The 48,988-nt window shown below is 43.4% G+C and carries 39 protein-coding genes; 15 read left to right on the forward strand and 24 right to left on the reverse strand.

The genetic code is table 11. From position 1 onward, the window contains the following. Positions 1-84: 84 nt before the first annotated feature. Positions 85-1,080, reverse strand: a complete 996-nt coding sequence (locus tag AB4371_RS19260) for a D-alanine--D-alanine ligase (protein ID WP_372150511.1) — start codon at positions 1,078-1,080, stop codon at positions 85-87. A 179-nt stretch (positions 1,081-1,259) separates the two neighbouring features. Further along, positions 1,260-1,823: an SPOR domain-containing protein gene (locus tag AB4371_RS19265; protein ID WP_060981319.1), complete on the reverse strand. Its 564-nt coding sequence runs from the start codon at positions 1,821-1,823 to the stop codon at positions 1,260-1,262. 216 nt (positions 1,824-2,039) lie between these two features. Here AB4371_RS19265 and AB4371_RS19270 point away from each other — a divergent pair, with 216 nt between their 5' ends. Next, complete coding sequence (locus AB4371_RS19270; RefSeq protein WP_372150512.1) at positions 2,040-4,721, forward strand: GNAT family N-acetyltransferase; 2,682 nt, start codon at positions 2,040-2,042, stop codon at positions 4,719-4,721. Here the strand turns inward: AB4371_RS19270 and AB4371_RS19275 are convergent. Continuing rightward, entirely contained in the window at positions 4,713-5,600 is an 888-nt protein-coding gene (locus AB4371_RS19275) for a LysR family transcriptional regulator (protein ID WP_065584957.1), read from the reverse strand. The two genes, AB4371_RS19270 and AB4371_RS19275, sit on opposite strands and share 9 nt — an antisense overlap. Before the next feature lie 224 nt (positions 5,601-5,824). Between AB4371_RS19275 and AB4371_RS19280 the strand changes: the two genes are divergently transcribed. Further along, positions 5,825-7,957, forward strand: a complete 2,133-nt coding sequence (locus AB4371_RS19280; protein ID WP_372150513.1) for a TonB-dependent hemoglobin/transferrin/lactoferrin family receptor — start codon at positions 5,825-5,827, stop codon at positions 7,955-7,957. A 358-nt stretch (positions 7,958-8,315) separates the two neighbouring features. Here the strand turns inward: AB4371_RS19280 and galE are convergent, their stop codons facing one another. The 4 genes from galE to AB4371_RS19300 all read right to left on the reverse strand — a co-directional run bounded on the left by galE (position 8,316) and on the right by AB4371_RS19300 (position 12,129). Continuing rightward, positions 8,316-9,329 carry a UDP-glucose 4-epimerase GalE gene (galE, locus tag AB4371_RS19285; RefSeq protein ID WP_372150514.1) on the reverse strand — a complete coding sequence of 338 codons (1,014 nt, stop codon included), beginning with the start codon at positions 9,327-9,329 and terminating at the stop codon, positions 8,316-8,318. A gap of 82 nt (positions 9,330-9,411) precedes the next feature. Next, a complete protein-coding gene (locus AB4371_RS19290; RefSeq protein ID WP_065584959.1) occupies positions 9,412-11,388 on the reverse strand; it encodes a diguanylate cyclase domain-containing protein in 1,977 nt (658 codons plus the stop codon). Beyond that, positions 11,388-11,924 (reverse strand): YfiR family protein, encoded by a 537-nt coding sequence (locus AB4371_RS19295; protein ID WP_017060086.1) that lies wholly within the window; start codon positions 11,922-11,924, stop codon positions 11,388-11,390. The genes AB4371_RS19290 and AB4371_RS19295 overlap by 1 nt, the downstream gene beginning before the upstream one ends. Then, positions 11,914-12,129: a hypothetical protein gene (locus AB4371_RS19300; RefSeq protein ID WP_136981847.1), complete on the reverse strand. Its 216-nt coding sequence runs from the start codon at positions 12,127-12,129 to the stop codon at positions 11,914-11,916. Before AB4371_RS19300 ends, AB4371_RS19295 begins: the two co-directional genes overlap by 11 nt. A gap of 170 nt (positions 12,130-12,299) precedes the next feature. On the opposite strand from AB4371_RS19300, the gene AB4371_RS19305 reads away from it, so the two are divergent. From AB4371_RS19305 to AB4371_RS19315, 3 genes are all read left to right on the forward strand, one after another. After that, positions 12,300-13,043 (forward strand): 5-oxoprolinase subunit PxpA, encoded by a 744-nt coding sequence (locus AB4371_RS19305; RefSeq protein ID WP_017071504.1) that lies wholly within the window; start codon positions 12,300-12,302, stop codon positions 13,041-13,043. 120 nt (positions 13,044-13,163) lie between these two features. After that, positions 13,164-13,916: an allophanate hydrolase subunit 1 gene (locus tag AB4371_RS19310; RefSeq protein WP_017071505.1), complete on the forward strand. Its 753-nt coding sequence runs from the start codon at positions 13,164-13,166 to the stop codon at positions 13,914-13,916. Further along, on the forward strand, positions 13,909-14,859 hold the full coding sequence (locus AB4371_RS19315) for a biotin-dependent carboxyltransferase family protein (RefSeq protein WP_017071506.1): 951 nt from the start codon (positions 13,909-13,911) through the stop codon (positions 14,857-14,859). Before AB4371_RS19310 ends, AB4371_RS19315 begins: the two co-directional genes overlap by 8 nt. A gap of 180 nt (positions 14,860-15,039) precedes the next feature. Here the strand turns inward: AB4371_RS19315 and AB4371_RS19320 are convergent, their stop codons facing one another. From AB4371_RS19320 to AB4371_RS19330, 3 genes are all read right to left on the reverse strand, one after another. Then, entirely contained in the window at positions 15,040-16,494 is a 1,455-nt protein-coding gene (locus AB4371_RS19320; RefSeq protein ID WP_017060081.1) for an FAD-dependent oxidoreductase, read from the reverse strand. Positions 16,495-17,026: 532 nt separating this feature from the next. Continuing rightward, a complete protein-coding gene (locus AB4371_RS19325; protein WP_372135570.1) occupies positions 17,027-19,465 on the reverse strand; it encodes an ABC transporter permease in 2,439 nt (812 codons plus the stop codon). 1 nt (position 19,466) lies between these two features. Beyond that, positions 19,467-20,141, reverse strand: coding sequence for an ABC transporter ATP-binding protein (locus AB4371_RS19330; RefSeq protein WP_017067780.1), 675 nt, complete (start codon positions 20,139-20,141; stop codon positions 19,467-19,469). Between AB4371_RS19330 and AB4371_RS19335 the strand changes: the two genes are divergently transcribed. The 5 genes from AB4371_RS19335 (at position 20,140) to mrdA (ending at position 28,182) form a co-directional block, all read left to right on the forward strand. Next, on the forward strand, positions 20,140-20,763 hold the full coding sequence (locus AB4371_RS19335; protein WP_017069908.1) for an arylesterase: 624 nt from the start codon (positions 20,140-20,142) through the stop codon (positions 20,761-20,763). The two genes, AB4371_RS19330 and AB4371_RS19335, sit on opposite strands and share 2 nt — an antisense overlap. A gap of 81 nt (positions 20,764-20,844) precedes the next feature. Beyond that, positions 20,845-22,044 carry an enoyl-ACP reductase FabV gene (gene fabV / locus AB4371_RS19340; RefSeq protein WP_017067782.1) on the forward strand — a complete coding sequence of 400 codons (1,200 nt, stop codon included), beginning with the start codon at positions 20,845-20,847 and terminating at the stop codon, positions 22,042-22,044. 179 nt (positions 22,045-22,223) lie between these two features. Further along, positions 22,224-24,131, forward strand: coding sequence for an EAL domain-containing protein (locus AB4371_RS19345; protein ID WP_372150515.1), 1,908 nt, complete (start codon positions 22,224-22,226; stop codon positions 24,129-24,131). A gap of 120 nt (positions 24,132-24,251) precedes the next feature. Next, entirely contained in the window at positions 24,252-25,907 is a 1,656-nt protein-coding gene (locus AB4371_RS19350) for an ABC-ATPase domain-containing protein (RefSeq protein ID WP_017060076.1), read from the forward strand. Positions 25,908-26,283: 376 nt separating this feature from the next. Then, positions 26,284-28,182 carry a penicillin-binding protein 2 gene (gene mrdA / locus AB4371_RS19355; protein ID WP_017060075.1) on the forward strand — a complete coding sequence of 633 codons (1,899 nt, stop codon included), beginning with the start codon at positions 26,284-26,286 and terminating at the stop codon, positions 28,180-28,182. A 145-nt stretch (positions 28,183-28,327) separates the two neighbouring features. Here the strand turns inward: mrdA and AB4371_RS19360 are convergent, their stop codons facing one another. Together AB4371_RS19360 and AB4371_RS19365 are read right to left on the reverse strand one after the other, a co-directional pair. Further along, entirely contained in the window at positions 28,328-28,948 is a 621-nt protein-coding gene (locus AB4371_RS19360) for a DNA-J related domain-containing protein (RefSeq protein ID WP_372150516.1), read from the reverse strand. Positions 28,949-29,523: 575 nt separating this feature from the next. After that, the gene (locus tag AB4371_RS19365; protein ID WP_372150517.1) at positions 29,524-30,363 is read right to left on the reverse strand and encodes an isopenicillin N synthase family dioxygenase; all 840 of its coding nucleotides are present in this window, start codon (positions 30,361-30,363) and stop codon (positions 29,524-29,526) included. A 201-nt stretch (positions 30,364-30,564) separates the two neighbouring features. On the opposite strand from AB4371_RS19365, the gene AB4371_RS19370 reads away from it, so the two are divergent. Continuing rightward, the gene (locus tag AB4371_RS19370; RefSeq protein ID WP_017067299.1) at positions 30,565-31,173 is read left to right on the forward strand and encodes a DUF2238 domain-containing protein; all 609 of its coding nucleotides are present in this window, start codon (positions 30,565-30,567) and stop codon (positions 31,171-31,173) included. Between the two features lie 124 nt (positions 31,174-31,297). Here the strand turns inward: AB4371_RS19370 and AB4371_RS19375 are convergent, their stop codons facing one another. From AB4371_RS19375 to AB4371_RS19395, 5 genes are all read right to left on the reverse strand, one after another. Further along, entirely contained in the window at positions 31,298-31,549 is a 252-nt protein-coding gene (locus AB4371_RS19375; protein ID WP_017060071.1) for a hypothetical protein, read from the reverse strand. Between the two features lie 21 nt (positions 31,550-31,570). Further along, positions 31,571-32,476: a DMT family transporter gene (locus tag AB4371_RS19380; protein ID WP_372150518.1), complete on the reverse strand. Its 906-nt coding sequence runs from the start codon at positions 32,474-32,476 to the stop codon at positions 31,571-31,573. Positions 32,477-32,525: 49 nt separating this feature from the next. After that, entirely contained in the window at positions 32,526-34,217 is a 1,692-nt protein-coding gene (locus tag AB4371_RS19385) for an SgrR family transcriptional regulator (RefSeq protein WP_102394480.1), read from the reverse strand. A 153-nt stretch (positions 34,218-34,370) separates the two neighbouring features. After that, a complete protein-coding gene (locus AB4371_RS19390) occupies positions 34,371-34,604 on the reverse strand; it encodes a DUF3389 domain-containing protein (protein ID WP_372150519.1) in 234 nt (77 codons plus the stop codon). Between the two features lie 75 nt (positions 34,605-34,679). Further along, positions 34,680-35,105 carry a hotdog fold thioesterase gene (locus AB4371_RS19395; RefSeq protein WP_017060067.1) on the reverse strand — a complete coding sequence of 142 codons (426 nt, stop codon included), beginning with the start codon at positions 35,103-35,105 and terminating at the stop codon, positions 34,680-34,682. A 139-nt stretch (positions 35,106-35,244) separates the two neighbouring features. On the opposite strand from AB4371_RS19395, the gene AB4371_RS19400 reads away from it, so the two are divergent. Further along, entirely contained in the window at positions 35,245-36,033 is a 789-nt protein-coding gene (locus AB4371_RS19400; protein WP_136978581.1) for a M48 family metallopeptidase, read from the forward strand. Between the two features lie 137 nt (positions 36,034-36,170). Here the strand turns inward: AB4371_RS19400 and AB4371_RS19405 are convergent, their stop codons facing one another. Then, positions 36,171-37,253: a site-2 protease family protein gene (locus tag AB4371_RS19405; protein ID WP_017060065.1), complete on the reverse strand. Its 1,083-nt coding sequence runs from the start codon at positions 37,251-37,253 to the stop codon at positions 36,171-36,173. 358 nt (positions 37,254-37,611) lie between these two features. Here AB4371_RS19405 and AB4371_RS19410 point away from each other — a divergent pair, with 358 nt between their 5' ends. The 3 genes from AB4371_RS19410 (at position 37,612) to AB4371_RS19420 (ending at position 42,080) form a co-directional block, all read left to right on the forward strand. After that, positions 37,612-38,859 carry a porin gene (locus AB4371_RS19410; RefSeq protein WP_136974605.1) on the forward strand — a complete coding sequence of 416 codons (1,248 nt, stop codon included), beginning with the start codon at positions 37,612-37,614 and terminating at the stop codon, positions 38,857-38,859. A 14-nt stretch (positions 38,860-38,873) separates the two neighbouring features. Further along, positions 38,874-41,294, forward strand: coding sequence for a VolA/Pla-1 family phospholipase (locus tag AB4371_RS19415; protein WP_372150520.1), 2,421 nt, complete (start codon positions 38,874-38,876; stop codon positions 41,292-41,294). Positions 41,295-41,522: 228 nt separating this feature from the next. Beyond that, positions 41,523-42,080, forward strand: coding sequence for a PhnA domain-containing protein (locus AB4371_RS19420; protein WP_372150521.1), 558 nt, complete (start codon positions 41,523-41,525; stop codon positions 42,078-42,080). An 83-nt stretch (positions 42,081-42,163) separates the two neighbouring features. Here the strand turns inward: AB4371_RS19420 and AB4371_RS19425 are convergent, their stop codons facing one another. The 6 genes from AB4371_RS19425 to AB4371_RS19450 all read right to left on the reverse strand — a co-directional run. Further along, positions 42,164-43,315 (reverse strand): BamA/TamA family outer membrane protein, encoded by a 1,152-nt coding sequence (locus AB4371_RS19425; protein WP_372150522.1) that lies wholly within the window; start codon positions 43,313-43,315, stop codon positions 42,164-42,166. 261 nt (positions 43,316-43,576) lie between these two features. Next, positions 43,577-44,482 carry a LysR family transcriptional regulator gene (locus AB4371_RS19430; protein ID WP_102394484.1) on the reverse strand — a complete coding sequence of 302 codons (906 nt, stop codon included), beginning with the start codon at positions 44,480-44,482 and terminating at the stop codon, positions 43,577-43,579. 158 nt (positions 44,483-44,640) lie between these two features. Further along, complete coding sequence (locus tag AB4371_RS19435) at positions 44,641-45,066, reverse strand: hypothetical protein (protein WP_102394485.1); 426 nt, start codon at positions 45,064-45,066, stop codon at positions 44,641-44,643. Positions 45,067-45,083: 17 nt separating this feature from the next. Next, positions 45,084-46,256 carry a patatin-like phospholipase family protein gene (locus AB4371_RS19440; RefSeq protein WP_017060058.1) on the reverse strand — a complete coding sequence of 391 codons (1,173 nt, stop codon included), beginning with the start codon at positions 46,254-46,256 and terminating at the stop codon, positions 45,084-45,086. A gap of 213 nt (positions 46,257-46,469) precedes the next feature. After that, positions 46,470-47,327 carry a pyridoxal kinase PdxY gene (gene pdxY / locus AB4371_RS19445; protein ID WP_017060057.1) on the reverse strand — a complete coding sequence of 286 codons (858 nt, stop codon included), beginning with the start codon at positions 47,325-47,327 and terminating at the stop codon, positions 46,470-46,472. Positions 47,328-47,533: 206 nt separating this feature from the next. Continuing rightward, a partial coding sequence (locus AB4371_RS19450) for a bifunctional aspartate transaminase/aspartate 4-decarboxylase (protein WP_372150523.1) occupies positions 47,534-48,988 on the reverse strand: 1,455 nt, incomplete at its 5' end.

Consider the following 48,988-nt stretch of genomic DNA (forward strand, 5'->3'; position numbering starts at 1 on the left):
CTCGGCGCACAACAAAAAGCGCCTTGGCGAAAGCTCAAGGCACTTGTTGGTTCAGCTCTAAGTGAACGAAAACGAGTTAGAAACCTAAGAAAGGCTTGTTCTCACGCAGTTTTCTAAGAACTGGCTGAATTTGTGGCCGTCATGCTCAACCATTTTAGGGAACATGGAGATTGGCGTCATACCTGGGAAGGTGTTGACTTCGTTCAGGTAGATTTCGTTGTCTTGCGTTAAAAAGAAGTCGATACGAGACAAGTGACGAAGCTTCATCTGGGTGAAGACTTTTCGTGCGCTGTCTGCAATCAATTCACGCTGTTCGTCAGTTAAATTATTTGCTTCAACTTCAGTGATCGAGTGGCTGTCTGCACTGTACTTCTCTTCGTAAGAGTAAAATGCGCCATTCGGTGCAATCACCTCACCCGGCTTGCTGATGTGTAGCTCGCCATCGATTTCATAAGCAGCAATTTCTAGCTCTCTAGGCACCACTGATTTCTCAACCAATACTTGGTCCGAGAAAGTGAACGCCTTGTTGATAGCCTCGCTTAAATCTTCTACTTGGTTAACTTGGTAACAACCTACAGAAGAACCTTGACGAGCCGCTTTCACAAACACTTTACCCCACTTTTCAAATGCTTGAGTTGCTTGTGAGTGAGCTTGATCATTGTTGTCTGATAAGAACAGGTACGGCGTGTTTGGAATACCAAGTGCGTCGTACCAAAGCTTTGACGTGATTTTGTTAAAGCTGTTGTTGCTTGCTTCTGGACCACAACCTAGGTATGGAATTTTAGCCATTTCAAACAGTGATTGAATGTCACCTGTTTCACCTGGGAAACCGTGTATGCAAGGCACAATGAAATCGACTTTAGATGCTAAATTGTCACCGCGTAAGGTTTGGTCGTTAATATCAAGATAAACCAATTCACCTGAATCAAGACACCAGCCTTCGTTCTTAATTTCAACTCTTACAACGTTAAAATCTGCAACGCTATTAAGTTGTTCAAAAAGGTAATTGGCTGAAACTAAAGATACTTCATGCTCTGAAGATCCACCGCCGCAAAGTAGAAGGATGTTTGTGGTGTTCATGGGTAAATTCGGTCCTTGAAACTAGGAGTACTGACTTCAATGATAAACAAAAGTCGAGATAGGTACAGTGTTTTGATTGTTAAAATTGCGTTCGAAAGAGCGAGCGATTAACTATTAAACAAAACAGCGAGTCTTAAAACAAAAGAAGGAGCATTTGCCCCTTCTTTATGAATTAAAACTTAGTTCAACTTGTTAAGCGTTGGGTATTCAGAGTTCTTGATGTCATCAATGCTCTTAACAAACGGCTTCAAGTTTTGGAAAGTGCTCGGCAGCGTTGAGATTGCCTTTTTAGCTTCTAAGCGCGTTGCATAGTCACCATAAAGTACGGTGAACCACTTAGTGCCGTTAACCATTTTGTAGTTTTCCCAAACTGGCTGAGAAGTCGTAGGTAGCATTTTCACGAAAGAATCGACTTTACTTTGGCTGCCAACAGCAACAACTTGAACTGTGTAACCAAAACGCTGGTTCATGTCTTGTTGTTTCTTCGTTGGTCCTGTCACTACTGCAACTGGCTTAGCTTTAGTCGTTTGAGTGACTTTCTGTTCAACAGGTTCAGTTCTGATCACGTTGACAACGTTTTCTTCAACAACGCCTGTTTGCTCAGATTGAGATACAACTGGAGCTTCAACTTTGGCCGTCTTGTACTCTTCTTGATAACTATCTGAAGTGACATTGGTAACGTAGTCGTCAGATACACATGCAGCCAAGAGCAGTGGCAAAGTCACAATTGCAAATTTTTTCATGGAAAGCTCTATATCCTTAATAATAATTACTATAAATCATGCCGATACGTCGGTTTAGAATCAAGTTAACTTTGAGATTATACACCATTAGTGGGTGACCTATTTCACAAACTTTATGCAGTGTCTGCTTATTCATCTTAATTCGGTGAATTTGCCATCAACCCGTTAGTGAAAAGTAAGTTACGATGAACTTACGTGCATTGCTAGGATATGTCTATGAATCATCTTGATCCCCTACTTAAACCCCGCTCAATCGCTGTTGTTGGTGCTTCTCAACGAGAAATGCGTGCAGGATATATCGTCATGAACAATTTGTTGCACGGGGATTTCAAAGGTGCGGTGATGCCGGTTACGCCAAAATATGACTCGGTGGCAGGTGTACTCTCTTACAAAAACATTTTGTCGCTGCCGATCGTTCCTGACCTTGCGATATTGTGTACCAATGCGACTCGTAATGTCGCCATTTTTGAAGAGCTGGCTGAGAAAGGCATCGCTTCTGTCATTGTGCTTTCATCCGACATGCAACAACAAAGTGATAATGGCGAGACGTATGACGCAAGATGCCTGGCGATAGCCAAAAAGAACAACATCCGAGTGCTTGGCTCCAATAGTTTGGGGGTGATTGTCCCTTGGTTAAATTTGAACGCATCATTCTCTCCAGTAACAGCATTACCTGGTAAAATCGCCTTTGTTTCTCAATCTGCTGCTGTGTGTACCACGATTTTAGATTGGGCTAATGACAAAGAGATCGGCTTTTCAGCGTTTATCTCGATAGGCAATGGCAGTGATATCGAATTCTCGGAATTATTGGATTACCTGAGTACCGATTCTCATACTGAAGCGATACTACTTTACGTTGATAGCATTACTGATGCTCGGCGCTTTATCTCTGCGGCGCGTGCGGCATCGCGAAACCGACGCATTCTGGTGTTAAAAGGCGGTCGCACGGCGAAAGGCAGAGCGGCGGCCATGGCCCATACTGGCGGTGCTGACACTTTAGACATTATCTATGACTCTGCGATCCGACGTAGTGGCATGCTACGAGTTAAGAACTTACATGAACTGTTTGCTGCGGTAGAAACACTGACTCATTCAGTACCATTGCGAGGCGAGCGCTTGGCTATTGTTACTAATGGTGGCGGCCCTGCGATTATGGCTGTGGACACCCTATTTGACCGCGGTGGTAAGCTCGCAGAGTTTTCAGAAGAGACACTTGATAAGTTGAACAAGGTTTTGCCATCGAGTTGGTCTCATAGCAATCCTATCGATATTGTCGGCGACGCTGGTGATCAACGTTATATCGACACTATAAACATCTTACTCGATGGCGATGAAGCAGACGCGATTCTTATCATGCACAGCCCTTCAGCGGTCGCACATTCCGCTAAAACGGCAGAACGAATTATTGAAGCGATTAAGAAGCACCCTCGCCACAAGCGCTTTAACATCCTGACGAATTGGTCTGGTGAGCTAACAGCAAGGCCCGCACGAAAGCTGTTTACCGAAGCGGGTTTCCCAACTTATCGGACCCCTGAAAGCTCTGTGGTCGCATTCATGCACTTAGTCGAGTACAGACGTAACCAACGTCAGTTAATGGAAACGCCGACCACTGCAGAAAAAGTACACATTGAAGATCTAGCAGATGCGAAAGGTTGGATAGAAAGAAAACTACTGGATAAAGATACAGTTACCCTTGATACTCACCAAAACAGTCAGTTTTTCAAGAGCTTCAACCTCGATGTGTTACCAACTTGGATCGCTTCTGACCCAAGTGAAGCGGTACACATCGCTGAAACGATCGGTTATCCCGTCGCAGTAAAATTACGTTCGCCGGATATTGCACATAAGTCAGACGTACAAGGCGTGATGCTCAATTTGCGAAACAGCAGTGAAGTTGCCAATGCGGCTCAGGCAATTCTCGATCGTTCTCAATTATCCTTCCCTACAGCAAACATCCACGGCTTGTTAATTCAAGGTATGGCTAAGCTCGCGGGCGGCCAAGAGTTGCGTATTAAGGTTACAACAGACGAAACCTTCGGCCCAATCATATTACTTGGACAAGGTGGTTCGGAGTGGGATGAGTCGATTGATGCCGCAGCTGCTTTTCCACCGCTCAACATGACACTGGCGCGTTACTTGATTATACGGGCGATAAAAAGTGGCAAGATTCGTCTACAAAAGCTTCCTAACCCCATTGATATAGATGGCCTTTCTGAATTATTGGTTCGCATATCGCAGATGGTGGTTGATTGCCCTGAAATACATGATTTGGATATTCATCCAGTACTCGCCAACGGAGACAAATTCACGATATTAGACGCTGATATCATATTGAAAGCCTACGAAGGGGATCCGCAAGAAAGGTTGGCCATTCGCCCTTACCCAGTCGAGCTTGAAGAACGTATCCAGCTAAAAGATGGAACCGAAGTGTTGTTACGCCCTATTCTTCCCGAAGATGAACCGCTTCATGCTGACTTCATTAACCGTGTGTCTAAGGAAGATCTCTATAAGCGTTTCTTTAGTGATGTCGGTGAATTCAATCATGAGGCGTTGGCGAATTTCACTCAGATTGATTTCGATAGAGAAATCGCCTTTGTGGTCGTTCGCGAGGAACAAGGCGTTCCAGCGATCATCGGCGTGTCCCGTGCGCTGATTAACCCTGAGAACACAGACGCCGAATTCGCAATATTGATTCGTTCTGACCTTAAAGGTGTTGGTCTAGGTCGCATTCTTATGACCAAGGTTATCGATTACTGCCGTGCGAAGCAGACCAAGCAGATGTCGGGTATGACGATGCCAACCAATAGAGGGATGCTGACACTAGCTCAAAAGCTCGGTTTTAAGCTAGATATCAGCTTTGAAGATGGTACTGCAGATATGGTGTTACCGTTACTTTAACGCCCATGTCTTTTTAAGATGTTGGATACACCAAGACTTGGCGTCGCCCATTTTGTTGCGTCGCCAAGCCATAACAATATCGATCGGTTGTGGTTCTGTACCGGAGATCTGCTGTAGTACGCCAGATTCAATCAAAGGTTTAGCGACACTATTCGGTAAGGTGCCAATCCCTAGTCCTGATGTCAAAGCCTCTACTTTCGCAGGAAAGCTTGTCACGGTTAAACGTGGCTGTTTCTCTAGAATATTGATGCTTAGTGCTGGCTGATCGCGTGCGGTGTCTGCAATGGCAATAACCCTGTAACTTTCTCTCGCCTTCTGATCGAATTCACCAGAACGATTGTGAACATAGTGGCTTGATGCCGCGACCCACACCATCTCCATTTTACCAATTACGTCACTTTTCATATCGTTTGGAATTGTATCGAGCTTAGGGCATATCAATAAGTCAGCACGACCATCTGTGAGAGATTCCCAACAACCCGCTAAGATTTCCTCTTGCAAACGAACGCGTGTTTTACTGATTTTTCCTAGTTCATCTACCAGTGGGAAAAAGTTAGCAATCGGGATAATGCCATCAAAGGCGATGGTCAAATCGAGCTCCCAACCATTGGCTAGAATGCTTGCCTCGTTAACAAGACGTTCTGTAGCTCCAAGAATGATTCTACCTTGCTCAAGTATCAACTGACCCGCTTCCGTGAAATTTGCACGGTGGCCTGAGCGGTCAAAAATCATGATGTCTAGATCTTGTTCAAGCTTCTGTATTTGATAGCTGAGTGATGAAGGCGCTCTGTCCATTTCATTGGCCGCGGCGGCGAAACTTCCACGTCGGTCGATGGCGTCTAGGATGTGTAACGCTTCAAGTGTTATTGGACTATGCATAGCTTTCCTACTTTATAAATGAGACTTGAATCACAAAAACAGAAGCATTCAGGCTGTGAATGGAACTGTAAAAGTCTTTTTAATACAGATATTTAAGAGTATTAATTATGAGTTAGTTGATAAAATTGAAAATTATTTAAATGCAAATAATAGTAATTATCATTTAGATCCAATATTATATTTCGCAAATCAAGATAATACTATGGAACTAAGGTAACTATCAGATGTATAAGCAATCCCTGATCTCTGCTTCAATCGTTTTAGCGCTTTCATCAACATCAGCCTTTGCTGAAGATTATGCCCTATTTGACGAGGTTGTTGTATCTTCGACTCGTACTAATCAACAACTTGAAGATGTTGCTGCGTCGGTAACTGTGATTAACGATAAAGATATCGAAAAAAACATGGTTACGGATGTAGAAGACTTATTTAAGTACACACCAGGTGTCACGGTGACTACGAATTCTCGCCAAGGGATTCAAGGTATTAACATTCGTGGTATGGAAGGTAACCGAGTAAAGGTTATCGTTGATGGAGTATCACAAACTAGCCAATTTACTCCAAGTGGTACTCAGTCATATAACTTCATTAACTCTTCACGCATTGATGTCGATACGGATATGTTGAAGTCTGTCGAGATTGTTAAAGGTGCGGCTTCTTCTCTGTATGGTTCTGACGCGATTGGTGGTATTGCTGCGTTCGAAACAAAAGACCCGAGTGACTTTTTAAAAGACAAAGACTTCGGTGGCCACGCGAAGTTCAACTACTCTTCATCTGATAATACCTTTAGCGAATCGGTTGCTTTAGCAAATCGTATTGGCGACCTAGAAACGTTAGTTGCTTATACTCGCAGAGACGGTGAGCAAACTGATAACTTTGGTACACCTGATGAGCAAGATACTCAGAACAACAACTTGTTGGTTAAGCTTCAGTACCAATTAAACGAACAACACCGTTTAGAGTTTTCTGGTAACTTCATTGAGAATTCTGGTGATACCGATTTAAATAGTGCAAGTTACACCGACTACACTGGCGAAGACACAACTAGCCAACAGCAAATCGGTATCAAACATATTTGGGATGCTGACCTAGCGTTTGCAGATACTATTACTTGGCAAGCTGACTGGCTGAGCAAAGAAGAGAATGGCGTAACTAATCGTACTTCTAATGGCGGTATGTTCCTACCTCCGGCAGGTAATGTTCAGAAAAAGGACTATATCTACGAGGATGAAGGTTATCAATTTGATGTGCAATTCGATAAGTTCTTCATGACGGGTAATGTAGAAAACTACTTTATCTATGGCGCTTCATATTCGGACAAAGACATTAAAAACGTTAATAACGAATATAACTCCATCAGCGCAGACCAAGTTATTTTCTACATCCCTGCCGCATCTGAAAGAAAATATGGATTCTTTGCTCAAAATGAAATGACGATCGGAAATTGGATGATTACTCCGGGTGTTCGTTTTGATGGTTTTGAAACTGATCCAGGTGATACAAGTCAAAACCCAAGTGGTAACCCAGAAGAGTCTTATGCAAAATATTCAGACTCAGCTGTTACCGGACGTTTGGGTACAACTTACACGCTTAATGATGAAAATAAGATCTTCGGTCAAATCAGCCAAGGCTTTAGAGCTCCTGATTTCCAAGAGCTTTACTACTCATTTGGTAATCCTGCTCACGGTTATTTGAATGCCCCTAACCCTGACTTAGAAGCTGAAGAAAGTATTTCATACGAGTTAGGTTGGCGTCATAACACAAATTATTCATCAAGCGAAATCGCTATCTTCTACAGCGATTATGATAACTTTATTGATAACGTAGCAGTTAGTGGCTCAGCCACTCCGGCCGATCCAACAATATATCAGAATGTAAACATTGATGAAGCCGTAATTAAAGGTATCGAAGCGTCAAATACACAGTCTTGGAATAGCTTCATGCCAGTGAAAGGTGTTAGTACTCGTGTTTCTGCAACGTATACTGAAGGTGAAGATGGCGAAGGTAATCCTCTTAACAGTGTAAACCCTTGGAACGCTGTCGTTGGTTTTAACTATGATGCTCCTTCAGCACTATGGGGTACATCACTTAACATAAGCTACACAGCAGGTAAGAAGTCTAGTGATATCAACAGCGATGGTTTGAATGATGAAATTCTACCAATTGATTCAGCAACTGTAGTTGACCTAACAGCATACTACTTGCCGATGAAAGATCTTACGCTTAGAGCAGGTCTCTTCAACGTTACGGATGAAGAGTACTACTCGTGGAATGACGTTCGTGGATTCTCACAAGAAGATAAAGATTACACGCAAGCAGGTCGTAACTGGTCAATTACAGCTAAATACGAATTCTAACTCGTTAGAAAACTTAACGACAGAATCTGATACAGCAGAAACTAAAAAGCCAGCTTAATTGCTGGCTTTTAATTTATTTCACTAAAAAATTGTATAAAAAAGGTAATAAGTGAAATTACTTCTCTGCCATCTCTTTTTTAACCATTACTGCAGCAGCAACGATGAAAGTGATGATTAGGCCTAGTTCCATGATTAACTCCAAAGAAAATTAACATTAAACATATAATTCGCGAGCATAATAACACAGCGGATACAGAATGATACTTTTTAACCACTAATTTACTTTTTATTCGATTAAGATCAAAAAAGATGCCCGAAAGCATCTTTTAATTTTTGAATCATTCACGAAACCACTAGGTTAACTAGGGAATCCATTCGGGTTTGTTGACTGCCAGCGCCATGTATCTTCGGTCATTTCAGCCAATGTGCGGCTTGCATTCCAGCCCAGTTCTTTCTGAGCTTTAGCTGGATCTGCCCAACACTCTGCGATGTCACCAGGACGGCGTTCAACTAGCTTGTAAGGGATCTCTTTACCGCTTGCTTGTTCGAATGCTTTAACCATGTCTAACACACTTGAACCGTTACCCGTACCAAGGTTGTAGATATGAAGACCGTCTTTGCACCCTACTTTCTCAAGCGCTGCGATGTGGCCATCAGACAGATCCATTACGTGGATGTAATCGCGAACGCCAGTCCCGTCTTTTGTTGGATAATCGCTACCAAATACAGATAGGAATTCACGGCGGCCCACTGCTACTTGAGAGACAAATGGCATTAGGTTATTTGGGATACCTTGCGGGTCTTCACCTAGCTCACCACTTGGATGTGAACCTACAGGGTTAAAGTAACGCAGCAGTGTAATGCTCCAATCAGGATTGGCTTTTTGGAAATCGGTTAAACACTCTTCAACCATTAGTTTACTACGACCATATGGGTTGGTAGCGCTTGTTGGGAAGTCTTCAGTAATTGGCACACTTGCAGGATCACCGTATACCGTTGCTGAAGAGCTAAATACCAAGGTTTTTACACCCGCATCACGCATTGCATCAACAAGAACTAAAGTGCCGTTTACGTTGTTGTCGTAGTATTCAAGAGGCTTTTCCACAGACTCTCCGACGGCTTTCAGACCAGCAAAATGGATAACCGCTTCGATGTTGTGTTGCTTCATAGTTTCAGTCAAAAGCGCTTTATCACGAACGTCACCTTCAATGAAGTTGGGACGAACGCCCGAGACTTTTTCGATGCGCTCTAGAACGCTTGGTTTGCTGTTGTACAAGCTATCAAAAAGTACAGGTGTCATACCTGCGTTGATCATCTGGATACTTGTATGGCTACCAATGTAACCCATGCCACCTGTAACTAAAACATTCATGCTTAGCAGACCTTTTAATTAAAAATATTCAACCTATCACTTATGATACAACAACTTAGGGTGAGCTCACAAACACCGGTGCCTATTTACCCTCACGAGCGAACACAAACTGACCTTTTCCTTTGCGTTTCGCTTGGTACATAGCCTCATCAGCAACCTTTAGAATCACGTCAATATCACGCTCTGAGCCATCAACTAAATTGATACCTAAGCTCGCCCCAACATGAAGTGAACGCTGTTTATAATTCACTTCTTGCCCGATCAGATCCAACAATCGCTCGGCTAACTTCGCTAATAAGACTTTGTTTGTCTGTTTAATAATAAGAACAAATTCATCACCCGACAAACGTGCAACCAAATCCCCCGCTCTTACCTGAGATAATAACCGGTTTGACACTTCTTTAAGGATTTCGTCACCCGCATCGTGACCATAGTTGTCATTCACTTCTTTGAAGCCATCCAAATCCAAGTAAATAACCGCAAAATGCTGATTTGAATAGTGGCTCGACGTGACAACATCATCCATAACCTTATACAGCTGCGCTCTATTCGCTAACCCGGTTAATGCATCGTGATGAGCCAAGTGTTCGAGTCTTTCCATCTCTTTAACGTTGGATAAATCAGACAGCGTTAATACCATATCAAACTCGTCTTTCTCGTTGTCTGAGGCAATTCGATTCACTTTGACAAACATTGGAACTAACGTGCCGGACGCGCTTTTCTCCCACACTTCGCCTTGCCATTGACCATAGTTGTCTAACGAACTGCGAATTGTCGGCATCAATGATGAAAATTGCTGCCACGAAAATACTTCAAATGGTGTTTTGCCCACCAGCAGATCAGAGTGATAACCGAGAAGTTGTGTGATCGCCGGGTTAACCATGGTTATCACATTGGATGAGTTGAGCACGATCAAGCCGTCTTTACTGTTTTCGAAAACACCCGCAGCAATACGTTGGCGACTCATGGCCGTTTCTATGTCGGTGACATCTTGGATTGCATAAAGAATACGACCATGTTTTGTCAAAGAACGACTGCTCACACGAAGCCAGCGTTTTGATTGAAAGAGATCGGTGGTTTCCAGCAATTCGTCATTAAGTTCAATATTGGCATCAATAACATCTTGTAAGTAACCCGTTTGCTTGGTCGCGATCAACTCTTGGATCAACAAATTCTCAAGAAAGGCTTCCGAGCATTTAAAAATATCCCGAGTAGCTGCGTTCGCATGAAGAATGAGCCCTTTTTCATCCACCACCAACAAAGAGTGCTGAACGGTTTCAATGACCTCATTTGCGAATGATTTTTCTTCTTGTAACTTGTCTAACGTAAAATTGATTTGGTTATCGCGATGTTGAAGCCTTTCTAACATGGTATTGAAAGCTCGAACCAGATCGCCGATTTCATCGCGGTTCGTTACGACTAATTTAGGCTGCTTCGAACGACGCTCAACAAAGGCTTGCATCGCCTCATTGAGGTCAAACATCGGTTCGATAATCAAGCGTTGCACCAATTTGACCACTACTCCGCCTAACATCACCAGAAACAACAGGTAGACGACCGCAACCTTGAAAATATTCGTTAAGATTGAATTAAACGTCTCTTTCGATATTGTTACTCTCAAGTTCGCGATCACTGCGCCATCCAGTGTCACTGGAACGAGCAAGAAGATGAAATGCTCAGAGATGGCAAATTGATGATCGGCGATATCGTCTAATTCTTCTGCGTTTGGCCTTGGAACCAGAGTGTTGCTCACCTGATAGCTGGCAAAAAGCTGTTCGTTGATGTCATAGAGCTTCACTCTAACAATATCTTTATCTGCGACGAAAGCTGACAATATTTCCTGAGCCGATGACTTGTCTTCAAATAAAATCGCGGCTTGCAAGTTATAAGCAACACCTTGTGCTAGCACTTTAACACGCTGAATAAGACTCTCTTTCTCTCTCTCAAACGTGACAGTGTAATTTACCGATTGGATCGTTACAAAAGTGACTGCGATGAAGATGATAATGGGTAATATCAGCTTGTTTTTAATCGATATGTTATTAATGAAAGACAACATTATTGGCCCTCCACTATAGCGATTCGTAACAGGTTCGAGCCAATGACGTAGTCACCGCGCCTTGCGTTCTCTAGATTGATCTTAGGTTTGAGCTTATTATCGATGTGCGTGAGTTCAATGATTCCACCTAAGTCCGTAAAGTTAGGGATATCACTGATTGTCACAGTATGTGGCGAGTGCTCTTGACTAAGAAATTGGTCATTTTTACGGTCAGACAAATACGTAATATCACACTTAGAAGTAATCGACTGTTGAACTCGGATAGCGAGCGAACGAATAGATTTCCCCTCGGTAATTGACGTTAGCACTTGGCTTACCTTTTCATCGCCAATCACACAAAAGTTCACAGCGTTCATTGAGCTTTCATCATTCCAACGTATAAAATTCGCAATTCTAAAAAGGTACACCGCTTTCACTTCATAAGGTTTGAAGCTAGCAGCTGAGGTGTTCAACGGCACAATAAGCATCGTTAAAGCCGCTAAGCCTAGTTTAGATAAGCCGAGCTTAATGCGGTGCTTAAGCCATTTAGAATTCATGAGAGATCCTCACATATACGGACTCTTGGTTGACACAAATCTCGGTAAGTTTTTGTGTCACTTTCGAAGCCGTTTCCATTTCGACATCTAACATAGACAACTCTTCAAGGCTCATCGACATGAGTTGGTCTAGAGAGTTTTCTTGAGCAGAGACAAAAACAGGTGTCGTTAATGCTAGTCCTAAGCAAACCTGGCGGGATATCATGTGCTCACCTAATATACAGATAGATATTAATCCTTTAATCAATAGTTCAACTATATACAAAATACCATACTGGTAAATCTACGGTGTCGAAAGTTTGAGTTAGGTCACTGTTTATTTATGGTATTTATAAGACCGTCATTACTTACCTAAACGTAAAGGATTAGCACCACGTGACAACGAAGATTTTGCTTAATTGCGACATGGGAGAAAGTTTCGGCAATTGGAAGATGGGCGATGACGAGTCGGTCATGGAATGGGTCGATATGGCAAACATCGCTTGTGGCTTCCACGCGTCTGATCCGCACGTTATGTCCAAGACGATAAAACTGGCACAGCACTATCACACCCAAATTGGTGCTCATCCCGGTTATCAAGATCTCGTTGGATTTGGTCGCCGTTCTATTCCACATACCATGGACGAGATCAGTGAATTGGTGTGCTATCAAGTCGGTGCATTAAAAGCCCTTTGCCGCTATCACCACACCTCTGTTGGCTATGTGAAACCTCATGGCGCCCTTTACAACGATATGATGGCAAACATCGATGTATTTAATGCGGTAGCCCAAGCCGTCGCTGAATTTAACATCCCGTTGATGATTCTCTCTTCATCAGACAATCAACAGTATTTGGATATTGCTGACGATCATGACTTGCCTCTCTTGTTTGAAGCGTTTGCCGACCGTGCTTATTTAAATAACGGACAATTAGCGCCACGTACTCAAAAAGGCTCGGTTTACGTCAATCAAGACGATATCTATAACCAAGTTATGCAAATCATTAACTATGGCTCGGTTACGACTTTAGAGGGCGAAAGGCTGCCTATTGAAGCCGATACTATCTGTGTTCATGGTGATAACCCTCAATCCATCGCATTAATTAGAAAAATCAGACAAGACCTCAACGCTTTTAATTAGTATGAAGCGTGTGATTGGTATGACGCATGGTCTAATCGCTCGTGAGATCTAATTGACTTGTATTGGCTTGGACACGGAAGTGAGACACGCCAAGTAAGCAAACAAACGTATGGAAACGAAATGACGACGAATCAGATTGAATTCAATATAGCGCCAGTCGCGGAATGCAGCGTTTTGGTGACCTTGACGCTATCGCCTTCAAATAATCAATCTAGCGCCGAATATGCGCATTACATGGCTCACTTTTCCGATGCCATTCGCCAAAATTTAGCATCTGTGTTGATGAATGTGACACCGGCTTACCACACAATATTGGTCGATTACCTACCTTACCGCATATCAGAACAGCAGCTCATTGAACAGCTCAATAATTTGTTGAGTCATGCTCTATCGTCCTTTTCTAGTGTTAATAAAACTCGTAATACGATTGAGCTTCCTGCCTATTACTCACCAGAAACGGCGCTCGATTTAGACCGATATCAAGACAGAGGCCTATCTCTGGAGGATATTATTCAATATCACACCTCACAGACATACAGCGTTAGTGCGATTGGGTTTACGCCTGGCTTTGCGTTTATGTCTGATGTGGTTAATGAGCTTGCTTTGCCCCGCCACTCGACACCACGCTTAAATGTGCCCAAAGGCAGCATCGCCATCGCGGATACTAAAACAGCTGTGTACCCTTCGGATTCACCGGGCGGTTGGAATATTATTGGCAATTGCCCACTTCCGTTGTTCGATCATAGCCAGTTGAAGAATGCCGATATCACGCAAAGACCACTGTCTCTGCTTAATGTTGGTGATACCGTCCGTTTCATAGCGATTTCAAAAAAAGAATTTGTAGAGTTAGGTGGAGGCATCGTAAATGGCTAAGACAAAAACTAAACCAACACTGACAGTGATTAAGCCCGGCCCGTTGAGTTTGATTCAAGACTTTGGGCGATTTGGTGTTGCTCATCTTGGATTAACGCAAGGTGGACCGGTTGATGACTACTCTTATAGCTGGGCCAACCATCTATTGGGCAACCCAGTCAACCAAGCGGCGTTGGAAATCACGCTTGGGCAATGTGCGTTACGAATCGATTTTGATTGTGAGATGGCACTATGCGGGGGTGATTTACAAGCGAAACTCGATGGTAAACCACAGGCTAACTGGAACACTTTTCAAGCTTTTAAGGGGCAAGTTCTCTCATTTGGTTTGCCTAAAAATGGTCTAAGGGCGTATTTAGCCATTAAGGGCGGTTTCGATGTTCCATCAACTCTTGATAGCTGCTCTACAGTCACTCGTGAAAAGATTGGTGGATTAACGCAAGATGGCGAGCCATGCCAGCAAGGGCAACAAATCGCTTTTACCCAACACCAACTCTCTCATCCATTTAAAGCGTTGAGTGTTACCTTCCGATACACGCCTGATTACAATCTACCCGTGAACCTACGAGTGATTGAAGGCTATCAAAGCGAGCTATTCTCCGAGTCAGCAAGAGAGATTTTGTATAACGCGCAGTATCACGTTGACCAAAACTCTAATCGGATGGGTTATCGACTCAGTGGCGAGCCCGTAGACTCGCCTGACATTTCGCTATTGTCAGAAGGCATTGCCCTAGGTGCGATTCAAATTCCACAAGATGGACAGCCTATCGTGCTGCTTAATGATAGACAGACCATAGGTGGTTATCCGAAGATAGGATGTGTCGCCAGAATCGATTTACCACGCTTGGCGCAAGCAAAACCTGGACATGCGATATCGTTCAGCAAGGGCGATCGCTTGGGCTTACAAGATGTTTGGTGCCAATGGGCTCAGTTTTTCGGCTATTAGTTTTTGCGATGTGTTATGTGCTAAATGCTATGTAGCTGAGAATAATCAACTAGGAAGATGTCATTTAGATGAGGTTCGGTATCTAAGCAGATGTTGAAATGAAGATTCGGCTTACCTATTACAGTAAGCCGAATTGAAGAAATTAAACGCAGTCGATGATGATAGACTAATTATAGGCTATTAAGCGTGATCTTGACCTGACACCTTGGCAAGCGCTTCTGGGTATCCACGTTCTTGTGTCAAATCTATCGCTCTGTTTTCAATATCATTTAGATTAAGTGACATTGTCACTGAGTGTGTGTCTTCAATAGATGCCGCCTCTGATACATCAAACCATTGCTCAGCGACCTTTTGTGCCGCTTCTAATGTTGAAGAAGCTTTTACTACTTCAAGTCGAGCATAGCGATCCCCACAGAATGAAACGTCTGAAGCTCTTAAGCTTGGATCGGTTCCCGGAATCTGTTGTGCACCAAACAAAGGTTTACCACCGACCAATGCAGAACTGAAACTTGGGATGAACTGAGACATATGCGTTATTGCCGCGCGAGTTCTTAATTCAAGCTGATCTTCACTCCAACCCGATACGATTTTCTTAAGCAGCTTCGAAGGCAACTGTGGCTGTGACGAGTCTGTTGACGATGAAACAAGCCCACCCTCAAACAGAGTAATCCCTTCTGTCATGCCGTGAAGTTGGAACACACCATCAGCATACGGCGTTAATTGCGCCATGCCTTGCGGTGTGCCTCTCGGGCCATGGAAGATAACTTCTGGCCACTCTTCCTTACATTCTTGCGAATATGGCCACTCTGTAACGTATGCAGCTTTAAACTCAACAAGTCTTTGCTGCTTAGAGCCAACAAAGTCATCTACGATACCCGTTTCAAACCCACTCGCATTAATCAAGTAATCGGTCGTTAGTTGGCAGCTTTGGTTTTCGGCATCGGTATAAGTCAAAGACCAACCTTGACCTGTCGACTCAACAGATTGTAATCGGCTGTTGGTTAACACAGTACAGTTAGCTTGTTGCCCCAAAGAGAGTTGAGCGGTCGCAGAAAGTCGGAATACGCTCCAGCCATACTCTTGGACCATCGCAACAGGATACTTTAGGGTCTCTAAATCCGTATGCTTGGCGAAAGGAATACACCAATCATCAAGCGATGTTGGTTTCAGAGGCTGTGTTTTCGCAGAAAGTGCTAATAAATCTTCTTTGCTGTACAGCTTATAATACTCTTCCGGATCACCGAGCACTTGGTTGCTTTTATCTTGTTTAACAAGATCGGCATAAGCGCTTTTGATTATCTTGAGACGAGGAAGCAGATCCAACGGCTCTCCACCATCACTGTGCGGAACGGCGATGATTGTCGGACGAATATTGATCGTATGAGGGAATAAGCGGACGGTATCAATTGACTGTGTGAGCAATTGAAGACACTGCTCTACAGAAATATCTCGATACAAATTGCCGCCAGCGTGCAGGTGGCAAATTGGTGGACCATTAACCAAACTCGGCCCTTTTTCTAAGATAGTGACCTTAAAACCCAACTCACTAAAGTGAATCGCGCTCGTTGTTCCGGCAATACCACCACCAACAATGGCAATAGAAGGTTGATTTGTATCCGTTTTGTTGTGGTTCATCGTGTTCTGTAGAATAAGATTAACTGCCTCTATTCTACTTTTGTTCTGCGATGAATTAAAACACATTTTTATCAAGGTCTTAGATAGGCGGGATTTAATATCTATGTAAAAAACATAAATAATCTCTTGACTCAATAACTCCAGATAGGGTTTTAAAGGTTATTCTAACAGTCAAATTTGTCCTAAGTGACGCCACATAAAGGCTGCCTCAGTACTCTTAAAACATAGCGGTTAACTTATCCCTAAAGTTATCCACCGTTTTTGTGGATAACTGTTGATAACGTTCTTGCTAAGTTGCGCAAACCCTTTGTTTACAGGGACTAACCGCTGTTCATTAAATCGGCATTATTGGGTAATTAGTTTTAAAAAATGCTAAAAACAGTGGAATCTAAGGTGCGATATTTTTTACTTATGCTACCAGTTGGTTAAATAAAAAACGGTCTAAAGCGACGTATTATAAATAGTGCATGACTAAGTATAAATAATCTCACTTTTAGACCGTTTTAAGCGCTTGGCTAGATCTCGCTAACGACTAGCCAAAATCCTTGTTTACTGGTGCCAATAAACGTTTGATTAAGCTATTCACTACCGCGGCTAATGTGATGAACGTTAGCACCGGTAGCGCTATCCACAACATCGGGTGAAGTGAAGGTTGTAACTCAAAACCAAAGTTCATCACTCCTGCCACGCTGAGCTCAGAACCAAGGGCTGCAATTGAGCCTGCGACTAACGCCATTAAACCGTACTCACACCAAATAGTATTGAGAATTCGCTTCTTACTCGCGCCTAATGTTCGATACAAGCGTATCTCTTGTTGTCTTTGAGATAAGCTCAATCGCAATAGAGTGAAGATAAGCAACAGCCCCGCCACCACACCTAACGCCGCAAGTACGGTAATCGACCAAACAATCTGCTTAAGCAACTCTTGGATCTTGCTACCCATCTTACGAATATCCATCAAACTCACGGTTGGATGATTTCGAGAGAGTTCGTTGAGCATCTGATTGTGTTGTTCTTCTAATCTGAAGCTCACTAGCCAAGTAGAAGGGATTGAACTCAAGACATCTGGAGTAAAAATGAAGTAGAAGTTCGGCTTCATTTCTCGCCACTCGACTTTGCGGATGCTATTCACCTTGGCAGAAACATTCTGGCTGTTGATTGTGAATGACAGCTCATCGCCAATCTTTAGATCCAGTTGCTCCGCGACATCCGATTCCACAGATACGCCATGCTCTTGCGTCCAGTTACCTTCTAACACTTCATTGTACTCGGGTAAGCTATCTCCCCAAGTGAAGTTGATCTCACGGCTTAGTGCGTCTGTTTCTCCAGAGGTATCACTGTATTCCGATGCTTCAACACCGTTTATCGTCGTCAGTCTTCCTCGGATAATTGGAAACGCTTGAGTACGCTCTACTTCGTTTGCATCAATCGTCTCGAGATAACTGTCTTTTTCATAGCTTGCAATGTTAAGTGCAAACGCATTTGGTGCGTTCTCTGGTAAGGTTTGCTGCCAATCTGACAGTAAATCACTTCTTACCAACCAGATGATAGACAGCAACATCAGTGAAAGCGCTAAAGAGCCAAATTGAATCCCCGTTGCTAAAGGTGTGCGATTAATTCGGCTCAATGCTAAACGCATAGACGTCGATGTCGGTAACTTGCCAACCAAACGCAGAACAAGCGTACTAACGACCGCAAGTACTAAGAACAGGCAAGCGATACCCGCTAGAACTATCCATACCAATAGATTGTCGCCATACATCAGCATCATTGGAATAATCGGTACCAGTAACAACAAATATTTCTTGTAGCTTTCATTGGACTGGTGACTTGATTGGATAACGCTGATTGCCGAGGTATTGACCAAGCCAATTAACGGGATACCAAGAGCAGGAACACCAATTAAGATGCTTGATAAAATCGCCAAGATTGCAGGTTCAATACCATAGCTAGGAAGTGGCGTTGGTAATAAGTCACCCAGAGGTATACGAAGCAAAAACTCTAAGCCGATACCGATAGTTATTCCCAGTACTGCACCGATAACCACTAATAAAGATACCTGTACAGACAACCATTTAACGATCCACTGCTTGCTTGCACCTAAACTCTTAAGCATCGCGATGGTTTTACGGCGACTCGCAACATAATGTTGGCACGTGAGTACCAAAGTGGTCGCAGCCATGATCACAACAATAGCAACGGTTAACGAAAGATATTGAGTCGTGCTTTCGAACATGTCGTTAGTACGGCTCGCAGAATCTTGAGTACGCCAGCGATCGCTTGGTGTTAATTCTACGCTGTCTTGCGCGGCTTGCAGTTTTGTATCATCACCGTTGAGAAACAGCCTAAAACTAACACGACTGCCCGGTTGAATCGCTCCCGTGGCATCAATATCGCTTGTATGAATCAGAACGGCTGGCATCTGTTGGAATGGGTTAAAGCTTAAGCCTGGTTCTTGAGTGATTCGTCCAGTTATCGCTAAATCGGCATCGCCAATAGTGACAACGTCACCAATCTCAACCTCTAACTGTGCAAATATACGCTCGTCTAACCAAAGTTCCCCTGGCTCAACATGGTTACTTGATGCTTTATCAGCACCCACTAAGATCATTTCACCGCGTAATGGATAATTACTTTCAACCGCTTTCACCGTCACTAACTGCATCGAGTTGTCACTGAATGCCATGGTTGAAAAACGAGTCAACTGAGAGCTTTCTAACTGTTCAACTTGAGTGAGGTCTAATAAGGATTGTGGAACTGGGTTTGCTGAGATAAACACGATATCGGCAGTAAGCGCATCTTTGCCCTGCTTAACAATTACCTGCTCCATACGTTCGGCCAACGCCGACAATGCAAATACACAAGCAATAATAAGCGTTAAAGCGATTGAAACTGGCCAAAGCTGACCGTGTCGAATCTCTTCGATACTCCATGAAAACAGGCGTTTATTCAGTCCGTTTGATGAATTCAATTTAGACTTCCTCTATCTGACCGACATGCATCTTGAGTGTTCTTTGGCAACGTTGTGCAAGCTTAGGATCGTGTGTCACCAACACTAACGTTGTGCCGTGGGATGAGTTCAATTCAAACAACAACTCGACAATTTTGGCAGCAGTTTGTTGGTCTAGGTTGCCTGTGGGTTCATCGGCAAAAAGAATTTTTGGCTTAATCATAAATGCGCGCGCCAACGCGACCCTTTGTTGTTCACCACCCGATAGCTGCGACGGCAAATGATCAAGCCTGTCTTTCAAGCCTACTGATTCAAGCAGAGCAGTCGCGCGTTCGATGTCTTCGTCTGCTCCCTTCAACAAACAAGGTAACGTGACATTTTGCAGCGCAGAAAGGCTTGGAATTAATAAGAAGCTTTGAAATACAAACCCAACCGATTCACTGCGAATCTTAGCCCTTGCCTCATCATCAAGCTGTGAAAGTGGCTGTCCTAATAAACTGATTTCGCCTTTCGTTGGTACATCAAGACCAGCTAACAGCGTCATTAGGGTCGATTTACCCGCACCAGACGTGCCTACGATCGCGACCGTTTCGCCTTCACGAATATCGATATCAACGTGCTCTAGGATTGTTAAATGTTCTTGATTAGTAGACACTGTCTTGGAAACAGCTTCTGCTTTAATGATGGATGTATGCATGACTCGACTAATTTCCTTTTTATTTTTTATTTTATTTTCAACCGCTTCTTTAGCTCAAGGCTCTGCGTCAGCTCAAGATTCAAAGTTATTGGTACTTGGCGATAGTTTGAGTGCTGGTTACAACATGGATATCAAACAGAGTTGGCCAAGTTTGTTGCCAGACGCGCTAGCAAAACATGATAAAGCGGTTACCGTGGTTAACGGGAGTATTTCTGGTGATACAACGGGCAATGGTTTAGCCCGCCTACCACAATTGCTTGAAGAACATGCTCCAGACACCGTTCTTATCGAACTTGGTGCGAATGATGGACTTCGTGGTTTCCCACCTAAGCTGATGTCTGCAAATCTTGAGCAGATCATTGAGCAGATAAAAGCTGCGGGCGCCAAACCTATAATGATGCAGATTAAAATCCCACCAAATTACGGAAAGCGTTACAACCAGCAGTTTGAATACGTTTTTGCAGCGCTTGCTGATCAACAAAACGTGCCACTTTTGCCGTTTTTCCTAGAGCATATCATCCTCAAACCTGAGTGGATGATGAACGATGGACTGCATCCAAAACCAGAAGCTCAACCTTGGATTGCTGAATTCGTCGCCGAAGAATTATATCAGTATCTTTAAGTTTTAATGGTCTAGCTCAATAAATTTTACACAGCTTTACGTTAGCCTGAGTGCATATCACCGTTAACTGTAAGGTTATTTATGCTGATCGAACCTGTTATCAAGGGTGTGGTAGCCAAAAGCGCTCACCCTCTTGGCTGTCAAGAAGCCGTAAAGCAACAAATCAAGTTTGTTAAGAGTGCGCCGCAAATCAAAGATGGCCCTAAACGAGTACTGATTATCGGCGCTTCCTCAGGCTTTGGCCTTGCCGCTCGTATTGCCCTTACCTTTGGCGGCGCAAAAGCTGACACTATCGGCGTCTCATTCGAGCGCGGTCCAAACGAAAAATCCCTAGGTAGTGCTGGTTGGTACAACAACATCTACTTCAAAAAAGAAGCCGAACGAGAGCAACGCACTGCTATCAACATCGTTGGCGACGCATTTTCGCAAGAAACACGCTCACAAGTTGTCGAAGCCATTGAAACCTACTTCGAAGGTGAAGTGGATCTGATTATCTATAGCTTAGCTGCAGGCGTTCGTCCTAAACCAGATTCCGATGAGTTTTGGCGCTCTGCCATCAAACCTATTGGTGAAAGCGTAACTGGCGCAACCATTTCTCTGGAACACGACAACTGGGTCACCAACACGCTTGAAGCCGCGACGGAAGAAGAAGCCGAAAGCACACTCAAAGTGATGGGAGGCGAAGATTGGGAACAATGGATAGATGAGCTCATCAACGCAGAATCTATTGCTCCGGGTTGTAAGACAATCGCGTTTTCTTATGTGGGTCCAGAAGTCACACATCCTATCTATTTAGACGGTACATTGGGACGCGCTAAGATCGACCTTCACCAAACCAGCCACGCTCTTAATCTAGAGTTAGCTAACTTTGATGGCAACGCTTACGCGGCGGTATGTAAAGCCCTAGTCACTAAAGCGAGCGTTTTCATCCCTGGATTAAGCCCTTACTTACTTGCTTTGTATAAGGTGATGAAAGAGAAAGAGACCCACGAAGGTTGTATCCAACAAATGCAGCGTCTGTTTGGCAGTAAACTTTATGGTCAATCCAAAGTACCACTTGATGGTGAGCGATTGATCCGTATGGATGATTGGGAATTAGACCCAGAAACCCAAGCGCACGTAACTGAACTGCTAGAAAAGATGGACGAAAATAACTTCCAAACCTTAGGGGATTACCAAGGGTTTAAAGAAGAATTTCTACAATTAAATGGGTTTGCTCAACCATCGGTAGATTATAGCCAGAAACTTAATACAGAAGATTTTATAAAGTTAAAGCCTTAATCTAAAATTATCTCATTACTGAGACCCGGATTCACATTTGAAAACCTCTGCATAATTGCGGAGGTTTTTTCGTGCAACATTTCTTATACTTAGTTAACGTAAGATTCACAGTTTTCTTTGGTTCATCATAATTAACACAGGATGTGTTGATGCATTTAGCATAATTGACTCGGAGTCATATGAAGAAAATAAAAACTCTCGATTTAGATATCCCAGACGATATGGAGCACGGTTGGCAGAATATTGTCGACCTCTTAGCTCAAATTAATCAAGTGCCCGCAGCACTAATCATGCGTGTTCACGCCAATTACATTGAAGTTTTTTCAACCAGTCGTAGCGAGAACAACCCATACAACAAAGGTGATTCTGAAACGCTGGGGAATGGGCTGTACTGCGAAACAGTGATGGAAACTCAACGACAGCTTCTTGTGCCTAACGCGCTTGCCGATCCTAAGTGGGACAACAACCCAGACATCAAACTCGGCTTAGTCTCCTATTGTGGTATTCCATTACTTTGGCCTAACGGTGAACTGTTTGGCACCATTTGTATCTTGGACTCGAAAGAGAATCACTACACCCCTACTTATATCAAACTGTTAGAGAGCTTTCGGACTTCGATTGAATCTCAGCTTAAAACCCTATTCCAACACGCCAAGCTTACCCAAATGAATCGCGACCTAAAAAACCGCGTTTACAATCGCACTAAAGATCTCGCGAGCCTTAATTACTCGTTGAATCAAGAAATTGATAAACGAAAAGCGGCTGAACAGAAGATTAACTTCCAAAAGAATCACGACCTCGGCACCGGCTTTTTAAACCGAAACGCATTTGAATCTCGCTTAAACCACAAGCTACTGTCACAGAGAAGGCTGACAGACAGCTCATTTGCAGTCGTTCATATTGGTTTTACCAACGGTAGACGCATACAAGCACGCTACGGCTATAACGCGTTAGACCAAGTGCTTGTTGAATACCGAAAACGCATCGACTGTATTTCTGATATCGATGTATTAACTGCACGCCCTACTTCGGTTGACCTCGTATTGGCGTTTAGCGTTAAAGATTTACACCATCGCCTTGAAGAACTTTGCCAGACGCTCGTTAAAGTTGGTCATTCAGAATTCGACATCGAAAGTGACAAAGTGCATTTGCACGCGTTTATTGGGATTGCAATTACGAACGACGAAGATGACGCGGAAAGCATTCTGCAGAAATCTTCTGAAGCGATGTTAGCCTGCAAAGATTCAGGACAAAAGTTCGCTTACTACTCTCAATCCCATACCGAAGAACAAACTCACATTAATAAGATCGAAGGCTATTTGCTTCAAGCCGTTCGTAATGATGACCTTATGCTCTACTTTCAACCCAAAGTTAGCCCGTTGACGCATCGCTGGGTCGGTGCTGAAGCTTTGCTTCGTTGGCGACATCCTGTTTTGGGTGATATCTCTAACGAAACCCTGATCCACATGGCTGAACAAAACGGTTTGATTTTCGAAGTGGGCAGCTTTGTTTTACGCAATGCGATTGAAAAAGCCAAAGAGTGGTCCGAATACGTTGAAGATTTCAAGATGGCTGTGAATGTGTCTGCAATTCAACTCAAGAACGTACACTTTGCGGAACAAGTGGTTCACCTACTCGAAACCTATCATTTAGAGCCTCGTTTCTTAGAACTTGAAGTTACGGAGAGTGGACTGATAGCAGATGAAGTGGTTGCCAAGAATACCTTGGGATCTTTGCACGATATTGGCGTTACATTGTCACTAGATGACTTCGGTACGGGCTACGCCTCCTTCAGTTATCTGAAGAAGTTCCCATTCGACACCATTAAGATTGATAAGAGCTTTATCGACCAAATGCTCAACTCACACGAAGACTCGGAAATTGTTCGTTCTATTGTCCAAATTGCCAAAAAGCTCGACTTAAAAGTGACGATTGAAGGCATAGAAACGGAGGTTCAGGAGCAATTTATTATTAACGAAGGCTGCGATGTGGGCCAAGGTTACCTTTACGGAAGACCAATGCCGAGCCAAGAATTCGAACACAGCTTAATCAATCAAAACTATTTGGGGACAACTCGTTACGCTTAAAGCGAAAAAGAGCAGTTAGTTTTGGATTTAGGCCTACTTTCTCTTTACTCTAAAGGTGGTGATTTTTATAATCGCCGCCTTTCTGTTTTTATCTTTCCCCTTATATAGGCATTCCTCGTTATGGATCAGTTGACTGCAAAGCTTAAAAAGCTCGAAAAACAAAACTACCGTGCATATCAACAAATTAAAGGTCAATACGACTTTGCTGATTTTGAATTACACATCGACCACATCCAAGGTGACCCATACGCGTCAGCTTCTCGTTTTCGTGCAACGCGCGCGTGGTCTTTGACCGGGTTAGATTGGCTGAAAGAAAAATCTTACGAATACCAAGTAGCCGCTCGTGACTTTATCGCACGTAGCTTCTCTGAGTTCGCGAAACAAGAGTCGACCGTTTCTATCGCGCTGACGGGTCAAACCGTATTAGACAACACAGCTGTTGTATTCACAGACCACGGCATCGAAATTCGTTTCCGTATTAATTTACCAGCTGATGGTCGTAGCATTCTTGCTAAGAAAGCGAACAACATCATCACTTTCTACTTACCGAAGTTTATTCGTCGCGCGACGCTTGAGCGTGAGTTAAACATCGATGCAATGATCAAACATTGTGAAACGATTGAAGACCAAGAAGCGCTGCGTGCTCAATTGGATGAAAACAACCTAGCCGCTTTCGTTGCAAACGGCAGTGTGTTACCTCGTATCGCGGGTAACTGCGACCTTCCAATGAAAGACGCGGTACCTTTCGCGGCTCCAGAATCATTGAGTGTTACGTTAAATACTCCAAACCAAGGTGACGTGACCGGCCTAGGCATTCCAAAAGGCATTACGCTGATCGTTGGTGGTGGTTTCCATGGTAAATCGACACTGTTGAACGCCGTTGAACGTTCTATCTACAACCATATTCCTGGTGACGGTCGCGAAGGCATTGTAACTGCGATTGATACGATGAAGATCCGCGCTGAAGATGGTCGATGTGTGCACAGCTTGAACCTGTCAAACTACATCAACCATTTACCAATGCAGAAAGACACATCTGACTTCAGCACACAAGATGCGTCAGGTTCTACGTCTCAAGCGGCTTGGTTACAAGAATCGATTGAAGCCGGCGTTCAAACTCTACTTATCGATGAAGATACGTCAGCGACTAACTTCATGATTCGTGACGAGCGTATGCAAGCGCTAGTGTCAAAAGGCGATGAGCCAATCACACCACTTGTCGACCGCATTGGTCAGCTTCGTGAAGAGATGGATATCTCTACCATTGTTGTAATGGGTGGCTCTGGTGATTACCTAGATGTCGCGAACACTGTGATTCAAATGCACGACTACCAAGCGGTAGATGTGACTGAAAAAGCAAAAGACGTGATTGCTCAGCACCCTACTCAGCGTACTAACGAATGTGAAACTGCTTTAGAAACGTTTGTACCGCGTTCATTGAACCGTGCTTCACTGATGAACATTCTGACTGACGGTAAATTCCGTGTTAATGCTAAAGGCAAAGAGTCACTGCGTTTTGGTAAAGAGTTTGCAGACCTTTCTGCGCTTGAGCAATTAGAATCACCGTCTGAAGTGAATGCGATCGGTTGGGCTTGGTTCCAATTCGCACAAACTCCAGGTTGGTCAAACAACCCTGCTAAAGAGTTTAACGCTATTTTAGAAAACGAATGGCACGCTAACATGCCTAACTACGGTGACCTAGCGAAACCAAGAACGTTAGATGTGATGGCTGCTCTGAACCGTATGCGTAAATCTCAGTTCAAGCCTTCGAACTGATTTCGTTAAATATCGGATTTATTGTGCTTCTAGGTTTTTGAAGTTTTAATCTTCTAATTTACTAAAGCTTCTAAGCCACTAAATAAGCAAATTAACCTTCTACGGCTCTCATTCTGAGGGCCGTAAATTTATCTAACCTCTTTTGACCTAACCTCTAGTGTCGTCAAAACTCTTGAATTTTATAAATTCATAAAACCAATCTTTACATCAATTACTTATCATCTTTTGTAATGAGAAAATTAAAGGCACTGTTTACCGCCATCTAATGCTGTCGATCCCTCAAAACATGACACAGCTTTTACAAAACCCTAGTGATATTCAGATAAAGTCCCGATTCGACAAGTGTAACCAAATGTAACAGACCCTTGAGGCTTCAATGAATCATAAACGCGTTAAGATGCGTGACCATAAAATCGAAGTGAACCTATTCAAAAACCGCGTAATCGTCGCGTTTTGTGGGATCTTGATGTTCACTCTTGTCTTAGTCGGCAATCTATACCGACTTCAAGTTGAAAATTTTAAAAGCTATCAAACTCGTGCCGATGGCAACAGAATCAAAGTATTACCTATCGCCCCTACTCGTGGACTTATTTACGACCGTAACGGCGTGTTGCTTGCAGAGAACAAGCTTGTCTTTGATCTAACCATGATTCCTGAGCAAACCGATGATGTCGATGCAATGCTCACCAAGCTAGACAAATATGTCCCCCGTGATGCAGAGCAGATCGCTCGTTTCAAAAAACGCTATCACAACACCCGCCGTTTTAAATCTGTGACTATTCTAGAGAACTTAACGGAGGAAGAGATCGCCAAGTTCTCCGTGCACCAGTACCAGTTCCCCGGCTTATCTATCGATACCAGCTTAAAGCGTTTTTACCCGAATGGTGAGGTGCTTACCCATGTTCTTGGTTACGTGGCGCACATCAATGATAGCGATCTCAGAAAGCTTGAAGAACAAGGGATAGAAGCGAATTATCAAGCTACAACAATCATAGGAAAACTGGGTGTTGAACGTTATTACGAAGATATTCTGCACGGCACCAAAGGTTATCAAGAAGTCGAAGTAAACAGCCGTGGGCGAATAGTCCGAACCATTGAGTACGTGCCGCCAGTAGCTGGTAAAGATATCGTGTTAAATATTGACCTTGAGCTGCAAAAATACGTCTTTGAGCAACTTGATCACCGAACTGGAAGCGCGGTTATTCTCGATCCGAAAGACAACAGCGTGTTGGCGATGGCATCAAGCCCGAGTTACGACCCTAACCTATTTGTCGACGGCATTTCGAGTAAGAACTACCAACGTTTATTGAATGATCCGGCTCACCCGTTGGTTAACCGCACCACTCTAGGCGTTTATCCTCCTGCCTCAACCGTTAAACCATTTATGGCTGTGGCAGGACTGCAAGAACATGTCATCTCTGAAGATACCATCCGTAACGACCATGGCGTTTGGAGAATTCCTGGCTCTAAACGAAACTCTAAATCGTGGCGTGACTGGAAACGTTGGGGTCACGGACCTGTCGATGTCACTCAAGCCATTGAAGAGTCGGTAGATTCATTCTTCTATCAAACCGCTTTCGATTTGGGTATTGACCGAATTTCAAGTTGGATGAACCGATTTGGATTTGGTGAACCGACAGGCATTGATATCTATGAAGAAAGTACCGCCAACATGCCGACTCGAGAATGGAAGATGATGCGTTATCGCACCCCTTGGTATCAGGGTGACACAGTTCCGATTGGTATTGGCCAAGGTTATTGGACATCGACACCTATGCAACTTGCTAAAGCAACGTCAGTATTGGTTAATCATGGTAAGGTGATGCCACCTCATATCTTAAGAGCCACCTTAGATCATGGTGAAGATTTCAGTACACAACAACTTGTCGAACCGGAGCCAATGCCCTCAATCACCGAAGTACCGGATAGAATTTGGGATGTGCCAATCAATGCGATGCGACTCGTAAACCACGGTAATCGAGGCAGCGGCAGACGTGCATTTAAGGGAACTGAATACACGAGCGGCGGTAAATCAGGAACTGCACAAGTCTTTGATCTTGCGAAAGACCAGGTCTACAACTCGAAGAAACTCGCTAGACACTTGCTTGACCATGCGCTTTACACGGCTTTCGCACCGTATGAACACCCTGAATATGTCGCAACTGTGGTTATTGAACACGGTAACGGTGGCTCAAAAGTTGGTGCGCCTTATATCCGTAAAGTACTCGACTATGCCTTTGAACATAAAAGTGGTGAGAGCAAAGATCACTCCTAACACCAATAACTTAAGTCGCTACAACACATAACGTAGTTACCCAAAACATAACGTAATTACGACAAAGCCCCACTTGCGTCACTCACAATATGGGGCTTTATATTTTAGGGTTCCACCCAGCTAGGCAGTTAAAAGTGACTGTCGATTATGAGCTTCGTAATACATGCCATGCTTCACAAAGCGTCTGAAATTTTGCGGTGTTGCCTTCGTCTCTGTCCGGATGCCATCTCAATGCCAGTTGTCGCCAACGTTTTCTAATCTCATGGTGAGTGGCGTCTATGGGTAGCTCAAATAAGTTCAACGCTCGGCTTCGATCCATATCGAGCTCATCACCACCAACAAACTTCCGGTACCGAGTCCAAAATTCGTTCAACAGCCTTTTAACTTCACCTTCATCCGCTTCATAGTTAACCCAATTAATGTAGTAGTCTCGAAGTGGATCTTGATGATCGATGCTGTGACTGCTTCCGTGATAACGACCATTCATCAATTCGATGTCCATCGCTTGGACTTGGAGCCAACCATCTGGGTGTAAGGTTTCTTGAAGCTGATAAAGCGCATTCATGATAAGGAAGTTCTTTTTAAACAACTCTTTCTCAGGCACAGCATCCAACACTGGCACAAACCCAAGATCGTTCAGATGAGCTGCCAATGTGTGTACTTTCCATCCGCTTGGCTTTTGCTTAAGCACTTCCATTATCGGCCAAAGCAATGGGTTTTCCATATGGCAATGAAAGTTTGCTCTCACATCTTGATAATTCGACATAGTTGACTCAGTTAGCTTCTCTGAATTAATGGATTTCTAGAACTGTGGATACTATAAGTAACCTGTTTCGCATCCGTTGCGTATCTTCTTTAATTGAAAGCGATTTTCTAAGATTTGTCGAGCTTAAGGACAAACAACTTTCTAACGTTTGGCTTAAAGGCACCTTTTATCGTCAAAACTGAGTACCACTTCGTTGAATACAACCATTAGGGCGTGTTGACCTTTCGCGGTTAAATTTTGTTCGAGATAAAAGCGTTTTAATCGCGGCGAGGGAGAAGTAGCCTAGTCATTCTAAGCAAATCTCCCTCAACAAAGAGTAAAACGCTTTTAGCCGAACCCTTCGGGCAGCGTTTGCTGGTCATTTCTACTACGTTATCGGCTTCTCATGTAGGCTAGCTACACATCAAAGCCTCTGCCTTGTATAAATACCCAGCAACTCGCTGCAAAAATCAGCTCGAAAGATCAACACGCCCTAGTAATAAAGCCGCAATTCTTTGGTACGGATACAAAAAAGGTCAGCGACTTAGCTGACCTTTCACATCTATCCCAATTTTAGGGACGAAGCATTGAACTGACTAGATAACGCCAAGCTCTCTTAGACGTTCCATTAGGTATTCGTTTGCTGTGTACTTTTCAGATAGCACTACTTCTGGTTTCGGGTGAAGGAATAGAGGCAAAGAGATACGAGACTTCTCTTGGCGTTCACCTGATGGGTTGATTACACGGTGAGTTGTCGATGGGAAGTAACCACCAGATGCTTCTTGAAGCATGTCACCGATGTTGATGATCATGTTACCGAAGTCACATGGAACATCTAGCCACTCGTCATTTTGAGCTTTAACTTGAAGGCCCGGCTCGCTTGCAGCAGGAAGAACCGTCAGTAAGTTGATGTCTTCGTGTGCCGCAGCGCGGATTGCACCTGGCTCTTCATCACCTTGCATTGGTGGGTAGTGAAGAACACGAAGCAGAGTCTGTTCACTGCCGTTGATCATTTCTGATAACGCTATAGAGAATTTATCTTGTACTTCTTTAGGAGCATGAGCTTCAACCCAACCTAGCAGCTCTTGAGCAAAAGCATTCGCACGTTGGTAGTAATCTAGAATCTGTTCTTTCAGCTGCTGAGGGATTTGACCCCAAGGGTATACGTGAAAGTACTCTTTGATGTCTTTTACAGTGTGGCCTTTAGCAACTTCAGACACTGAAGGTGGAAAATATCCATCTTGTGTTTCAACATTAAAGTGGAAGTTCTCTTTCTCTTCAGAGATGAAGAATTGGTACCAGTTTTCGTAAATTGACTCAACAAGCTCTTTCGGGATTGGGTGGTTCTTAAGAACACCAAAACCAGTTTCACGTAGAGAGCGAACAAATTGTTCTGCTGCGTCGTTAGCAAGGTAATCGACAGTTTCCAGTTTCATGACTTTCTTTCTTGTTATGTAGTAATAGAGCGATTTTAAGGATCGCTTTGTTGTAAATCAAACTTTTGTGAAACTCTAGCAACCGTTTGTCTAGATACTGGGCGATAACACCACTTTTCAACAAATCTGGTGATTAAGACCCAATTGAACACTGTTCATTATTGTGTAACACTATTAAAAACTTCGACGAGAGATCTTGATATGACAATCACGCCACTTGCTCAAAATCGACCATTGCTGTCATTGACGACGCTGTATCTGACTGTGTTTCTATTTTCAGCGTTCGCTCCCTCTTCAAGAGCGGTGTGGATTGCCGAAATTGTCCCAGCGCTCGCGATATTGGTGGGTATTTGGTGGTTATCAACAAAGCTCACCTTCACTAAGACAGCTTACGTTTTGATGTTTATCTGGCTGATTTTGCATACGATAGGCGCAAAATATACCTTCGCGGAAGTGCCATTTGATTGGTTCAATAACATGATAGGTTCAGAACGGAATAACTTTGACCGTGTCGCGCATTTCTCTATTGGCCTTTATGCTTACCCACTCGCTGAGTACTTGATTCGTAAAAAACTGGCTCAACCGGTGCTGGCATGTTTCTTTGCGCTATTTGCGATTATGAGTGTTGCTGCAGGTTATGAAATTATCGAGTGGTGGTACGCGGAGATCGCAGGTGGTGATGAAGGTATCGCGTTCCTTGGCTCACAAGGTGATATTTGGGATGCACAGAAAGATATGCTGTGTGATACGACGGGCGCAATTGTTTCGCTATTACTTCTTAAGCTTCAAGGGCGTGTCAGAGCTTACTGAGCTCAATTCTTTACTCTGAGTATCAAAAGCAACGTTGAAATGCCACACACAAACTGTGCTGTGGCATTTTTAGTTTCAACATTATTTTCTCGTTTATAATGATTGGTCGTTTCATCGTGACGGGTTATTTCATCGTTACCTTGCCACCAACAAACTTGTAGGCTGGCGTACCTCGAACCAAAGTGTCTCGCGCAAATTCAATCCCGCATTCAGGGCACACACATGGTTTTGTCGTGAAATCTTCAACGATACGCTCCTTAAAACATTTCACGAGTGCACCTTTGCCACCTTTCCGATACTTAAAAAGCTGCGTTTTACATTTGGCACAGAAAATCTGAACCGTCTTGGTCGGTTGTTTCTTGTTTGGTTTAGCCATAGAAGTTAATGATTGAACTCTTTATTTCTTAAGTTTAGGGGCGACAAGAACCAAGCTTATCCCTAGAAGTATAACGGTTGATGAGACTATAAATTGCATGGTGACAGGTTCAGATAACAATAATACACCACCAAGTGTTGCGATAACTGGAACAGAAAGCTGTGCAATAGACGCCACCACCGTATTCAGTTTTTTCACTACGTAATACCACAAACTATAACCGATACCAGAAGCCACAGAGCCCGATATAATCGCGTAAATCAAACCTTTCTCAGTGATAGACACTTGCGTTAACGCATTCGGTATCAAAACTAATAAGCTCAATGCCACAAGGATAACTAGCGAACTGAATCCAAAGTTAGCGGTGGTCGATTGCAGTGCGTTTGACGATTTCTTTCCTGCCAATGTGTAAATACCCCAACCAACTCCGGCCAGAGACATCAAGATAATAGAAACTAAGTCGGGTACTTGAGTCGATTCCGTTGGCATTAACAAGTAAACAAGCCCTGCCACAGATAACAAACACCCGCCCCACTCAATGAGTGACATTCTGTTGCCAGAAAGCAAGTGCGCGGCAATCATCGTAAATTGCACTGCGACAAACAACACCAGCGCACCAAGACCTGCGCCAAGCTCTAAGTAAGCAAACGAGAAACCAAACATATACACGAGCAGTGACAGTATTGATGTTAATTGAAACTGTGATTTGAGTTTTGCATATGCCGATGTGTTGTTTGTTAACTCACGTTTAGACTTAGATTGGGAAGATAACGTTAATAAAATCAGAAGCGTAAGCGCACCAGATAAGATGCGAACGATCGAAAAGCTCAAAGGATCAATCGTTTGATCCATTAAGGCCCAGCGACACAAAACTGACTTAGCAGCAAATGCCACCAGCGTAATAAATGTAACCATCAGAGTTTGCATCGTTTTTTCCTAAATGAGTTATTTGGTCCTAACTGAGTTTTCTTGGATTTCAATCAACGTCAGGCTTCACCCAAACTTGGCTAAAGTCGAACCAACCTAATGCATTACATTTCGCGTTTTGCAACGTACCACATTGATCTTTATTAACGCCTAACCAGCAATGGAACATCGGGATCAATTGATTGCTTTGGACCAGTTGTTTACCTAACTGTCGTGCTGGGAATTGCTCGAATTCACCAGAACGCCAACGGTCAATCATGTAACACCATTGGTCGAAGTCCTCTGCCGGGCTAGATTCATCAAGAAAACTGTAGTCCATTAACCAGCCAGCCAAGGCGTCGTCTCTGTTATTGGCGATGCCCATAGGGTTAATCCAAACATCAACATCATCGGCGTGCGGAGGATCGGTTTCGTAACCGTAAAGATCAACATCGACGTTGTATTGCTTCAGCACCGTGACAATCGCCTTTGCAAGCGTTGGGAACATTGGGTGTTGGCATTGATACGCTAATCTTATGGTAGGCTTCGAATCTGCTGGTGGACAAACGGGCACTTTTAACTTTATGTCATACCAACCGGGTTTTATCCCATAAGCGTGTAACACGCCCAAATCGATAACAGTCTCTTTTGGAATATGAACAAACAGATCCGCCGCATTCAACGCGTTAGATAAAAACTGTGCCCATGCGGGATCTTGTGCAATACCTTTCTTTCTATTGAGCAGTAAATACGTGCAGCCAGGATCGAGTTCTACTTCATCGCTATCGCCACGGTCGGCCATAACAGGCTTAGATAGGCTTGGGTAAACCATTGAAGAATAAGCCTCATCCACCACCCAAACTTCAACGCGATCAATTAACGGTCTAAAACCAAAGTACCCATTAAAAGCGGTTAACACGAGTTGTTTCTCGTCGTTCTTTTCAATGCGATAAGGTCCCGTTCCAATCGGTCGAATATCGTAGTCTTCACCACGTAAAGTGATCGGTAATGTGACTTTAGCGACCGATTCCGTTAGTGCGAGGGGAAAATACTTGTCTGGACGTGTGAGAAAAACATCTACTACACAATTTGCAGGTGAAGAGACATCTTTGATATGCGAAAACATGTTGAGAGGTTCGAGTGCAAGCAGTGTATCCACAACATGATTGGTTAACAGAGGTTCCCCGTTATGGAAACGAACACCGGGTCTCAAGAAGAATCGCCATTGGTAATCGCTAATCTGCTGCCACGAGTGCGCAAGATCAGGCTGGAGCTGATCGTTTTCATCCAAACGCGTTAGACCACTGAAGACTTGGCAGGCGATGTGTTGCTCTGAACGACGCATAGACTTTGTCGGATTAAGCATGGATAGCGGACGGTAATAAGGCAAACGAATAACTTGTTCGCCTTCTTGATACTGTACACCCAAGTAGTTTTGAATAACTTGGGTGAGTTTGGCAGCATTGTGATCAAGCACTGACAGCGCCTGTCCAATTTTTCCTTCCTGCAAGTAGCGTCTTGCTAAGTTCTCGCTGACATCACAACGATTCTGTTTAAAGATAAGTTGAGATAACTTCCCTCGACCAGCTGCAGGTAACCATTCTACCCACCCTTCTTCTTCAAGCTTGTTGAGTACCATTCGGGCATTACGACGGGTACAACAAAGCACATCCGTGATGTCGTCGAGTTGAACATCAGAATCTTTACCATCGAAGTATTCAAACAGGGTTTCAAATTGAACGCGAAGTCTTGGGCTGCTCATAAAGAGGAAAACTTATTCAAAGGACATTGAATTCAGTTTCCCTATTTTATGGCGTAAAATCAATATTACTGACACAATTTTATTGTGAATTATGAGTACGACACCCTAAGATGTTATTCAGTCTTAAGGGTTAAGTGCTTTTACCGTAAAGGATTACATTACATCGCAGCCAATTTCATTAGCGATTTCACGGAGCTGCTGTTCATCGTCTAATTTTATCGACCATTTACACTCAGAACCGTTAGCTGAAATGACATTTACCCCTTTTCCGATCAATTGAATTGCATCAACTTGGGCTTGCAGCGTGACTCTATGCTCACCATCTAAACGAACAACCAATTCATGTGCGGTTGCGATGACTTTTCCACTTTTAAACGTTATGACCATGGGCTTCTCGGGTTACTGCTTTAAATACTGATTACTTCTTCTAAAGACAAAATCAGCGTACGACTGCCTACTCTATTATCGCTTATGTTTCTTAACGGCAATGGTTAAACGACTGGTACAAACTAAGCGTTGACGATCATCAGTGATATTGATCTGCCATACTTGAGTAGAGACGCCCAAGTGAATAGGCTCAGCAGTACCAATGACATGCCCTTCACGCATTGACCTTACGTGGTTCGCATTGATATCGAGCCCAACGCAATAATAGCCTTCTGGTACGCAGAAGTTTGCAGCCAATGAGCCAAGCGTTTCTGCTAGCACAACCGATGCGCCGCCATGAAGCATACCCAGTGGTTGGTGCGTAAAGTGACAAACCGGCATGGTTGCCACCAAAGAGTTGTCATTTACTTCGGTGTAAACAATGTTGAGGTGTTCAATTAAGGTATTTTTTGAGGTCGCGTTGAAGGTATCTAGGTCAACGGGCTTTTTCCAAATACTCATGTGGGTTCCTTAATTATTGATCTTGTTATCGCGTGCATAGCTTTTTCTATATTACTGGCTGTTAGTTATCTTTCAGCCCTTAGTTATTACGCAAGTTGATGTTAACATGCATAAAAACTGAATACACAGAGGATATTGTATGACGTCATGGATGAAGTTTGCCTCGCTTCTCACACTAGCAGGCCTAACCGCGTGTAGCGCTTCTCCGACAGGCAGAAACCAATTGCTGCTTTTTTCAGATAAAGACATGTCTCAGCTTGGAGCACAGTCTTTTGAACAAATGAAAAAAGAACAACCCATCAGCAAAGATGCCAAAACTAACGCTTATGTTCAGTGCGTAGCGAACAGCATCACTCAATATATTCCTAAACAAGGTTTTAGTGAATGGGAAGTTGTTGTGTTTGATAGTGACCAAGTGAATGCATTCGCCCTGCCTGGCGGAAAAATCGGTGTATACACGGGCTTACTCAAGGTCGCAGTCAATCAAGACCAACTCGCGACGGTTATCGGTCACGAAGTGGCACACGTTCTTGCAGACCACAGTAATGAGCGCCTGTCTCAGTCTCAAATCGCTAATACTAGCTTGTCTATTACTAACGTCGCGTTAGGCGCATCAGAATACAAACAGTATCAAGGTATGACGATGGCCGCGTTAGGGTTAGGCGTTCAATATGGCGTTATTCTACCGTATGGGCGAACTCAAGAGTCTGAAGCCGATGTTGTTGGTTTAGAGTATATGGCTCAAGCAGGTTTCGATCCAAACCAAAGTGTCAACTTGTGGCAAAACATGGCGAAAGCATCAGGGGGTAATCAACCGCCAGAGTTGCTTTCTACGCACCCTTCCCACAGTACGCGTATTAAAGATCTACAAGCAACGATAAAAACGCTTCCTCAATCAGGTTCACCAAGACCAAATTGCAAAGCGTAATCTAAGTAAGAATCGCCTAGCTGGTGTAAATACAAAAATGCCCTATCCATATTGGTTAGGGCATTTTCAGTTTCTTGCTTGCTAACAGTTCAAGTGCACTAAGCAGCTGGATAATTCCAACAACAGAAACTCACTCGTTAAGTACCAAGAATTTGTAATGGTAGGCTTAATAGCTGATCACCAGTAGATGCAAAATACCAGATAACACCAATCAAACTGCTCACTAAACCTACATACCAAACGAACGACACGACTTGCCCGTATTTGTCTAACGGTAACAAGTGACTGTGATGACGTCCTTTCCATTCAAACAGTATTTCAACACTGCCCATGATCAATAAGAAACCAAACAGGGTTAAATTCAACTGATAACTCAATACCACACCAGCAACGGCAGCCGCGACACAAAGTACAATGCCAAGCACACTGTTCATCGAGAAACTGATACTTTTAAGAACATGTCCGCCATCGAGAGGCAAAATCGGCAATAGATTGAACAGGTTTAATAGAGCATTAAATACTGCAAGGCCGGCAAAGAACATTTCGCCAGTCGCCCAATACAGCACCATAAATACTAACGACAATATCAGGCCGAACAATGGCCCCATGATTGAGATAACCACATCTTGCCAACGCGTATTAATCTTTTCATCGGATAACGCCAAGCCACCAAGAAATGGTATCAAATAGATCCCTTTGGTTTTCATGCCGAAGTATTTCATCGCTCTAATATGACCGTACTCATGGAACATTAAACAGGCGATTAAGGCCAAAGCGAACTGAATTGAAAACAACCATGAATAGGCCGCTAAACTCGCAGAAGCAAGTACGACCTTGATTAGCTTGGCGCTTTTAAGCGCTTTCATACCAAGCGACACCAACCCAATTAAGCTAAAACGCTTCTCTGGTTTAGGAGCGACAACAGGAGTTTGTTGTTCAATATCTTTGGTGTTTCGATTGCCTTCGGTAATGGTTTGCCCATTCACCGACGCTTTATACGTCATCTCAAACGGTTGCCACTGAACGGTCGATTCAACGTGACACTGCAACGTTTCTTCGCCAGCGCGTAGTGTAAATTCGTGTTTTCGGGCGTCTTCTTGGTCTGTGGTCGCATCTAATTGAGATACCAAAGTGTTATCCCAATACAACTGTTGCCACCCTGCCATTGATCCTTCTAAACGAAGCGGTTTTCCAAGAAACTCTATCGCGAGTAATTCCAAACTTAAAATTCCAATTTAATGACTTCTAACGAGTGTCGATATTATGCCGATTTAGCGAATGGTGGTAAACAGAAACAAAGTTGTTACATATTGAGCTATTGAACACTATTTATACCGCAACGATGCATAAACACTCTGGTCACACCTCCAACCACGAATAAATTATTGATTATACTTATATTATCGATGTTAAAGTGCCGCCCCTTTAAAACATAACCTCACAAAATAACAACTCTTTCTTTGACTTTATATAAAACATGAATTTAACATGCTATTTACATTAGAGCTTCAACACCAAAAATGCTCAGTGTGTTTTCAAACCATAATAACGAAATTCGATGCCCTAGGAGGGTCAAGGATGAAAACAATACAACGCTCTCTCGTTTCACTTTCAGTACTATTTGCATGTAACTCACTTGCGGCTGGTTTCCAAGTTGCTGAGCATTCTGCCTCAGGTCTTGGTCGTGCCTTTTCAGGTGAAGGTGCAGTAGCTGATAACGCGAGTGTACTAGCGAGAAACCCCGCCGCAATGACCCTATTTGATACAGCCCAATTTTCAGGCGCGGTTTCTATCGTTGATCCAGAGGTTAACGTTTACGACGTTGACGCTAACGAGCATTCAAAAGATGTTGCTCCATTACAAGTCGTGCCAGCCGCATATTACATCAGCCCAATCAACGAAAAATGGGCTTGGGGTATCGGTATGTTCACCAATTATGGTGTTGCTACGGATTACCCTGATGACATCTCGGCAGGTGATATGGCTGGTGATACGTCGCTCTTATCTGTAAATCTAAATCCAAATATTGCGTATCGCGTGAATGAATCATTTAGCGTTGGTGCAGGTTTAAACCTTGTGTATGCGGAAGCTGAACTTACTCGCCATAAAGGCGAGCTAGCTAACTTTGTTGGTGGAAATCCATCTGACAAACTTATAGGCATGACCGGTGAAACATTTGCCTATGGTTGGAATGTTGGCGCGATGTATGAGCTGAACGAAAACAATCGCTTTAGTATCGCTTACCGCTCTTCTGTTGATCTTGATTTCGATGACGGTGAATTTACCAGCTACGATTCAGGTAGAGCAACATCTCCCAAGGTTGATGGTCGTCTTCAAATCGAGCTTCCTTCTATTCTGGAGCTTTCAGCATTTCACCAACTTAACGAACAATGGGCAATTCACTACGGTTGGCAACAAACTGATTGGAGTACTTTTAAGGAGTTAAAAGCAACAAGTCCAGATTGTACTGACAACGGTGTAGTAGGTCAGTGCTTCTACAAACCTGAAAAATATGAAGACAACAATCGATATTCACTAGGCGCAACGTACCAACTAAACAGTAAGTGGACATTAAGAGCTGGTTACGCTTATGACGAACAAGCTGGTGAAGCAACTTTAAGCATTCCTGATAGTGATCGTATGTGGTATAGCGCTGGCTTCACTTATGTTTGGAGCGAAAATATGACTGTCGATGCAGGATTCGCACTTGTTGTAAGTGATGACGGTGAGTTCACTGAGACAAATGGCGCTCAGCAAGAAAGGACTTTCGAAGCAGAAGGTACCGCTTACCTTTCTTCAGTTCAGCTTAACTACACTTTTAACTAAATCAGGATCGTATCATGAAACGTAACTTTAAGATCTCTCTACTATGTTCAGCGATCCTGCTAGCAGGTTGTGGCGACAACACCGAAAGTTCGGTAACAAGTAACCAACAACTTGAAGCCTATCTAGAAACGTCTTTGGCAAGAGCGACAACTCAAAAAATGCTCTTGCAAGGTAGTAATGCATCAGTTCCTTTAAGCAATAACCTATTATTTGACTCTACAGATGGCACGTTAGCGATCCCAACAGGTGGCGACGATAGCATTTCTAACCCAAAAGCAGCATTAAATTATGCCGATGGTTTTTCGACCAGCATGCCAATTTACATCGAGTTTGAAGGCGACGGTTTTGGTGATACTCCTGGAGTTGTTACTTCCGGAGTGACATTGTTGAAGCTTTCTAAAAAGCTAACAGACACATCCACAGCGGCTCAAGTACCAACACCTGTTGCTAGCTCTGAATACAAAGTTTACAAAGTAGGCTCAAACCTAGCAATTACACCTAATACTCCTTTTGATGAGAAGTCTGAATATTTGCTTGTTGTTACTGATGACGTTACAGATGTAAATGGTAACCCAGTAGGTACATCGCAAAGCTATGCGGCTCTCAAAACAGCCACTAAAACTTATTCAACCGGTGACTTAGCTAGTGCGCAAACTTTAATTAAAGGTCAAGAAGCTATAGCTGCCGCTGTTGGTATTGATGCGGAAAAGATTGTGTATTCAGCTTGGTTTACTACAACTTCTGTTGGTGATGTTCTTGCCTCTACAGCATCGTTGATTGGCGGAATGATTGATGCTGGGGCCCCACTTTCGACTTATTGGAATGGCAGCGCAAACCCAAATAATATCGATCTGACAAACGCTTACAATCTTAGTTTAGATTCCTCATCAACAACACCATTTGCTACAGCAATCGCTGCAGATGCTGACTTTAAAAAATATCTTGCCGATGACGATGCAACAGAAAATGCCACTTTGATTGGAGGGATAAATCTCCTTTACTCTAACGCTGGTATCAGCACTACGTCGGTAAACGTGACTAAAGGTACTGTTCAACTCCCATATTTCTTGGAAACCGATCCAACTAAGTTCTCTACAACGCCATTTGCATCAGCATTGGACAGTTTAGCGGTTATAAAAAGCGCACTAACGGATAACTCTACAAGTTCTTTCGTTGGTGGAGAGTTGGTTAAATTAGGATTAGACCCAACAAACCTTAGCGCAGCTGATGTCACGACTTTAATGGGAAAAACACTCACAAAGGACGCAAGTGGAACAGCTCTAGATAGTGATCGCATTGTCACTCAGTATTCACCAATACCACAAATTAAATCACTTGAAGCTGTTGATGTGCTTTTGTTTACTCCTGTGACTGACCCAATAACCGGGGTTGTAATCTACCAACACGGTATTACCTCTGTAAAAGAGAATGCGTATGCGTTTGCGGCAAACTTAACGGCTGAAGGTCTTGCTGTCATTGCAATTGACCACCCTATTCATGGGTCTCGTTCACTTGCCGGAGGTGCTATTTCAACTAACGATAATGCTCTGTACTACTTGAATCTAAGCGCTTTGCCCGTTGCGCGTGACAACATCCGTCAAAGTTCACTTGATGTAATAGGTCTTCGTATGGCACTTGAAAAAGTGGGGAATGACTTTACTGGTACACCATTAGCCGGAGTTGATGTAAAAGACACAACCGTTAAATTTATGGGCCACTCATTGGGCGGTATTACTGGATTTACGTCAGTAGCTACATCTGAAATTGCTGGTACACATAAATTTAGCTCGGCGGTATATGCTAATTCAGGTGGGCACATTGCTGAATTACTCTTCGCATCGGAAACCTTTGGCCCCGAAATTAAACACAATCTAGCTAAACAGTTAAATGCAACGTATCGGGATTCAGTGGCTTCAGCTTGTACTGCGGCTGACATTGAAGATGGCGATTGCTATACCGCTTTTGCTAAGGAAAATCCAACTAGTGCCGCAGCAATTGAAACTGAATTAGTTGCATTTAAAGTCGCCGCTCAAACCCTTATTGACACGGTCGATCCACATTCAATAGCAAACACTGAGGACCAGTCATCAATTAGCTCTAGCTATCCAACGTTGTTGATCCAGTCGCAAAATGATGAAACGGTACCAAACAATGGCAATGATGATAATGGTGCACCGTTATCATATACGGCTTCATTTGTTGGCTCTGAAGGGTTAGATTCGACGTTAGGATTGACTGACTCAACAAAAGCTAGCCCTTCAACTGGGAATCGTGTGTTTGTTCAATATAACGAAATAGCTAAACACTCAACGATCATCGGACCGCAAGCAGACCTTTCTGATGCCACTCATACCCTATCAATGAGAGCTCAAGTAGCTGATTTCTTAGAGTCGGATAGCCTTGATGCAGCAGCACCGGATGCTTTATTGGAATAACTAAGACTTAAGCTTTTCACTAAACCAAATGCCAGCCTAACCGCTGGCATTTTTGTCTCTGTCGTTCGAACAAGTCCCCTAGTTGACCGTTTGCATAAAACTTTAAAACACAAATGGTTGATCTCAGCTAAAATTAATCAAGACAGAATACCGTACGACCTCTTTCTTTATTGTAAATAAAGTGGATAATAGCCCCGTAATTTAATACCTAATAAATGTGAGTCCATTATGTCTTCTGAAGCTACTATGCTAGAACGCTGCCAATCTAAATGTGAACTATGTGGTTCTGATTCTTCTCTTACTGCATACGCAGTGCCGCCACACAGCCACGTAACAGTGGATCACGGCATCATGGTATGTGATAAATGTCTTGGTGAGATTGACGATCCTAAAGATATCAACCACTGGCGTTGTCTGACTGACAGCATGTGGAGCCAGGAAGCGCCAGTTCAAGTAACGGCATGGCGTCAACTTATTCGTCTGAACACAGAAAGCTGGGCTCAGGACGCGCTAGACATGATGTACCTTGAAGAAGAAACATCAGTTTGGGCACAAATCGGCATGTCTGCTGATGACAAGCCTCTTGATGTGAATGGCGTTGAACTTAAGAAAGGTGACGACGTAACAGTAATCAAAGACCTGCCAATCAAAGGTACTAACCAAGTGATTAAGCAAGGCACTGTTATTCGTGGTATCAGCGTTGGTGACGATCCTAAGCTTGTTTCTGGTAAAACAAACGGCGGTCAATCAATGTACGTAATCGCTGAGTTCTGCCGTAAGAAGTAATCTTACTGTAAGAAAGTGATAGAAAACGAAAAGGCGCTAATTAGCGCCTTTTTTCTTGGAAAAATTTAACCTATTCCGTTGTTCTAGAAACCACTGCCTACGTTAAAGTAGATAGCGCGTTCTTCATGGCTTTGCGCATAATCCATCCCAAGGTGCAAACCGTAACGTCTCGCGATTTGGTATCGAAAGCCGACACCTCCGGCATTGACGGTACTGTCGTGGCTTATGCCGTTATCTTGCTTTGCAACCCCTGAACCGTAAAACCCAGACACCTTCCAACGATGAGTGATGCTATACGTCAATTGGCCTTGAATTGTTTCAATCTCATCTCCTTGGTACCGATAAGATGACACCCCGCGTAACGACACGTACGGTTTCGCTGTGGGTGATACAAACAGGTCTTGCTGTTCGAAGCTTTGATAATTTGCAGCCAAGCCTAACGTCCATTTATTGGCAATTGGGATATAGGCTTCGCCATCTATGTTCAAATTTCGGTAATTGTAATCACTGCCAATCGCATCGTCGTACACCATGTAATCTGCAGACAATTTGTAACCTTTGGTTGGATAAAATAAATTATCTCTTGTGTCATATTCAGCCTCCAACCCTACACCAGAAGTAACCGATTCGTTACCCAAAATTCGGTCTAAAACCATGTTATCAAATTCAATCTCAGACTTAGCTAATAACTGCTTTATTCCCAACATCCAAGGCGTATGCCCAATCCGGAACTGCACCTTTTGTGAAAGTACGGCTACCGAAGTTGACGTGCCTATTCTAAGGTCATGATCTATGGGGCCCCAGTTGATTGATGTGTACAAATCCAAATTCGCAACACCAAAGCCGCCGCCTCCTGTGTAACGAATGGAATCATTCATCCAAGATCGTCTATGGCCACCAAATACAAACCAAGTTTCGTTCTCTGTCCCTACTGCGCCCACTACTGACATTGCTGAGGGTACTAACTGCGCACCACCATCTATGGCAGAAAGAGCAGCTTGCTTTCTTTGTCGCTTTTCCTCATCCGTCTCATGTAAAAACAAACCAGCCACACCGCCGCCGTACCCCACCGCAGGCTCGGTAATCAAAATTGGGATAGGCAAAAAGCCATATGCGTTTTCCGCAAGGTGATGCCCCATATCAAATTGACCATCAACAGGATCATAAAACGATGCGAAAGAAGATGTTGTAAATAAAAAGCAGGAAAGAAGAACAATGCCGCCGCAGCGAGTCATAAAATTTGCCTCATAAAAAAGACCGGGTGACGAAACCCGGCCGAAAGTTTGCTTCCTTGCAATAAACATAGAAATTAAACACTTATTGCCAATAAAGGGGGTCCTTAATCGACGGGCATAGAATAGGCCAAATAATGGTGTTGCCCTACTCCTATATAGAGGATGTCGCCCTACAAAATTAAAGAGCTTTCGAGATGACAGAAACGCAAAAGGCTCATATAAATGAGCCTCTATTAATAAGTTACCTACATTCTTCCTTTGCTAATATTGACTCAATACTCGATCAACATGTTCTTGTATAACAGATAAAACCGATAATTTTACATCCTTCACTTGCTTAGAATGATTGCACCAAAGCGCGAAACCGAATTTGAATCCTTGGTGCATTTCAGACGACTGTATAGGTTCAATGTCGTAATGGGAAAATTCAGAATGAGCAAACGTTTTTGGTAACAGTGCCCACCCTAAACCGGCTTCAACCATTTTAATAACTAACGCCAATTGATCGACTTCTTCGTTATCGGAGCTGATGGTTACTTTTTCTGACATTCCCTCTTCAATAAACGATCTCAAGATAAACTGCTTTGAATTTCTTAACGCTAAAAGTACATCCTCTTGCGCCAAAGATGAGAACTCACCATTTTTTTGAACGAATGGGGAAAACTCAATGTGACCTAGAAAAGTCGCATCAAAGCTGTGTATACCCCGGCTGTCATGCACATTGACTAATCCAAAGTGGTACTCGCCACTTTGAAGGCCCTTCTTAATATCCTTTTTGTTTCGGATTAAAAAGTTCACTCGCATCATCGGGAAATCACGACGCAGTTTCTTTCGAATATCCAAAAGCATTTGATGAGGTATCACACCAGAATAAGCAAAGGTGATGTTTTCCAACCCGCCATAAGAGAGGCTCAATGCTACCTTATCGAAGGTACGAGCTTGTTCAATGGTTTGTTTAGCGTAATGGTAAAGAAGATGCCCGTCTTCTGTCGGCTTTACAGAGCGCCCAACCCTTTCAAATAGGCTTACCGCGAGTTGGTCTTCAAGGTTAGTAATAACCTGCCCGATTGTCGTTCTGTGTTTATTGAGTTTAACGGCGGCTTTGCTGAAAGAGAGTTGGTCATAAACGGTAACGAACGCGAGAAGTTGTTCAATGCTGAAATTCATTTTGTTGTGCTTACTTTTAATCGTTATGTATTTAAATTATCACAGGTTGGCGAAATATCTACTTTGTCAGAATAATATTAGTGAAAATAATTCTTCAATTTGAAACAAAAAAACCTACGTAAGCTAGTAGGTTTTATCGTTGATGTCAAACGAATAACTTAAATGTATTCGATAACTCGAGCTAGATAGTTAAAGTCCCCAGAATCACCGTGGTAATTACGGTAAACATCGACACTGAAATATCTAGGTTGGTCCACTTGAATATGCTCAGCAATTCGCTGCTCGATGGATTCTAGAGTTTCACCTGTTTGCGAGTAAATGTATTTCTTGGTGGTCTTTTGAAGCTGGCGTTCTTTAGCTTCTTTATGTGTGACGTAATTGTTCACGTCAACCCACTGACCAATGTAGTCAATCTCCACGTAGTCTGAATTTTCTTCAACCATGAACAACGCCGCTTCTTGTTGAACGTCGGCCAGTTGTAGCATGTCGTTATCGACTTTTTGCTGTTCCATTGAGGTCACATTTTGTGCCATGGCAGCGCTAGACGTTGCCATGATAAGTAGCGCTAAAACTGTTTTATTCATTTTACGATATCCCTAAATTAAGGTAATTCTGTTACCCAAGGTTTGCCCTGAGTTGCTTTGTGATAACCATATTCGTATATGGTTAATAAATAGTGTTCATCAAACATGTCTTTGGTTCGTTTGGCGTAACCAAAGTCGTGCTCGATGTAAGTAAATTGCATATCAATGTTGTTGATTTCACAGATGTATTTCATTCGATATAAATCACCACGTGTTTGAGCAAGAGTCAGGCTTGATACGCTCTTTGCTACTAAATCTAGACCCTTATCTCTCAGCGAGTGGTACGGCGCTTTCAGTGCTCCATTTCGAATAACATCGAGCTGTGGTGGTTTTTCTAACCCAAGAGCATCTGAGATCTGCTGATAGTCGAAGTTAGATGGATTGAAAAATACTTGAGCGGCTAAACCACCATCGACGTGAAGTTCTTCATAACTTTTACCTTCGTACTTCACATTGATAAACTGCGGTGGGAAGACTCCAGGAATAGAAGCACTTGCTGCTAAAACCTTATATATAAGTTCAGACTTATCTGGCATGTCACTATTTGCAATTGCGCCCACATTCCAAATGACAAGCTCTCCAGAATCAAAGTGTGTGCTACCAATAAACAAACGCTTACCGTTGCGGTGTCGCGCAGCAATTTGCTCGATCATCGGTTCAGGGAACGCCTGAGCGATAAATTGATTCAAGTTTTTACCGTCAGTAAAAGCATCTTTAAACACGGTGTTTAAAAAGTTCTTTTTGCCGAGCACTGATTTGTCATTGATGTTTAACATCACCTCCTTCATCTTCGGAAATGCATCTCCGCCGATGAATACAAATGGTGCCATTAGCGCTCCTGCACTGATGCCAGTAACTATTGAGTAGTCTTTCAATTGGCCAGATTCTTCCAGTCCTATCAAAATACCGGCTCCAAAGGCTCCGTTCGCGCCGCCTCCTGACAAAGCTAAGATATTTAGTTGCTCACCTGACACTTTAATTGGCGTTGTTTGATCGATTGGAGAGTATAAGAAGTCTGGGTTCTCACTCGCCCACATACGCAATGGCTCTTTTACTGATATCGCTTCTTCTACAACCACTTCTTTGTAATTGTCTTTGTGTACGCGTACATCCAACGTGTGGGGTGAGCTACATGCCACTACAAGTAATGACAAAGCAACGGTAAAACCCGAGGAAATTAGACGGTTCATAATTAGGCTCATTTAATGTTCTCTAAAATGATTCAGAGACTCTGTTTAATCAAAAGAACAGCTATAAACAGAGAAGTTAATAAATAGGGATAAAGTGAAGTCCGTCTCTTTCTGGGAGTAATATAGCTAGGTTTAGTTTTAGCTCGTAATCTCGTTTGTAGGATGCGACCCATCGAATAGGTACACCCTCCACCACTATCGGAGTTAAACGCTCTACCCGATTTTGACCACGTTGAAATCGTGGGTAGGCTCTACAAATTCATATTGTGCATTGATTGTTTGTAGCTCCCAAGTGCCATAGCTTTTAGTTAGCTCCAACACACCATAGACCGCGTTATTTGCATGTCGGAATGCAGCTACGGGAGACATTCTCTTTATTAACCCTGCGGTAAACAGGCCAGAGATAAGGTCACCGACACCAACCGGTTGTTGAGCAAATTCAATGTTCGGTCGTTGGGCTAAATAACATGCCTTTTTCGTTGCTAAAATCATACTGAACGCGTCATCGGGTAATGAGTGAAGATGCTTCACGAGCACCATCTTTGGACCAAGCTCCAATGCTTTCTTACATGCTGTAACCGCGTCATAAAGGGAGAGGATTTTAATGCCGGTCAATTCACTTAGTTCAAATTGGTTTGGCACTATAACATCGGCAATAGGAAGCAAGTGTTTAGTAATGGCGGTTCTAACGCCATCCTCAACGATACAACCTTTATCTGGGTCACCCATTACAGGGTCACAAACATAGAGTGCACTGTGGTTCTTTTCTTTAACTAAATTAACCGACTCGGCAACCGCTTTACATTGGTCTGCGCTTCCCTGATAACCCGATAGGATCGCACCACAGTCTTTCAGTACGTTGATGTTGTCTAAGCCTCGAATCAAGTTTCGAATATCATCTGAGCCGAATGTTTGCCCGGTCCAACCTTGTTGATATTGAGTGTGATTAGAGAACTGAACAGTGTGGATTGGCCACACATCGAGTCCCATTCTTTGGATTGGAAAAACCGCAGAACTGTTTCCTGCATGCCCGTAAACCACGTGAGATTGAATAGAAATAATGCTTTTCATGCGTCGCTCTTTCAGTTTGAAATGGATTTGAATACTTGGATAAGACGACTAAATAAACACAACGGAACATCAAGATAGGAAGTTTTATCGATCTAACCACTGTGCTTATTTGGTCGGAATAGCCTCGACATCGCCGAGGCTTATTCTTAATGAGTTGGACGTCATCGGCTTTAAATCATGTATTTGATTCTAAGCCAGACTTGAACTTATGCGTCTTGAAACTCAGCAAAGTACTCATCCAATACAGTGCGTGTTGCACGGCCTATTAGCTCGTACTCGTGGTGAGTAAGGTTCGCTAGTGATACACGTACTGATGCGTGTACTGTGTCGAAACCTTTACCAGGTAGTAAGATTACGCCGGTTTCGTGAGCAAGACGGAATAGGAAGTCTTTACCTTTCTCGTTAGCTTTGAACCAGTCGACAAACTCTTGACCGTAAAGTTTGCCACCTAGCGTGTCTAGCTCTAGTAGTGTGTAGTAATCCACACGGTCTTTGTTCTCTTCGATTGCTACACCCATGTTTTTGTAAAGCGTTGTGTAGCGCTCACGGATGATGCGTTTACAAGCGGCTTTGTAGCGACCTTCTGAGTCCATTAGACAAGTTAATGCAAACATCGCCATTTGTACTTGTTGTGGTAGAGACAGACCTGCAGTATGGTTCAATGCTACGCTGCGGCTATCAGCAACGATACGGTCGATGAATTTGATGTCACGTGGCTCTGGAGTTAGCGTTTTGTAACGGTCGTCCAATTGGCACTGTGTCGCTTCACTGAATGAGCGAAGTGTATCGTCGAACACGTTCTCATCGTGAATACCGATAGTGCCTAGACGCCAGCCTGTTGCACCGAAGTATTTAGAGAATGAGTAAACACATAGTGTGTTATACGGTAGTTTTGCGAACAGAGAAACGAACTCATCTGCGAATGTGCCGTACACGTCATCTGTGATGATGAATAGGTCACTGCGTTGCTCATTCACAAAGTTTGTTAGGTTCTCTAGAGTCTCGTCAGAGAATTTCACTGATGCTGGATTAGCAGGGTTAACGACGCAAAGCAGTTTGATGTCTGTATCTGCAAGTTTTTCAATTTCAGACATTGGTAGCTGCCAAGTCGTCTCATCAAGGCGTAGCTCAACGATTTCCAGCTCATACTCTGCTAGCTCTGGGATTTCTAGGTAAGGGGTAAAGATTGGCGTGATTAGCGCAACTTTGTCACCTTTTTTCAATAGACCATTGTTGAACATGGTTGCGAACGTGTACGTCATTGACGCTGTGCCGCCTTCTGTTGCGAACAAGTCAAAGTTAGTCGTCATTGGCATTGGGCCGTACATCTCTTCTGCGATGTATTGTTTAACCACTTTCTCGATGTTCACTAGCATACGTGGTGGTACTGGGTAGTTACACGCAAGGTAAGCCAGTACTAGCTCGTTTAGGAACGCTTGTTTTTCGATACCTAGACGGTCTTTTGCGTAGCTTAGTGCACGACGTAGGAAGTCAACGCCTTTGTCTGCTGCATATTGGCTTGCGAACGTGTCGAAACGCTCAACGATGCCAACACCATCAGGGATACCACCGAAATCACCACCTAGGTAAGCGTAGTTACGCTCTGCTTCTGCTACCGCAAACTCACCAAGACGGATGAAGGCTTTACGAGGTAGCGTTGC

Origin of the sequence: Vibrio sp. 10N.261.51.A3, assembly GCF_041471965.1 — a bacterium.
Lineage (GTDB): Bacteria > Pseudomonadota > Gammaproteobacteria > Enterobacterales > Vibrionaceae > Vibrio > Vibrio crassostreae_C.

Excerpts from the sequence above, each read along its gene's own strand:
- AB4371_RS19260 (WP_372150511.1), bottom strand. The coding sequence starts at position 1,080 with ATGAACACCACAAACATCCTTCTACTTTGCGGCGGTGGATCTTCAGAG.
- AB4371_RS19265 (WP_060981319.1), bottom strand. The coding sequence starts at position 1,823 with ATGAAAAAATTTGCAATTGTGACTTTGCCACTGCTCTTGGCTGCATGT.
- AB4371_RS19270 (WP_372150512.1), top strand. The coding sequence starts at position 2,040 with ATGAATCATCTTGATCCCCTACTTAAACCCCGCTCAATCGCTGTTGTT.
- AB4371_RS19275 (WP_065584957.1), bottom strand. The coding sequence starts at position 5,600 with ATGCATAGTCCAATAACACTTGAAGCGTTACACATCCTAGACGCCATC.
- AB4371_RS19280 (WP_372150513.1), top strand. The coding sequence starts at position 5,825 with ATGTATAAGCAATCCCTGATCTCTGCTTCAATCGTTTTAGCGCTTTCA.
- galE (WP_372150514.1), bottom strand. The coding sequence starts at position 9,329 with ATGAATGTTTTAGTTACAGGTGGCATGGGTTACATTGGTAGCCATACA.
- AB4371_RS19290 (WP_065584959.1), bottom strand. The coding sequence starts at position 11,388 with ATGTTGTCTTTCATTAATAACATATCGATTAAAAACAAGCTGATATTA.
- AB4371_RS19295 (WP_017060086.1), bottom strand. The coding sequence starts at position 11,924 with ATGAATTCTAAATGGCTTAAGCACCGCATTAAGCTCGGCTTATCTAAA.
- AB4371_RS19300 (WP_136981847.1), bottom strand. The coding sequence starts at position 12,129 with ATGATATCCCGCCAGGTTTGCTTAGGACTAGCATTAACGACACCTGTT.
- AB4371_RS19310 (WP_017071505.1), top strand. The coding sequence starts at position 13,164 with ATGACGACGAATCAGATTGAATTCAATATAGCGCCAGTCGCGGAATGC.
- AB4371_RS19315 (WP_017071506.1), top strand. The coding sequence starts at position 13,909 with ATGGCTAAGACAAAAACTAAACCAACACTGACAGTGATTAAGCCCGGC.
- AB4371_RS19320 (WP_017060081.1), bottom strand. The coding sequence starts at position 16,494 with ATGAACCACAACAAAACGGATACAAATCAACCTTCTATTGCCATTGTT.
- AB4371_RS19335 (WP_017069908.1), top strand. The coding sequence starts at position 20,140 with ATGACTCGACTAATTTCCTTTTTATTTTTTATTTTATTTTCAACCGCT.
- AB4371_RS19330 (WP_017067780.1), bottom strand. The coding sequence starts at position 20,141 with ATGCATACATCCATCATTAAAGCAGAAGCTGTTTCCAAGACAGTGTCT.
- fabV (WP_017067782.1), top strand. The coding sequence starts at position 20,845 with ATGCTGATCGAACCTGTTATCAAGGGTGTGGTAGCCAAAAGCGCTCAC.
- AB4371_RS19345 (WP_372150515.1), top strand. The coding sequence starts at position 22,224 with ATGAAGAAAATAAAAACTCTCGATTTAGATATCCCAGACGATATGGAG.
- AB4371_RS19350 (WP_017060076.1), top strand. The coding sequence starts at position 24,252 with ATGGATCAGTTGACTGCAAAGCTTAAAAAGCTCGAAAAACAAAACTAC.
- mrdA (WP_017060075.1), top strand. The coding sequence starts at position 26,284 with ATGAATCATAAACGCGTTAAGATGCGTGACCATAAAATCGAAGTGAAC.
- AB4371_RS19360 (WP_372150516.1), bottom strand. The coding sequence starts at position 28,948 with ATGTCGAATTATCAAGATGTGAGAGCAAACTTTCATTGCCATATGGAA.
- AB4371_RS19365 (WP_372150517.1), bottom strand. The coding sequence starts at position 30,363 with ATGAAACTGGAAACTGTCGATTACCTTGCTAACGACGCAGCAGAACAA.
- AB4371_RS19370 (WP_017067299.1), top strand. The coding sequence starts at position 30,565 with ATGACAATCACGCCACTTGCTCAAAATCGACCATTGCTGTCATTGACG.
- AB4371_RS19375 (WP_017060071.1), bottom strand. The coding sequence starts at position 31,549 with ATGGCTAAACCAAACAAGAAACAACCGACCAAGACGGTTCAGATTTTC.
- AB4371_RS19380 (WP_372150518.1), bottom strand. The coding sequence starts at position 32,476 with ATGCAAACTCTGATGGTTACATTTATTACGCTGGTGGCATTTGCTGCT.
- AB4371_RS19385 (WP_102394480.1), bottom strand. The coding sequence starts at position 34,217 with ATGAGCAGCCCAAGACTTCGCGTTCAATTTGAAACCCTGTTTGAATAC.
- AB4371_RS19390 (WP_372150519.1), bottom strand. The coding sequence starts at position 34,604 with ATGGTCATAACGTTTAAAAGTGGAAAAGTCATCGCAACCGCACATGAA.
- AB4371_RS19395 (WP_017060067.1), bottom strand. The coding sequence starts at position 35,105 with ATGAGTATTTGGAAAAAGCCCGTTGACCTAGATACCTTCAACGCGACC.
- AB4371_RS19400 (WP_136978581.1), top strand. The coding sequence starts at position 35,245 with ATGACGTCATGGATGAAGTTTGCCTCGCTTCTCACACTAGCAGGCCTA.
- AB4371_RS19410 (WP_136974605.1), top strand. The coding sequence starts at position 37,612 with ATGAAAACAATACAACGCTCTCTCGTTTCACTTTCAGTACTATTTGCA.
- AB4371_RS19415 (WP_372150520.1), top strand. The coding sequence starts at position 38,874 with ATGAAACGTAACTTTAAGATCTCTCTACTATGTTCAGCGATCCTGCTA.
- AB4371_RS19420 (WP_372150521.1), top strand. The coding sequence starts at position 41,523 with ATGTCTTCTGAAGCTACTATGCTAGAACGCTGCCAATCTAAATGTGAA.
- AB4371_RS19425 (WP_372150522.1), bottom strand. The coding sequence starts at position 43,315 with ATGACTCGCTGCGGCGGCATTGTTCTTCTTTCCTGCTTTTTATTTACA.
- AB4371_RS19430 (WP_102394484.1), bottom strand. The coding sequence starts at position 44,482 with ATGAATTTCAGCATTGAACAACTTCTCGCGTTCGTTACCGTTTATGAC.
- AB4371_RS19435 (WP_102394485.1), bottom strand. The coding sequence starts at position 45,066 with ATGAATAAAACAGTTTTAGCGCTACTTATCATGGCAACGTCTAGCGCT.
- AB4371_RS19440 (WP_017060058.1), bottom strand. The coding sequence starts at position 46,256 with ATGAACCGTCTAATTTCCTCGGGTTTTACCGTTGCTTTGTCATTACTT.
- pdxY (WP_017060057.1), bottom strand. The coding sequence starts at position 47,327 with ATGAAAAGCATTATTTCTATTCAATCTCACGTGGTTTACGGGCATGCA.